At 56.2% G+C, this 54,005-nt stretch carries 52 protein-coding genes, 1 tRNA gene and 1 pseudogene; 31 read left to right on the top strand and 23 right to left on the bottom strand.

Annotated elements, in window-relative coordinates; genetic code table 11:
* The 10 genes from AB1E33_RS26365 to AB1E33_RS26320 form a co-directional block, all read left to right on the top strand.
* Positions 1-108, top strand: a 108-nt coding sequence (locus AB1E33_RS26365; RefSeq protein ID WP_372580208.1) for an integrase core domain-containing protein, incomplete at its 5' end; no start/stop codon positions are given.
* Positions 109-116: 8 nt separating this feature from the next.
* The gene (locus tag AB1E33_RS26360) at positions 117-1,070 is read left to right on the top strand and encodes a hypothetical protein (RefSeq protein WP_372580205.1); all 954 of its coding nucleotides are present in this window, start codon (positions 117-119) and stop codon (positions 1,068-1,070) included.
* Between the two features lie 69 nt (positions 1,071-1,139).
* Complete coding sequence (locus tag AB1E33_RS26355) at positions 1,140-2,060, top strand: GIY-YIG nuclease family protein (RefSeq protein ID WP_372580204.1); 921 nt, start codon at positions 1,140-1,142, stop codon at positions 2,058-2,060.
* A gap of 1,101 nt (positions 2,061-3,161) precedes the next feature.
* Complete coding sequence (locus AB1E33_RS26350; protein ID WP_372580203.1) at positions 3,162-4,148, top strand: thiamine pyrophosphate-dependent dehydrogenase E1 component subunit alpha; 987 nt, start codon at positions 3,162-3,164, stop codon at positions 4,146-4,148.
* A 21-nt stretch (positions 4,149-4,169) separates the two neighbouring features.
* The gene (locus AB1E33_RS26345) at positions 4,170-5,195 is read left to right on the top strand and encodes an alpha-ketoacid dehydrogenase subunit beta (protein WP_234995271.1); all 1,026 of its coding nucleotides are present in this window, start codon (positions 4,170-4,172) and stop codon (positions 5,193-5,195) included.
* Positions 5,196-5,265: 70 nt separating this feature from the next.
* Positions 5,266-5,499, top strand: coding sequence for a biotin/lipoyl-containing protein (locus AB1E33_RS26340; RefSeq protein WP_085823808.1), 234 nt, complete (start codon positions 5,266-5,268; stop codon positions 5,497-5,499).
* Positions 5,496-6,185, top strand: coding sequence for a 2-oxo acid dehydrogenase subunit E2 (locus AB1E33_RS26335; RefSeq protein WP_372580202.1), 690 nt, complete (start codon positions 5,496-5,498; stop codon positions 6,183-6,185). The genes AB1E33_RS26340 and AB1E33_RS26335 overlap by 4 nt, the downstream gene beginning before the upstream one ends.
* On the top strand, positions 6,182-6,883 hold the full coding sequence (locus AB1E33_RS26330; protein WP_372580201.1) for a lipoyl protein ligase domain-containing protein: 702 nt from the start codon (positions 6,182-6,184) through the stop codon (positions 6,881-6,883). Before AB1E33_RS26335 ends, AB1E33_RS26330 begins: the two co-directional genes overlap by 4 nt.
* Before the next feature lie 31 nt (positions 6,884-6,914).
* A complete protein-coding gene (locus AB1E33_RS26325; protein WP_372580200.1) occupies positions 6,915-7,508 on the top strand; it encodes a hypothetical protein in 594 nt (197 codons plus the stop codon).
* Positions 7,509-7,520: 12 nt separating this feature from the next.
* Positions 7,521-9,098 carry a GMC family oxidoreductase gene (locus AB1E33_RS26320; RefSeq protein WP_372580199.1) on the top strand — a complete coding sequence of 526 codons (1,578 nt, stop codon included), beginning with the start codon at positions 7,521-7,523 and terminating at the stop codon, positions 9,096-9,098.
* A 66-nt stretch (positions 9,099-9,164) separates the two neighbouring features.
* Here the strand turns inward: AB1E33_RS26320 and AB1E33_RS26315 are convergent, their stop codons facing one another.
* The 6 genes from AB1E33_RS26315 to AB1E33_RS26290 form a co-directional block, all read right to left on the bottom strand.
* Positions 9,165-10,790, bottom strand: a complete 1,626-nt coding sequence (locus tag AB1E33_RS26315; protein WP_372580198.1) for a sigma-54-dependent Fis family transcriptional regulator — start codon at positions 10,788-10,790, stop codon at positions 9,165-9,167.
* Between the two features lie 210 nt (positions 10,791-11,000).
* Positions 11,001-11,339 (bottom strand): carboxymuconolactone decarboxylase family protein, encoded by a 339-nt coding sequence (locus AB1E33_RS26310; RefSeq protein ID WP_372580197.1) that lies wholly within the window; start codon positions 11,337-11,339, stop codon positions 11,001-11,003.
* A gap of 498 nt (positions 11,340-11,837) precedes the next feature.
* A complete protein-coding gene (locus AB1E33_RS26305; RefSeq protein ID WP_372580196.1) occupies positions 11,838-12,113 on the bottom strand; it encodes a hypothetical protein in 276 nt (91 codons plus the stop codon).
* 237 nt (positions 12,114-12,350) lie between these two features.
* A complete protein-coding gene (locus AB1E33_RS26300; RefSeq protein ID WP_372580195.1) occupies positions 12,351-12,713 on the bottom strand; it encodes a hypothetical protein in 363 nt (120 codons plus the stop codon).
* Positions 12,714-12,801: 88 nt separating this feature from the next.
* Positions 12,802-14,367, bottom strand: coding sequence for a hypothetical protein (locus AB1E33_RS26295; RefSeq protein ID WP_372580194.1), 1,566 nt, complete (start codon positions 14,365-14,367; stop codon positions 12,802-12,804).
* A 351-nt stretch (positions 14,368-14,718) separates the two neighbouring features.
* Positions 14,719-15,099 (bottom strand): hypothetical protein, encoded by a 381-nt coding sequence (locus AB1E33_RS26290; protein ID WP_372580193.1) that lies wholly within the window; start codon positions 15,097-15,099, stop codon positions 14,719-14,721.
* Positions 15,100-15,171: 72 nt separating this feature from the next.
* Between AB1E33_RS26290 and AB1E33_RS26285 the strand changes: the two genes are divergently transcribed.
* Genes AB1E33_RS26285 through AB1E33_RS26275 form a run of 3 tightly spaced genes read left to right on the top strand, consistent with a single transcriptional unit; the run spans position 15,172 to position 18,538 of the window.
* On the top strand, positions 15,172-16,743 hold the full coding sequence (locus tag AB1E33_RS26285) for a recombinase family protein (RefSeq protein WP_372580192.1): 1,572 nt from the start codon (positions 15,172-15,174) through the stop codon (positions 16,741-16,743).
* Positions 16,743-17,642: a plasmid partitioning protein RepB C-terminal domain-containing protein gene (locus tag AB1E33_RS26280; RefSeq protein ID WP_372580191.1), complete on the top strand. Its 900-nt coding sequence runs from the start codon at positions 16,743-16,745 to the stop codon at positions 17,640-17,642. The genes AB1E33_RS26285 and AB1E33_RS26280 overlap by 1 nt, the downstream gene beginning before the upstream one ends.
* Positions 17,643-17,692: 50 nt before the next feature.
* Entirely contained in the window at positions 17,693-18,538 is an 846-nt protein-coding gene (locus AB1E33_RS26275) for a plasmid partitioning protein RepB C-terminal domain-containing protein (RefSeq protein ID WP_372580190.1), read from the top strand.
* A gap of 217 nt (positions 18,539-18,755) precedes the next feature.
* On the opposite strand, the gene AB1E33_RS26270 is transcribed toward AB1E33_RS26275, so the two are convergent.
* The 7 genes from AB1E33_RS26270 to AB1E33_RS26240 form a co-directional block, all read right to left on the bottom strand.
* A complete protein-coding gene (locus tag AB1E33_RS26270; protein WP_372580189.1) occupies positions 18,756-19,010 on the bottom strand; it encodes a hypothetical protein in 255 nt (84 codons plus the stop codon).
* A 247-nt stretch (positions 19,011-19,257) separates the two neighbouring features.
* Positions 19,258-19,458 carry a hypothetical protein gene (locus AB1E33_RS26265; protein ID WP_372580188.1) on the bottom strand — a complete coding sequence of 67 codons (201 nt, stop codon included), beginning with the start codon at positions 19,456-19,458 and terminating at the stop codon, positions 19,258-19,260.
* Positions 19,459-19,468: 10 nt separating this feature from the next.
* A complete protein-coding gene (locus AB1E33_RS26260) occupies positions 19,469-21,370 on the bottom strand; it encodes a TniQ family protein (protein ID WP_372580187.1) in 1,902 nt (633 codons plus the stop codon).
* Positions 21,367-22,335, bottom strand: coding sequence for a TniB family NTP-binding protein (locus tag AB1E33_RS26255; protein WP_372580186.1), 969 nt, complete (start codon positions 22,333-22,335; stop codon positions 21,367-21,369). The genes AB1E33_RS26260 and AB1E33_RS26255 overlap by 4 nt, the downstream gene beginning before the upstream one ends.
* The gene (locus AB1E33_RS26250; protein ID WP_372580185.1) at positions 22,328-24,469 is read right to left on the bottom strand and encodes a TnsB C-terminal domain-containing protein; all 2,142 of its coding nucleotides are present in this window, start codon (positions 24,467-24,469) and stop codon (positions 22,328-22,330) included. The genes AB1E33_RS26255 and AB1E33_RS26250 overlap by 8 nt, the downstream gene beginning before the upstream one ends.
* Positions 24,466-25,161 carry a TnsA endonuclease N-terminal domain-containing protein gene (locus AB1E33_RS26245; protein WP_372580184.1) on the bottom strand — a complete coding sequence of 232 codons (696 nt, stop codon included), beginning with the start codon at positions 25,159-25,161 and terminating at the stop codon, positions 24,466-24,468. Before AB1E33_RS26245 ends, AB1E33_RS26250 begins: the two co-directional genes overlap by 4 nt.
* Before the next feature lie 238 nt (positions 25,162-25,399).
* On the bottom strand, positions 25,400-25,642 hold the full coding sequence (locus tag AB1E33_RS26240) for a helix-turn-helix domain-containing protein (protein WP_372580183.1): 243 nt from the start codon (positions 25,640-25,642) through the stop codon (positions 25,400-25,402).
* 209 nt (positions 25,643-25,851) lie between these two features.
* Between AB1E33_RS26240 and AB1E33_RS26235 the strand changes: the two genes are divergently transcribed.
* From AB1E33_RS26235 to AB1E33_RS26215, 5 genes are all read left to right on the top strand, one after another.
* Positions 25,852-26,394, top strand: coding sequence for a hypothetical protein (locus tag AB1E33_RS26235; protein ID WP_372580182.1), 543 nt, complete (start codon positions 25,852-25,854; stop codon positions 26,392-26,394).
* A gap of 472 nt (positions 26,395-26,866) precedes the next feature.
* Positions 26,867-27,121, top strand: a complete 255-nt coding sequence (locus tag AB1E33_RS26230; RefSeq protein WP_372580181.1) for an Arc family DNA-binding protein — start codon at positions 26,867-26,869, stop codon at positions 27,119-27,121.
* A 99-nt stretch (positions 27,122-27,220) separates the two neighbouring features.
* The gene (locus AB1E33_RS26225; protein WP_372580180.1) at positions 27,221-29,503 is read left to right on the top strand and encodes an ATP-binding protein; all 2,283 of its coding nucleotides are present in this window, start codon (positions 27,221-27,223) and stop codon (positions 29,501-29,503) included.
* 10 nt (positions 29,504-29,513) lie between these two features.
* Positions 29,514-30,611 (top strand): hypothetical protein, encoded by a 1,098-nt coding sequence (locus tag AB1E33_RS26220; protein ID WP_372580179.1) that lies wholly within the window; start codon positions 29,514-29,516, stop codon positions 30,609-30,611.
* A gap of 6 nt (positions 30,612-30,617) precedes the next feature.
* Positions 30,618-31,322, top strand: a complete 705-nt coding sequence (locus AB1E33_RS26215; protein ID WP_372580178.1) for a hypothetical protein — start codon at positions 30,618-30,620, stop codon at positions 31,320-31,322.
* A 27-nt stretch (positions 31,323-31,349) separates the two neighbouring features.
* On the opposite strand, the gene AB1E33_RS26210 is transcribed toward AB1E33_RS26215, so the two are convergent.
* From AB1E33_RS26210 to AB1E33_RS26190, 5 genes are all read right to left on the bottom strand, one after another.
* Positions 31,350-33,014, bottom strand: coding sequence for an N-6 DNA methylase (locus tag AB1E33_RS26210; protein WP_372580177.1), 1,665 nt, complete (start codon positions 33,012-33,014; stop codon positions 31,350-31,352).
* Between the two features lie 636 nt (positions 33,015-33,650).
* Positions 33,651-33,727: transfer RNA gene (locus AB1E33_RS26205), tRNA-Arg, on the bottom strand.
* Between the two features lie 64 nt (positions 33,728-33,791).
* A complete protein-coding gene (locus tag AB1E33_RS26200; RefSeq protein WP_372580176.1) occupies positions 33,792-35,177 on the bottom strand; it encodes a sensor histidine kinase in 1,386 nt (461 codons plus the stop codon).
* Positions 35,178-35,190: 13 nt separating this feature from the next.
* A complete protein-coding gene (locus tag AB1E33_RS26195) occupies positions 35,191-36,609 on the bottom strand; it encodes a dihydrolipoyl dehydrogenase family protein (RefSeq protein WP_372580175.1) in 1,419 nt (472 codons plus the stop codon).
* Positions 36,610-36,612: 3 nt separating this feature from the next.
* The gene (locus AB1E33_RS26190) at positions 36,613-37,344 is read right to left on the bottom strand and encodes a TVP38/TMEM64 family protein (RefSeq protein WP_372580207.1); all 732 of its coding nucleotides are present in this window, start codon (positions 37,342-37,344) and stop codon (positions 36,613-36,615) included.
* 288 nt (positions 37,345-37,632) lie between these two features.
* On the opposite strand from AB1E33_RS26190, the gene rpmH reads away from it, so the two are divergent.
* Genes rpmH through yidD form a run of 3 tightly spaced genes read left to right on the top strand, consistent with a single transcriptional unit; the run spans position 37,633 to position 38,442 of the window.
* The gene (gene rpmH, locus AB1E33_RS26185; RefSeq protein ID WP_005980833.1) at positions 37,633-37,767 is read left to right on the top strand and encodes a 50S ribosomal protein L34; all 135 of its coding nucleotides are present in this window, start codon (positions 37,633-37,635) and stop codon (positions 37,765-37,767) included.
* A 25-nt stretch (positions 37,768-37,792) separates the two neighbouring features.
* On the top strand, positions 37,793-38,212 hold the full coding sequence (rnpA, locus tag AB1E33_RS26180) for a ribonuclease P protein component (RefSeq protein ID WP_372580174.1): 420 nt from the start codon (positions 37,793-37,795) through the stop codon (positions 38,210-38,212).
* A complete protein-coding gene (yidD, locus tag AB1E33_RS26175; RefSeq protein WP_372580173.1) occupies positions 38,209-38,442 on the top strand; it encodes a membrane protein insertion efficiency factor YidD in 234 nt (77 codons plus the stop codon). The genes rnpA and yidD overlap by 4 nt, the downstream gene beginning before the upstream one ends.
* A gap of 5 nt (positions 38,443-38,447) precedes the next feature.
* Here yidD and AB1E33_RS26170 read toward each other — a convergent pair whose 3' ends face one another.
* Entirely contained in the window at positions 38,448-39,383 is a 936-nt protein-coding gene (locus tag AB1E33_RS26170; protein WP_372580172.1) for an alpha/beta fold hydrolase, read from the bottom strand.
* Between the two features lie 117 nt (positions 39,384-39,500).
* Between AB1E33_RS26170 and ttcA the strand changes: the two genes are divergently transcribed.
* From ttcA to AB1E33_RS26120, 10 genes and pseudogenes are all read left to right on the top strand, one after another.
* Positions 39,501-40,370: a tRNA 2-thiocytidine(32) synthetase TtcA gene (ttcA, locus tag AB1E33_RS26165; RefSeq protein WP_372580170.1), complete on the top strand. Its 870-nt coding sequence runs from the start codon at positions 39,501-39,503 to the stop codon at positions 40,368-40,370.
* A 64-nt stretch (positions 40,371-40,434) separates the two neighbouring features.
* Positions 40,435-41,973: a putative bifunctional diguanylate cyclase/phosphodiesterase gene (locus AB1E33_RS26160; RefSeq protein WP_372580169.1), complete on the top strand. Its 1,539-nt coding sequence runs from the start codon at positions 40,435-40,437 to the stop codon at positions 41,971-41,973.
* Between the two features lie 126 nt (positions 41,974-42,099).
* Positions 42,100-43,920, top strand: coding sequence for a membrane protein insertase YidC (yidC, locus tag AB1E33_RS26155; RefSeq protein ID WP_372580168.1), 1,821 nt, complete (start codon positions 42,100-42,102; stop codon positions 43,918-43,920).
* A complete protein-coding gene (locus tag AB1E33_RS26150; protein WP_372580167.1) occupies positions 43,917-44,657 on the top strand; it encodes an MOSC domain-containing protein in 741 nt (246 codons plus the stop codon). The genes yidC and AB1E33_RS26150 overlap by 4 nt, the downstream gene beginning before the upstream one ends.
* Positions 44,654-45,307: a ribosome biogenesis GTP-binding protein YihA/YsxC gene (yihA, locus tag AB1E33_RS26145; protein WP_372580166.1), complete on the top strand. Its 654-nt coding sequence runs from the start codon at positions 44,654-44,656 to the stop codon at positions 45,305-45,307. Before AB1E33_RS26150 ends, yihA begins: the two co-directional genes overlap by 4 nt.
* On the top strand, positions 45,304-45,663 hold the full coding sequence (locus AB1E33_RS26140; RefSeq protein ID WP_372580165.1) for a DUF2946 domain-containing protein: 360 nt from the start codon (positions 45,304-45,306) through the stop codon (positions 45,661-45,663). The genes yihA and AB1E33_RS26140 overlap by 4 nt, the downstream gene beginning before the upstream one ends.
* A gap of 75 nt (positions 45,664-45,738) precedes the next feature.
* Positions 45,739-47,135: pseudogene (locus AB1E33_RS26135) on the top strand (PepSY-associated TM helix domain-containing protein).
* Positions 47,136-47,240: 105 nt separating this feature from the next.
* Positions 47,241-48,104, top strand: a complete 864-nt coding sequence (gene argB, locus AB1E33_RS26130; RefSeq protein WP_372580164.1) for an acetylglutamate kinase — start codon at positions 47,241-47,243, stop codon at positions 48,102-48,104.
* Entirely contained in the window at positions 48,104-48,766 is a 663-nt protein-coding gene (locus tag AB1E33_RS26125) for a molecular chaperone DnaJ (protein ID WP_372580206.1), read from the top strand. Before argB ends, AB1E33_RS26125 begins: the two co-directional genes overlap by 1 nt.
* Positions 48,763-49,260 (top strand): SixA phosphatase family protein, encoded by a 498-nt coding sequence (locus AB1E33_RS26120; RefSeq protein ID WP_372580163.1) that lies wholly within the window; start codon positions 48,763-48,765, stop codon positions 49,258-49,260. The genes AB1E33_RS26125 and AB1E33_RS26120 overlap by 4 nt, the downstream gene beginning before the upstream one ends.
* A gap of 57 nt (positions 49,261-49,317) precedes the next feature.
* Here the strand turns inward: AB1E33_RS26120 and AB1E33_RS26115 are convergent, their stop codons facing one another.
* From AB1E33_RS26115 to AB1E33_RS26100, 4 genes are all read right to left on the bottom strand, one after another.
* Positions 49,318-50,109: an amino acid ABC transporter ATP-binding protein gene (locus AB1E33_RS26115; protein ID WP_372580162.1), complete on the bottom strand. Its 792-nt coding sequence runs from the start codon at positions 50,107-50,109 to the stop codon at positions 49,318-49,320.
* Positions 50,110-50,119: 10 nt separating this feature from the next.
* Entirely contained in the window at positions 50,120-51,424 is a 1,305-nt protein-coding gene (locus tag AB1E33_RS26110) for an amino acid ABC transporter permease (RefSeq protein ID WP_372580161.1), read from the bottom strand.
* A gap of 1 nt (position 51,425) precedes the next feature.
* Positions 51,426-52,694 carry an amino acid ABC transporter permease gene (locus AB1E33_RS26105; RefSeq protein ID WP_372580160.1) on the bottom strand — a complete coding sequence of 423 codons (1,269 nt, stop codon included), beginning with the start codon at positions 52,692-52,694 and terminating at the stop codon, positions 51,426-51,428.
* A 130-nt stretch (positions 52,695-52,824) separates the two neighbouring features.
* The gene (locus tag AB1E33_RS26100; RefSeq protein WP_372580159.1) at positions 52,825-53,841 is read right to left on the bottom strand and encodes an amino acid ABC transporter substrate-binding protein; all 1,017 of its coding nucleotides are present in this window, start codon (positions 53,839-53,841) and stop codon (positions 52,825-52,827) included.
* Positions 53,842-54,005: the final 164 nt, after the last annotated feature.

Genomic DNA, 54,005 nt, shown 5'->3' with positions numbered 1-54,005 from the left:
GAATGGAGGAAACACTACAACACCAAACGACCCCATAGTGCTCTGGGATATCGCCCTCCGGCTCCGGAAACCATCGTCCAGATAGACCAGAGACCGGTCATGCACTAACTTTCAAATTGGACCACTCAAGTGGGGCTGATCAGACCGAGCAAGGACAGTTTAACTTTAATGATAGTGACAAGACCGTCGCAAAGCTGAAAGAGTTGCTGTCCGGTTATTTTGAGCATCTTGCCGAAGAGTTACCTGACGAGTGGACCCGACTTCAAAAGGACAAAGGCATACTGGCAACGAACGATGGGATTACGTCGGCAATCGCAATTCTTGGCGACATAATCGACCACATGGTCAAACATGAAGAGATTTCTACGCTTACTGAAAAGCCGACCGCAATCATCCAAAAAGTGAAGGGTTATTCGGTTGGACTGATAGAATACTATAAGGAACTCTCCGAGGCGGATAGAATGGAGCTTCGCCAAAAGTATGGACGTGGTGCACCAGCGAGGCTTCGCAGGATATTGCAACAAGCCATTCAAGATAAACGCGATGATTTTGAACCAGATGGATTGGCAGAATATTGGCGCGACCAATCCAAACAATTTAACACTGACGCTTTTGTAAAGATTTCAGAAATTGAAACTTTTCTCAAGGAGGAGGTCAAGGACCGCTTGGTTGACTTACACGGCAACAATTGGCTCAAAAAGGGGGTTAAGCCAAATATGTATGTTGAGTTAAATTCAGCTGCGGCGAAGAAAAACCTGTCGATAGAGAACGCGGAAGATGAAAAGGGCCCCTGGGATTGCCTCTACCTGATAAGTTACCAGGACATCATGACCACGGGTAGCCAGTGGAGTTCGACATTCCAAAAGGACTTCACTTGCCCGGGTACCGAAAGTAAGAAAAAAGAAGAAAAAACAAAGTGGCTGTCTACATTGAATGAGATCAGAAATCTGGTAGCTCATGGAGATAGCGTTTCTCAAGCGCAGTATGATTTCGCTTCAGCAATTTATGAGTGGCTGATCCTAGATGAGCCTCAGGCGATCAAGGAGATCCAAAAGGCGGCATCTCAGTAAGACTAAACCGGGTTGCGGAAACGACATCGTACCAGTGAAGACATAGTGGCGACGAAGGAATCTGGAACAATGACCCGCGCTGGCCGATCAATTGAGTTATACTTCGTGGATGGTGATCCTGGGGGCATGGTCACTGCGACAATCCCCTTTCAGTGGACTGGTCACGTTCTCGTCTCCAGTCGGACCCAAATCAAGGAAGCCCTCGCCCGGTTCGAGGCCGGGCGACCTGGGGTGTACTTGCTAGTCGGCGATAAGGACGGTGAACCTTTTCTATATGTCGGTGAGACCGACGAGATAAAAACCCGGATCACTGCCCACGCCGCTCAGAAGGACTGGTGGTCGACGGCCATATTGATCACTTCTAGCGGCGAGCCGCTGAATAAGGCTCACGCCCGGTACTTGGAGAGCCGGTTGCACGCCGGTGCGTCACGACTAAGGAAGATTTCCTTGGACAACAGCCAGTCTCCGACCCCGAGCCCGCTCAGCGAGGCTGCAAAAGCTCACATGGATGATTTTCTGGAGAACATCTATCTGGTGCTTCCTGCCCTACGTTTCGACTTCCTGACCGAAGACACTAAGCCAGACAGCCCTACGTCAGCCGAGCCAGTGATAGACGCGCCGGTATACTTTACATTGACCGTGCCGAGGCACGGCGTCAAAGCTGAGGCCCGTGTCGAAGGTGGGCAGTTCGTCGTAGAAGCAGGGTCAATTGCTCAGAAGGAATGGATCGGGACCACCTCAAGTGACAGTACTTATGCAAAGCTTTTTGGTGAATTGGTCAGCCAGGGAATTTTAGTTCCAAAAGGTAAAAACTCGACGTTCGCCAGGAGTTATGTCTTCAAGAGCCCTAGTGCCGCCGCTGCCGTCGTTGCCGGACGACCAACATCGGGACCAACACACTGGAAGTTGAAAGGCACCAAAAAGTCCTATGGCGAATGGGAAGCCGATAACCTAGCCCTATTGATCGGAGACATCGACATCGACCTCTAAGTATTGATGGATGACGCGATCCGTGGCTGAAGGTCGGCAAGAAGAGCAATCTGCGGAATTGAAACTTCTACCGCACCCAACTTGCCTGTATGAAGTTCACAAGCTGACATCTGTCAGGCATTCCGCGATATCGGAAAAGTTCGCTCTGTCAGAGTTCACGCGTCGCTCACTTTCGGCATTGCAGCGAATGGCAGGTTGATGGGCCGTTGACGAGGATATGCAGCTAGAGGCTGTTTCCGAGGCTTTGTATCGACCAGTTCCGGTGCATAGTTTCAAGCATCCTTGAACGGCAAAACTGTAGTTTGACCGTTTTGTCTCCTTTTGCTAAGACCGAACGAAACACAACTATCCCAACTCCGGATGTGCATTTCACATTAGGCACAAAATAGTTGCTCTGATGCACGCTCCCCAAAAAATAATCTAATATGAAGATATATTTGCACTGATCGAGCTACTTCAGCCGCTCTGACGCCGAGGATCAAAAGTCATGACTGTGTGTAGTGTCGCTGTGTTAGGCTGACGTGCCAGCAAGCTACCTTGGACTTCAAAGTCGGCGGGTAGGTTGGCGGGTATACAGCCAACACTACCGAATAGATCAATAAATTCAAAGTGTCGGGCGACACATAGTTTTGCCATTGCTGCGCGGCTAAGTCTTTGATTTTGAGCCAACTGGATTTTCCTCGGCGCACTAGATTTGCCTTTTGCGACTCAAAGGTTTTCCATCGCATCAGGAGCTTGGTAGCTGCCATTGGTCTCAGGTGCAGAGAAAGCACGGAAAGAGCCCTTAGCAACGGATGCTGCGCGGTGCATCAATGGGAACGATACATCGCCAAGCGGACGCGGTTGTAAATGCGGGAACAAACCTCATCAGTGGTGTGGTTGTAGCTGAATAGCGGAAGGTCTCGACCCACGAAACAGTCGACCAATTTCACCGACGAACGCTCCATAATTCAATGCTGTTTGGCGCATGTCTGTTCAATTGAGTGTCTCAACTCGAACCAGATGAGACAGTTTTTCCGTTGCCTCACTTCGCTGAGGGAAAACGCTACACAACCTACAAAGATTGCATCAGCCTTTTCTTCGACAAGGAGGAGAGGAACAATGCAGCCAGCAAAAGACACCTTGGCGTGGATGTATGAAAAGATGGTGACCAGCCGTCGGTTCGAAAACGCCATCGAGAAAATCTACATGGAAGGTAAGTCGCCGGTTTTCAACATGGCGGACGGACCGATCCCAGGTGAGATGCATTTGTCAGACGGACAGGAACCGGTGGCGGTTGGTGTCTGTGCCCATCTGAATCCCGAAGATGTCGTGACGGCGACGCATCGCCCGCATCATCAGGCCATCGCTAAGGGTGTGGATCTGAAGAAGATGGCCGCCGAAATTTTCGGCAAGGCGACGGGCCTGTCCGGCGGGCGCGGTGGCCATATGCATATCTTCGACGCCGATGTGAACTTTGCCTGTTCGGGGATTATCGCTCAAGGCATGGGGCCTGCGGCCGGGGCGGCGCTGTCGCGTCAGATACAGGGTAAGCCGGGTGTCGCGGTATCGTTTATCGGTGAAGGTGCTGCTAATCAGGGGGCCTTTCACGAGGCCATGAACCTGGCGGCGGTCTGGAAATTGCCGATGGTCGTTGTGGTCGAGGACAATGCCTGGGGCATTTCCGTGTCGAAAGAGGCCTCGACCGCGATACAGCGCAACTCGGACCGGGCGGCGGCATACGGTATTCCTGGCCATTACATTCCAGGCAACGATCCAATGAAGATCTACGAGGTTGCCGGTGAAGCGATCGCTCGGGCGCGTCGCGGCGAAGGTCCGACACTGATCGAGGTCGAAACCTATCGTCTGGCCGGACACTTTATGGGCGATGCCGAAGGCTACCGCCCAGACGGTGAAAAGGACGGGCTGTTCGAGAAGGACCCGATCCCGGCAATGCGCGCCAAGCTCCTGGCTGACGGCAACTTTACCGAAGCGGAACTGGATGCATTGGAAGCCAAGGCACAGGCCACTGTGGACGAAGCAATCAGTTTTGCGCGCGAAAGCGCCGATCCGAAACCTGAAGACGCGCTGACAGCTGTGTTCGCCTGATAGGCCAAGGGAGGAATGATAATGGAAAATGAACGTAAACTTACAATTGCCCGGGCAATGGCCGAGGCCACCGCACAGGAAATGCGCGATGATCCGAGCGTGTTCGTCATGGGCGAAGACATCGCGGAACTGGGCGGTGTCTTTGGCAACACCCGTGGATTGCTGGAGGAGTTCGGCAAGGAACGGGTCCGCGACACGCCAATTTCGGAGACGGGGTTTATCGGTGCCGCCGTGGGGGCGGCACAGGATGGCATGAAGCCGGTTGTCGAACTGATGTTCGTTGACTTCTTCGGCGTCTGCTTTGATGCGATTTACAATCTGATGGCCAAGAACACCTATTTCTCGGGCGGGAATTTCAACGTACCCATGGTGCTGATGACCTCGACCGGGGGTGGCTATTCCGATGCAGGGCAGCATTCGCAATGTCTCTATGGCAGCTTTGCCCATCTACCCGGCATGAAAGTGGTCAGTCCGTCCAATGCCTATGATGCCAAGGGGCTGATGACAGCGGCGCTGCGCGACCCGAATCCGGTGATTTACATGTATCACAAGGGATTGCAGGGTATGGGCTGGCTCGGCACCGAAGCGGGCGCCATCGTGCATGTGCCGGAAGAAAGCTATGAGGTCGAAATCGGCAAGGCCGCGATTGCCCGCGAAGGGCACGACGTGACCATCGTATCGATTGCGCAAGGCGTTCATCACGGGCTGAAAGCGGCGGAAAGGTTGGCCGATCAGGGTATCAGAGCCGAGGTGGTAGATCTGCGGTCTCTGGTGCCGCTGGATCGCGACACGATCCGCGCCAGCGTCGCAAAGACCGGGCGGTTGATCGTGGTGGACGAGGATTACCACAGCTACGGAGTGTCGGGCGAAATCATCGCGACCGTGACCGAAAGCAATATGGCGGATCTAAAGGCCCCCCCCAAACGCATCGCCTATCCGGATGTGCCGATCCCGTTTGCCCGCGTTCTGGAACAGCATTGCCTGCCTAATGCGGACAAGATCGTCGCCGCCGCGCGAGAGATCTGTGGAGCGCCGGTTCCGGCCTGACGTCGGACAAACCCATTACAAGCAGATGCCACCCTGGAATGACGGTGTGGCCGCAAGAGGAGACTGCCAATTGGCTACCGATATCATCATTCCATCCGACCTTTGGGACGGCGATGAAGAATGCGTCATCACCGCCTGGCTGGCCAGTGACGGGGCGCAGGTCACCGAGGGTGCGCTGATCGCCGAGATCATGACAGCCAAGGTCCAATACGAGATCACCGCCCCTGCTACCGGCACGCTAAGCATAGCCAAGGCGCAGGATGAGGTTGCGGCCAAGGGCGATGTGATCGGAGCGGTCTCGTGACCGTGCAAACCGTCACAGAGTCAACGGTGGTGCCTCTGCGCGGCGCGCGCGGCATGATTGCCGACAAGATGAGCGCTTCGCTGCGAGATGCCGCCCAGCTGACCCACCATGCCCGTGCCGACATGATGGCACTTCTGGCGACCAAGGCGCAGTTCAAGGGTGAAGGGAATTCTCTATCGGTCGAAGATTTGCTGATGGAGGCGACGATCCGTACCCTCAAAAATCATCCCGATATCAATGGCAGGGTCGAAGGGCGTGAAGTGCATCTGACTAATGCCGTCGATCTTGGTGTCGCCATTGCGCTGCCGGGCAACCTGCTGGCCGCGCCCGCGATCTTTGGAGCGGACCGCATGAGCCTGCCGGAGTTGCGTGCGGCGCGGCGAGATCTGGTGCAGCGGGCTAACACCAACAAGCTGACGGTGCCTGAAATGACTGGCGGCACCTTCACGATCTCCAACCTTGGGCTTAGCCGGGTGGAGCAATTCACCCCGATCATCAACACGCCCCAAATCGCCATTCTGGGTATCGGGCGCACCGTGGACACACCAGTACGGGATGGAGAAAATGTGGTTTGGAAGCCCTATGCTGGTCTTTCCCTGACATTCGATCACAGGGCGATCGACGGTGCACCTGCCGCCGCGTTCCTGACCGATCTATGCACAACGATCGAGGAATTCGTGCCATGATTGTCGCCCCATTTGCCAGTGCTGAAGATGGGATCGCACGTGAGGCGGCTATGTTTCAGGCGGGCAAACCCGCCATGCTGCTGTGGCAGGCTGATAGTCAAGCGCTTGTGCTTCCCGCAGCATTGGCACGGCGTGCGGCGATGAAGGCACATTTACACGACACCCGGACCGCTGGGTGCCAGGTGGTGACCCGCGGCAGCGGGGGCGGCATCGTTCCGCAGGGGCCATGTACGCTGAACCTTGCGATGGTTCTGCCCTGCCAACCGGACTTTACCGTGGAGGATGGATACGCTCTGATCTGTGGCACGTTGGCCGAGGCGCTCACCCGCTTTGACATTGATGCACAGACAGGTGCCTGCCCCGGTTCGTTCTGTGACGGTACCTGGAACGTGTTGGTAAAGGGGTGCAAACTTGCCGGAACCGCGCAAAGGGTACGGACCACACAAGACGGTCGCGTCGCGCTGCTGCATGCCGCGATCCTGTTGCGCCTTCCTGATCCAGGTCACTGGGCTGAGCTTTGCTTGATACATCAGGCGGCTTTTCCCTTTGAACCGCCTCTGCGGCCAGATGCCCACACCACGATCACCACCCTCATGTCGGGGGCACCCCTTCAACAAAAGAGCTTTCCCGGAGCATTGATCAGAGCCGCGGAGGACCGGCTGTCTGCATTAATGCCCCGTGAAGTAAAGGCGGCCTGACCGCGCAATAAAACCCACTGGGAGGAAGAAAATGACTATTCGTTTCCACCGGCTAGGCAAATCGGACGAGGACCGCGTGGCTATGAGCCGCCGCATGTTCCTGATGACGACAACCATGGCCGGCATCACCACTAATGCCATGCTGAGTGGCGCAGCTTTTGCGGCATCAAGCGTGTTGAACGAGGCACAGGGTGCAAACCTGCTGCGCATGGTGCAGGATATCTACCCGCACCCCGACATTTTGCAACTGTCGCATTACGAAGCCATTGCAACGACCATCATGACCAATGCCGAGGCAGATGCAGACATGGCCAAGGGCCTCACCGATGGTCTGGATCAGATCGATGCAAAGGCGCAGGAACTCTTCGGGGTTGCCTATGTCGAAATAGAAGATCCGGACGCGCGCGAGGGTCTTTTAAGGCATTTCCAGCATGAGGGCTTCTTCCAGGGTGTCCGCTGGACGGCCTATTTCGGCATTTACGACAACAAGGATGTCTGGCCTCTGCTGGGCTACGAGGGGTCTTCCGCAGAGCATGGCGGTTACATCGATCGCGGTTTTTCCGACATCACATTCGTTCCCGAGGGCCCGACCCTTGAAGAGCGCATGGCCGACGTTCAGAGCTAAGGGAGAGGTAGAATGGCACAATTTGATCTCAACGACGACAGCGTTGTCGTCATTATAGGCTCGGGCGCAGGCGGTGGCACACTGGCTAACGAACTGGCCCAGAAGGGCGTCAAGTCGGTCGTTCTGGAAGCAGGCAAACGCTTTGATCTGGGCGATATCGAAAACGACGAATGGGCAATGTTCCAGAAGATTTCCTGGCTCGACAAGCGCTATTCCGATGGCGGTTGGCACGGCGCGGTAAACCACCCCACATTGCCCACATGGCTGGTCAAAGGTTATGGCGGTTCGACAATCCACTGGGCGGGCGTGGCCCTGCGCTTCAAGGATTTCGAGTTCAAGACCCGCAGTACCTACGGTGAAATCGACGGTGCAAATGTCGAAGACTGGCCAGTCGATCTGGAGGAAATGACCCCCTGGTACGAAAAAGCCGAACTGAAGATGGGCGTCACCGGCAAGACCACCGGCATGCCACATCTGCCCTGGAACAACGGGTTTCGCGTGCTCGCCGAAGGCTGCCGCCGGACCGGGCGCAGCGATTACCGGTCGGGCCCAATGGCGATTAACTCGGTCGAGCGCGATGACCGCCCCGCCTGCCAGCAGATTGGGTTCTGCATGCAGGGCTGCGCAATTGGTGCAAAATGGTCCACCATGTATACCGAATTGCCGCGCGCAGAAGACACCGGCAATTGCGAGGTTCGCACCGATGCCATGGTGCTGAAGATCGAACATGACGATCAGGGCAAGGCCAACGCGGTTGTCTATGCTGACAAGGACGGCAATCAACACCGCCAGATGGCGCGGGTGGTCTGCGTAGCGGGCAATTCTATCGAAAGCCCACGGATGCTGCTGAATTCAGCGTCGAACATGTTCCCCGACGGGCTTGGCAATTCCTCGGGTCAGGTCGGCAAGAACTACATGAACCACACCACCGGTGGAGTTTACGCCGTGCTGCCCGAAAAGGTGCACATGTATCGCGGCACCTCGGTCGCTGGCATCGTTGGTGACGAGGTCTATCACGACGCAGGACGCGGTTTCAGTGGCGGATATTATCTCGAATTCCTGTCGCTCGGCCTGCCGTTCATGGCGGCCTTCTTGGAGCCTGGCAATACCGGCTGGGGCCGCAGCGTGGCAGGCGCGCTGGAAAACTACGACCGGATGTCGGGCGTCTGGGTGCTGGGCGAGGACCTTGCGCAGGAGCGCAACGCGATCACGCTTCACGACAGCGAGGTGGATCAATACGGGCTTCCGGTGCCGATCATCTCAAAGACACCGCATAACAACGACTACGAGATGACGGCTCATATGTACGAGACCTCGGCCCAGATCTATGAGGCCGTTGGTGCCACGGATGTGTATGAGTTGCCCGCCTATCCGGCGACCCACAACATGGGCACCAACCGGATGCATGCCGACCCATCCAAGGGCGTGGTCAATGCCTACGGACAGGCGCATGATATCGACAACCTGTTTGTCTCGGACGGAAGCCAATTCACGTCCTCGGCAGCCTGTAATCCGACACTGACCATCGTGGCCTTGGCCATCCGGCAGGCCGAATACATCGCGCAGGAGATGAACGCCCAGAACATCTGAGTGTCGGAGATTACCTCCCTGAATGCGGTCGGGCCCTCGTGCCCGGCCGTATTTGTTTGACGAGGATTATTCGGGCCGTTGCAACCCTTCGGAGGCAATCCAGCGATTAACCGTTGCACGGCTCTTGCCCAGCAAACGCGCCGCCTTGGAGACGTTCCAGTTGGTGCTGTCAAGTGCATCCTTGAGCGAGGCCCGCGTCAGGGTTTTGGTGTTTTCTTCGCGTGGTGTCAGCAGGCGCGCAGGCAAATCGGTTACATTGATGCGTCTTCCATTGCCGCAGATCACCGCCTCTCGTAATACGCTGTGCATTTCGCGCCGGTTGCCCGGCCAATGATATCCGACCAATACATCCCGGGCGTTGTCGGCAATCTCAACCGTGTCTGTAAAACCCTCTGCGACAACGTTTTCTAAGACAGTTTCAAGGTCCCGTTCCGCGATCGGAGGAAGTTCCACCACCGATTGACCCAACAGGTACAGAAGGCTTTTGGGAATCGTGCTTTTGCCCTCCAGATCAGTCCAGGTTTTGTCTGTCGTGAATAGCACCACAGGAGGTTCCGCCTTCGTTTGTGCCACCATCGGGTCAACATCAAGGAAGCGTTCAAGGGTGATCTGCGCTTGCGGCGGTAGGCTCTCAATACTTCGCAAGATTAATGTTGGAACCACGTTGTCGACGGGATATTCACTGAGAAAATCCAGACTGTTCAAGGCTTCTTTAAAGTCAGCCTCCGCACCACTATTGGCCGCATCGAGTGTAAGCCCCATCGGCGAGATCAGGGATTGTTCTTCCAGCAAGGCTCTTGCAAACCCATCCACACCAACACCCGGCTCACCACAGATAAGCAACGGCACACGATGAGCAAGCAGTTTGCGGGCGCGATCAGCAACAATTGCAAGACCGCCGCCCTCTGAAATCAGACGACCCAATGTTGTTTCTTTTTCCACCCGGGCTGAGATGCGTGGCATATTGGGTTGCGTTACCCGGCGTCGGGGTGGCACTGTGGCGGGCCCTCGGAGCGTGATTTCCAGATCTTTAAGATCGGATATGTGTTGCCCTGCCAGGTTCTGATGCTCGGAAGGGCGTGCGCTATCGCGCCATAGCGGCAAATGCGAGATCACGGTCCCGTCTTCGTCACATGCCACCAGAGTTTCGAAACTTCTCCGTGTTTTAAGATCGCGCGACAACACCCGACCCGTTAGCTTGTCGGCATGAAAATTTCGGAAAAGCCGCGTCTGAAATTGCCGCGACGCGCGCCTGACCACCTGTTCGCAAAGTGCATGCTCTTCCTGCCGACGGTGCGCGGACCCGACCAGAGTTATGGTGCCGATCAGGTTGTTTTCCGCATCGGTCAGCGGTGCCGAACTGCAGCTGAAATCATGAAAGCAGTTGTAGAAATGTTCATCACCCAGCACCGTCAGAACACGCCCGCTCTGCAACGACATCGCGATACCGTTTGTTCCGGCGACACGCTCATCCCAGACCCCACCCCGGACAAGCCCACTTCTTTGAAACTCGGCTTCCAGACCCTCCGGCGCATAGGATTCGATCACAATTCCATCGGAGTCGGTGATCAGTAGGCAATATCTCGAACGACTTGGCAGCAGGGCGGAATTGTCGACCTCAGACACAGCCCCGCCAATTTGATCAAGAAACTTCTCGTTGCGATAGGCAATTTCGTCAGTCTGCAATCGCAAGATAGGAGATTTGGCGTTTGAAGACAGGTTATGTTGTGACCGGCTCCGGTCCTTTGAGGATCGGAGCAGACTGTCTACCGACGACCTGTCCATATACCCTGACACGGCGAAACCCTTTCGATTGTCAGCCATTCAAAATGCTTCATCTCCACGGGCAATTGTTGTTCAAAATGGGCGCCCTGTCCAATTTGGCGCTTCTTCGGCGGGAAACTACGCCAAATCCTCAAGCGCTTTCAGCGCACGGCCGCCATAGACAACAGAAGGGCCGCCGCCCATCTCAATCGCAACCGAGATCGCTTCAATCACCTCATCCTGGCTGGCGCCATGGTTCAATGCTGCGCGCAGGTGGAACACGATGCAGTCTTCACATCTGATTGCAATCGATATTGAAAACGCCATTAGTTCTTTGGTTTTGCTGTCCAATACGCTGTCAGCGGAAGCAGCCTTAACGAGCTGGCTGTAGGGCGTCATGACTGACGGAGCGGCCTTGAAAAGAGCTCCCACACGTTTGTCGATTGATGCTGCGTTGTCTTTATAAGTCGCCGTCAATTTCAGAGTTCTCCATCAAACTTTAGGAGACGCACGATGCAAATGAACGCTGCATACGATCGCGCCTCGCTCTTGTCCCTATCTTTCTAAACAAGTATTGCCGGGCGCCGCGAAGCGCGAAACCTCTGAAGTGTTTTTTGCATTTGCTCGCTGGAAACTGTCTCATTCGGTACCAAATGAGACAGTTCTATAAAGCCACATTTGTATGCGGATGTTGAAACCTCGGAACACACCATGCTACGTCTTCAAGAAAGCACCACCTAAATTTGGCTCGCGCTAACGCAAGTTCGCGCAATGTCCGTCAGCCGATCGATCCAGCCATTGGTGGACACGCAGCGAAATAACGGTTTGTCCCGCCCTTCGAGAGTTTGATCCACTTTCAATGAATGTCTGCAAACTGAAATGGTGGAGCCACTAGCCCCACCACCTCCATCGTTAGAACATTGCATTCTTGGCGGTTTTTGCGGGTCAAAAAATTTACAGCCGGCGCACCCGCTATCAACCGCCCTGTCCAGCCATCTCCTGCTCGACGAGCGCGATAAGCTCTTCCTCGAGTTTTCTCGCGTCTTCTTCGCTCAGCGGCTCAGGATCATTGCGATGTCTCCAGTCTCGATCAAATTGTTCGATCTCAATGACCATCGCAACTACTCGGCCATCCTGAAACAAGGGGATCGGGCATCCCTGCGCCTCGGCAAGTAGACGAACCCCAAAATCTCCCAACATCTCGATGGTGATTTGTTGCTCGCGTGCATTTTCCAGATCAAACTCATCCATGGCTTTTCCTTTCATGCGCACCTATTTCGTGCCCGGCATGATGCCAGGTGGCAGGTGCACAAAAAGAAAAGGTCAGTCCGGCATCAGAATCCTCAAATCGCGTTTCATTCGAGAATATCAAGGGGCTTCATTTGTGCCAAGCATCCTTGGATGCAGATGAATGAAACAACGCATGGCAAAAGCTGGCGAATGTAACGAAGCCTGAACGTCGCTGAACGGGTGTTATGTAAACCGCCTTTAGGCTGTATTCTCACCACCTAAATCTTCATCACTCGAGTGTCCCAGATCATAAATACCCTGCTTCTTCATACGGCGTATAAACGCTAAGTAGTTAATTACCTGATCGATTTCATCCATTTCTCCTGTGGCATAAGCGACGACAATCATCTTAAACTGAGCCTCAGGATCGTCCGCAATTTTTTCGTCACGTCGAGCCGGACTATTTGCAGCCCCCAAAGAAGCAGTAGTTGTTTCGTCTTCGCTCCACATCTCATCGAGATAGGCCTTTAGATTAAGCTCGGGATTATTCGCGCCTAGCTTGCCCACGGCCTCCCATATTGGTTGAAGCCGTTCAATAAGATTTCTTCGACCGCTAGTCATGTTTCTTCACCTCGCAATACAGCAATTCAACGTAGTTGGCCCAATCGATAGACCGCCACTACTACTGATGAGCATGTGTGGCGGAGCATCAACCTTGCTCCGCCGCCTGCTTATCTTGGTTCCAACTGTCGTGGAGACAGTCTGTTTGGGTCGAAGTTTTGCCCCCCATCGTCATTTCCCGAACCACATCTCGTGTTTCTTTCGGGTAAGCGCGAACAAACCCAGTGTCACAGGGGATCGTCTCGATGTCTCTTCGGTCAAGTGCCGGACCCAAATGGACCGCTGCTATCTCAAACTGCCGCGCCATTTGGCCTAGCGTTACATAGTATTTTTCAAAAGCCTGAATACTCTCTTCAGTGATGTAGCAACGATAATGCTGGGTGTCCGGGTTTCGCAGCTTTACCTGCTTCAGGTATCCACCATCCCGCAATAGCCGGATTGACCCGACGCTAATTCTCAAGCGCGCCGCCGCATCCAGAAGCCACAGATCGCCGGAAAACACGCGCTCCGATTTCTCCAGGATCTCAGCGCAGTCGATAAGGATTCCAGCCAACCCCTCTACGTCCGGATCTCTCCAAACGCCGGTCAGTCGGCCTGCTGCCCAATCGGCGACAACGCGAGCCAGGGCCACCTTGCTCTGTCGGCTGTACTCCGAGAGACGCAACCTATGACGTGCCCGAGAGGCAATGCGTAGACCTTCAAGCCTAGTCAGCAGGGTCTGTACCGAGGACGATGGCACATAGCGCAGAGACGTTCCAAAACGATAGGCTTCCAGAACATTCTGCCGGATCAGCGCCTTCACCTGGACCGGATGGATATTCAGCTGGGTCGCGGTGGCATTGATATTCTGCAATCCAGACCAGAAGTCGAGCACGGCGGCCAGATCTTCATGGCTGACATCTTTCATATTTGAAAGGTCGCTCACGTTTTGACCGCGAAGATGGGCGAGAATGCCTCGCACCCGAACCTCGCCGACTCCATGTAGCTCCCGCGCGCGTTCAAGCGTGATAAGTTTGGGTGCTATGATCTTCGTGCCGAGGACTCTTGCGCCGGTCTGCAGCGGATAATTCTCCCGAACAAAATCCCGCACGCAAGCCCTGAGGACTGCTGTCGCCGGGTCCTCTTCTGTGTCTTTAAGCCAGGTGTAGAATTCGCCCATATCTGTCGTGAAATATGACCGCTTGGAGGAAGACTGGCACCTGGCACGCTCCAACTCAGATTTCAGGGCTTCCGGCCCACTCTTCAGAATCTCGAATCCGGCCGACATGGCAGTACGCTCTTGTTCGAAGTCCAAATCCGAGCGGCCGACGTCGCGATCCGTGGCAATCGCCATACCTAATGTCAGAGCGGCCTGATGAAGATGCGTCAGCTCCAGCGAGTCCAACCAGTCACCGGCGACCCCAAACTCGATACGGCGGCTCAGGTAGGTTTCAAACGAGGATCGCCCAAGCGATGTTGCGTCTTGAGCGGCTTCAAAGATCACATCTTGGTGACGCGTTACTTGTTCAACCACATCATAGGTGCGATGTACGTATGACGCGTTGGGAAGCTGGAGCAGCGGAACGCCGTGTCTTGCGCAGGTCCCAATCGGAAGCACCAACCACTCAACAAGTTGAAACGCGTTCTCAGGGCCCGACCTATCAATGACATCCACAATACACTTCGGACATCCGCGTTCGCCACGTGGCAGATCAGCAGGAACAGGCGCCTTCGGCGTCTGATCTGCAAATCAGCCCTGATTTTCCCAAAAGGGAAGTCAGGATCATGGAAATCGCTCTAGGGGCTGGATGAAGGAAGTGAGGCGAAAATGGCAACGTTCTGTCGCTGGTGGCAGAACTATGTGTCGCCTGACACAAAGGTGTCGGGCGACACAAAGTATTGCCATTTTCGGGAGGGCCTATGCTTGATTTTAAAGGGAATTTCAAAAACCCGACGCAGTAGTTTTACCTTTTGCGACTCGTAGACTTTCCATTCGGCGCTAAGGGCCTGAGTTCTAGATCGGTTGTCATTCTGCCTTTTGGTCGCACTCAGCCGCGCAGATAGCGTCCAAAGTCTTAAGAACGTCTGCCAGTTCTGCTTTCACGCGCTTGAGGCGTTCAGTCGTCATCGCTTCGTTGCGCCCAGCCAGTTCCAGTACAACAGCAAGCACGGTGTCTGAATGTCTCATCAGTTCGATCAGATACTCAGCCGTTGGCCCGTATGAAGCGGATATCCAGTTCTTAGCCGTTCGCTCACTTGCTCCGGTCCATCGCATGGTTGCCTTCGCTGCCTGGCCCGCACCGCCGAGTTCTTGGGACAGCGCTGCACTGATAGCTTGTCGGTATTCTGACGCGGAAACGCGCCCTTCGCATTCTCGATGAAACGAGTTGCCCTTTTTATGCAACATGTTTCCGCCCTCCTCCCGCTAGGATTGAGAAAGGAATCGCAGAATTCCCGTACATGATTGCGAAATTGATACATGGGGGCCGCAGCATTGGGTTGGGCAGAAAATGATCGTGGAAAGGAAGACAACCGCAAGGCTGCGCAATACGTCCGTATGTCGACAGAACATCAGCGCTACTCAACCGAAAATCAGGCGGATGCGATCCAGCGATACGCCGAGGAGCGCGGCTACCAGATCATCCGCACGTACTCAGATGCAGGTAAGAGTGGCCTACGCATTCAGGGACGCGCTGGTCTCACCCAATTGATCGAAGACATCGAAGCGGGCCAAACTGCGTTCAAAACAGTTCTCGTCTACGACATCAGCCGTTGGGGGCGTTTTCAGGACGCTGATGAAAGCGCCTACTATGAGTACATCTGCAAGCGCGCTGGCATATCGGTCGAGTATTGTGCTGAGCAGTTCGAAAACGATGGCAGCCCAATGTCCACGGTCGTCAAGGGGTTAAAGCGGGCGATGGCAGGAGAATATAGTCGGGAGCTGTCTCAGAAGGTTTTCGCCGGACAATCTCGCCTGATTGAATTGGGCTATCGCCAAGGCGGCGCGCCCGGATTTGGCTTAAGACGGATGCTGATTGATGAAGCGGGCAAACCGAAAGGCATACTATCGCGCGGTGAACACAAGAGTATCCAAACAGACCGTGTGACACTGGTCCCGGGACCGGATCATGAAATCGCCATTGTGAACAAGATTTTCGAGAGCTTCGTTCATGATGGCCAATCCGAGGTTGAGATTGCTGCCGAGCTCAATGCACGCAGGATCAAAACCGACTTGGGGCGCAGCTGGTCGCCTGCCGTCGTGCGCCAAATCCTGACAAACGAAAAGTACATCGGGAACAACATTTGGAACCGAAATTCCTTCAAACTGAAGAAACGCCATGTCCGCAATGATCCCAGCAATTGGGTGCGCGCGGTTGGTGCCTTTCAGGCCATTGTCAGCACAGATCTATTTGAGGCAGCGGGTGCCATTATCGGCGCACGTTCTCAGCGAATGTCTGACGAGGAAATGCTTGAGGGCCTGAAAGATACGTTGGAGCAGCACGGTTTTCTTTCGGGATTTGTCATCAATGAAGCACCGGCCCTGCCGTCAAGTGGTGCTTATCAAAGTCGGTTCGGCAGCCTGCTGCGGGCCTATAGTCTTGTCGGTTTCAAACCAGACCGAGATTATCGCTACATTGAAATTAACAAACGCCTGCGCGGGGTGCATGCCGACATCATCCGGGACACCATTTCTGGCGTTGAGGCCGTTGGCGGACAGGTCGATCACAATCCGCAAACAGACACTATTACCATCAACGAAGAGTTCACCGTGTCCGTCGTCATCGCACGTTGCATGCAAACTGGTGCTGGCGCTTTTCGATGGAACATTCGCCTCGATACCGGCCAGTTGCCCGACATGACCATCGTCGTCCGGATGGGACAGATGAATGAGTTACCACTGGACTACTATTTGCTGCCGACGTTTGACATGACCAAATCCAAGCTGCGCCTGTCGGAAAACAATGGCCTGTCCCTTGATGCATACCGATTCGACGACCTCACGCATTTTTTCGATATGGCGGCACGCGCACCACTTCTGGAGGTTGCGTGATGAGCAATACCGCTTCCGGACAGACGGTGCAGGTTCCGGTCGACGCAATCACGGTGGTGAATCCGAGGATCCGTAATCAAAAGGTATTTGAGGAGATCACTGCCAACATAGCCGCGCTTGGGCTGAAAAGACCAATCACGGTCGCGGTACGAGAACCTGAGAGCGATGGTGAACCAAGCTACGAGTTGGTGTGCGGCCAGGGGCGGTTGGAAGCCTTCAAAGCCCTCGGTCAGTCAGAGATTCCTGCCATTGTTATTAATGCCAGCAGTGAAGACTGTCTGGTGATGAGCCTCGTGGAAAATGTCGCACGTCGGCAGCACCATTCCCTTGATTTGCTGAGAGACATTCGGCGGCTCAAGGAAAGCGGCTATTCAGAACGAGAGATCGCAGACAAAACGCAGCTTTCCACCAAATATGTGCATGGCGTCCTTAGACTTTTGGAAGGCCACGAACATCGCTTGCTGCGCGCCGTGGAAAGCGGGAAGATCCCGGTGAGTGTCGCCGTAGATATCGCCGACGCGGATGACGTTGGTGTGCAGACGGTTCTTAGGCAAGCCTATGAGAAAAATCTCCTCCGTGGAGGGAGGCTTTTAAAGGCAAAGCGACTTGTGGAAGCACGCCAAAAGCATGGTAAAGGTCGCGCGTCATTTGACAGAAGTTCCCGCAAGAGCCTTTCAGTCGAGAGCTTGCTCAAGACTTACGAAAACGATGTCGAAAAGAAAAAAGTTCTCCTGCGCAAGGCACATGCGACACGCAGTGAAATGCTCTTTCTCATTCAATCACTCAAGACCCTGATGGCGGACGAAAATTTCGTCACCCTGTTGCGCGCAGAGGGTTTGGCGAGTCTGCCGAGAACAATTTCTGATCAACTGACATCCCTGGAGGGCACGCAATCATGACGACAACCCATCAAGAACGAACCGTCGCAGCGGCCTTTGAGCAGGAATTGGTGACCGTTCCGTTTTGTCATATTGCGCCACTCTATCTCGTAAACTCACAAAAGAAGGCCAGCATCAAGTTCAGGCAGATCGCAACTTCCATTCAAGACACCGGCCTCGTCGAGCCAATGGTGGTTGCGCGTGATCCGCAAAACCCAGGACACTACACCTTGCTTGATGGTCATCTGCGGCTTGAGGTTCTGAAGGATCAGGGGAAGACGGATTCACGTTGTCTGGTTTCAACTGACGACGAAGCCTTTACCTACAACAAGCGGATCAACCGTCTCGCGACCATCCAGGAACACAAGATGATCCTGCGTGCGCTGTCTCTGGGTGTCCCTGAGGCCCGACTTGCCAGCGCGCTTAACATCAACATCAGAACCCTGAAACAGAAACGCAAGCTCCTCGACGGCATCTGCACCGAAGCTGCAGAGCTGCTCAAAGACAAGCAAGTCGCTCTAACTGGGTTTCAAATTCTCAAGAAAATGAAACCTATACGCCAGATCGAAGCGGCGCAATTGATGGTCGCCATGAACAAGTTCACCATCAACTATGCGCGGTCTCTGCTAGCAGCGACACCGGAAAACCTTCTGCTGTCGGCCGCAATGCCCAAGAAGATCAGGGGCATTTCGCGCGAACAGCTCGACTTGATGGAACGTGAGTCAGCCAACCTGGAGCGAGAGGTGCGTCTTGTTGAAGATAGCTATGGCACCGACCATCTCGATTTGGTCCTGGCGCGCGGGTACATCTCTAAACTGATGAGCAGCGAGCGGATCACGCGGTATCTGTCGCTGCATCACGAGGAGTTCTTGCCAGCATTCGAAAAGATCACTGAGAAAGAGGCATTTGCATCCTGAAGACGTGCCACGCGCGGCAATTGGTTGGGGACCCGGACCCATAAAGCGCGGGGACCGCAGGAGACGCCGCACTGTGGGGCGGATCAAGTGCGGCGATGGGGATGGCGGCGAACCCGTCTGGGCCTATCCTGCCGGACCAGATGTCTGGCAACTTTTCAGCAGATCATCTGCGCGCGTCATTTGCCAAGCAAGGCGCGCGCAGATTTTTCAGCGCGGATCAGCCGCGATGCTCAATAAGCATTTGGAGGAGTTCTTCTTCGAAGGCACTGTCGTTCTGTGTATTGGGTTGGCCATTGAACACCCAATCACGGTCGAACCTTTCAATCTCAATGACCATCGCCGCCGCCTCGCCGTTCTTGAATATCGGCACTATCCAATGCTCCGCCTTCTCAAGCAAAATTTGCCCCATGGCACCTAGATCTTCGACATTCACCTTTTGCCTGCGGAGGTAAGCGCGTCTTTCTTTGTCCATTTGGTTTCCTTTCTTTTTACACACCTCTCCCGGGTCTGGCAGCATGTCAGACTGGTGGGTGTGAGGCGCGGAAACTTCATCAGGACATCAGCGAGACCTTTCGTTTTGGGCTTTGCTGAACCTTACGGCGCTGGAAGCGAGTTTCCAAGGCTGAGAGCGAGACGCACAACCTTACGCTGTTTTTGACGACTGTAACGAAGTGCGAACATCGCTGAACGGGTGTTGTGTGAACCACCTTTGGGTTGAATCACTCCGGTTCATCATCTTCAGAAACCGCAGCGATCCACTCATACATTCCCCGTCGTTTCATACGTCGTACCCAACTCACATGAGTGAGCACCTGATCCACCTCATAATCCTCGCCATCACGGGCATAGGCTTCTGTGATCAGTCGAAGTTGTGCCTCTAAATCATCGGCAAGTTCCATATCTGTTAGGTCGTTAGACATCTCAAAATCCTCATTGCTGGTTGGCTGAATCTGCGGATTTGGCGCGCGTGTTCACATCGGGTGCCCGTCCATTAGGAGGTTTGACACCGATTTTATGCAGCCTTGCTTCAAGGCCACGCCGCCGAAAGATCCAACTTATGCCAGGCGGCGTCTCGAGCGGGCAAATACCCTTGGCTTCCAGGTGACAGCCAAAAGGACCTGGAGGTCTCTTGTATCGACGTGCCATCAGTCCCAGCGTGTCGAACTCACCGAGAAACGCGTCAATGCTGCCGTCACATATGCCGGTAATGTATTGCCGTGATTTGGGATTGCGCATATGCGCTGCTCGCAGAAGCCCTTGGTCTATCAGATAGTTGATCGTTTGATAGGTTACGCGCAACGTTGTCGATGCATCCGTGCGTGTGATGCCGGGTAATTCCCAGTTCGGCAGCGCATATCGAACCTGATCGATGTCGACCTTGATACCTGCAAGGCCCGTTCGGCTAACATCACCGGACACGGTATTGAGCTTACCGGCCAGGATAAGCGCCAGGATTTCTGCAGATTTACATCTCAACCGCCGCGCGACATCCGCAACAAGCAGCAGGTTTGCTCCGCCAACTGGCACACCAGTCACTTTACCCGCCGCCGAATTCAACACGGCCTGCAGTTTTGCTCGATCATACTTTGGGCGCTGGTCCAGATTGTCGATCTCCTGCTCGACCAGTCCTAACTCGCAAAGATCCTGAAGTGTTCGATGCTTGATACTGAGCATTTCCAGGGCTTCTGAAGAGGTTACTCGCCCGCGCATTTCCTCCGAAATCTTGGCTACGTCTTTGCGGTCTATGGCGCGCTTCAAGGAAATGCCTTCGGCTGTCTTGTTGCGTTCAGCCGCACCGTCGCCGACGAGGTATCTACTGATGCGCTTGCGCTCAATACCAAGCGCTTTGCAAGCCGCCTCGACGGTGTAAACGGTCCGTTGCGCACAAGGGCGTCCGAGAATTTCGTAGCCGTCCGGAACCGGATAGTGCTCGAAGATGTAGTCCCGCACGATGCTGCGGATCGGCTCCATTTCCTCCGGAAAAGATGAGAGACGAAGCCACTCATAGAAGGCGCCAAGATCAGACCTCTGACGCATCGTTGATGTCGAGATCTCCGAGCGCAGCGAGTGCAACACCTCCAGCAGACTTTCCTTTCCGGCGCGCAATGCATCAAATCCGGCCTGCCCTGCCCGGTGCAGGTCCTCATCTGTTGCATCCGCAAGCTTTGATGCCGGGCCGAACAGCATCACAAAGCCAAGCACCTCACACAGGCGCGTTGCAATGAACATCGGCATCTGGTCCAGAAAGCCGTTGCGCGCTACCCCCTCCAGCCGATCAACAATGTAATGTTCCAATTCGCTCGAAGCCCGGTATGCGCCATCTTCCGAGGCCTCGTTGATAAGAGGCCAGTGGCGCTCCACCTGACCAATAAAGTCGTAGTTGTGAATGGTGTATTTTTCCGGAGGGATCGTCAGCAAGGGCATCGTGTGAGTGGCGCAAGTGCGAACCGATAAGAAATGCCAGAAGTGCCTGCGACAAACCCCAAGACGCCCACTTGCTTGTCTGTCTTCGACAAGGCATCTCGGGCACACCCGCAGCCGCGTACGCACCAGGGATGCCTTTGTTGCTCGCTGACCCGACACTTCAAACTGGTGCCGCCCGGTGGTTCGGATGGCCCAGCGTTTCATGTCATTGGCTGACGCACCACCTATTTCAGCGAGTTTGCCGAACAGGATGTCATCACCTCGGACAAAGTCCTGCCATCGAAAGCCGAGATCAAGGCACAAGTCGTTCGGTGAATACAAACCACAGTATCGGGTCAGACGAGAGGCGTAAGATGTCGCGGTTTCATAGTGTTTGATGGGAAAGGAAAGAGGATAGCAATCTGTCATCGTTTTTGCCCCTCCTCGCCTTGCGGCATGCCGCCCATAACCGCACGCGCGTCAATGGCCAGATAGTCCGCTGCAGCAAATGGATTTAGTCCAAGCACGCATCCTGATTTCCTGCGAAAGGCCTCGATGAAGTGGGCAACCCGCATCGTTTTGGACCCGCTCAAAAGAGCAAGTTCGATCCCCCTGAGGATCATCTCAATGGTCAGACCAAACTCATTGGCCCCAGCGTGGATCAGTCGAGGAAGAAAGGCATCCAGATCAAGTTGTGGGCAGAATTCCAGCTCAGCCTGCGCCGCGTAGGCTCGAAGGGCAGCCTCAGCCTCTTTGGCATGCGAACTCCAGGAAATCGCCGGCAAGTTAACGATGTCCACCCTTCGCTGCAGTTGTGCGTCCGAGTTCAACATCACCATCATTTCCGGGGTGCCCGACAAGATCAACCCGACCGGCCAATCATCACTGTTCAGCAGCGTCTTGAGAGTATTCACTACGCTCTGCCGCACGTTACGGTTCTGAGTTGAAAACAAGTGCTGTGCTTCGTCCATATGCAAGAACAGCGTCTCACGGTTTTGAAACAGGCAGCGGACCTGGTCCCATATGGCTCCAGACGATTTACTGCGCATCGTGTCAAACCCGAGCTTCTGTAGAATGGATGATCCAACGTCTTTCAGGGTCGCCGGCGAAGGCACCAGGATACGAACAATCTCGACTTTGTTTTCACCTGCTCGTGGTTTTGTGGTCTTCGGGTGATGTTCGATGACATGCTTAACCAGCGTGGACTTTCCGCTTCCCGAAGCGCCGACAACTGCGATGGCTCGAACTTCTTCGACGAGGCCAAGAGACAGCTCTGCTCGCCTGCGATTTAGGTGATCGTCAAATTCCATCCAAAGATGGTCAAATGCGTCGTTCTTGATGAATGCGGCTCGCAGTTTTGCGAGCCTTAGATGTACCTCCGACGCGTCAGTCAAAATCAAACCTCCAGGCAGAAAGCTCGGGGTCGTCTCCCTGGTCGAGCCCCTCGTCACCTTCAGGAACGGCCTCCTCCCTTCCCGCGACCGTCTGCGCATGCGGCACCTGATGACCAAACAGGTCGTCCTCGGGTGGCAGATCAAATCCTTCCGGATCGTCCGGCTGGATTGACAAGCCAAGAAAGAGATCCTCCTTGCCGCGCCTTAGACCGGCAGGTGTAACTGTCCGAAGCACTGCGCCAAACTTTCTCTGCTCGGCAGCGTTGATCTCCTCGATCTTGCGCAGGGCACGCGCGACTGTCTCTTCATGGATCAGGGCTTCTGCGCGACGCTGGTGGCGCAGTTGCAGCGCCGCCGCTTCCCAGACGTCAAAAGTTTTGCCCTCAAAGCACTTCTGCAGCGCCTGTGCCGGAAACCATTCTTCACCGACCCGCACCACAATCCATCCCAGATCGTTGAAGTCAATCCGAAGGTCCACCTCTTCCTCATGGCTGTGGATATGGAACTGGCGCAGAGCGGCACAGGTATAGTCGATGCCAAACACACGCACGCCACGACCGGTAACGCCTCTGCTGAGCAATCTCCCAAAAGCTCTCCGCCGCACACGTTCTGGAACGTCGGGCACGACACCTTTTTCTTTGGCCAGACGCTTCCAGCAATTGTTGGGTGTTTCACCTTGAAGGCCCCGATGGGGTCGGTTGTGATAAACATCGACGACATACAGGATGAGCATTTGGATCAGCGCATCATCTGTAATGGAGGCCATGTCCTCAGACGGGTAGTCGCCCCTCGCCTTCGGGTTGGAAAATGTCCGCCCGGCCAACCCTGGCAGCAAGTTGGTTCCGAACGTGCCGAATATCCGTTCTACCCGCGCTCGAAGCTGAGGCAGCCCACCTCTGGGTGTTTCAGGCGAGCCATGGACATCGAATATAGCTGTCCGGAAATTGTCATCTACGAAGGCAGCTCCCAGATCGGTTGCCACCGTTTTCAAGCCACCGTAATGCGCCCAGTCCGATTTGCATCCGGCCGCAATCGCGAGATCGGTCTTGTCGCGTGTGACGTCCGAGAGCAACGCCATTGCATCTTCCGCGTTTGGCGTGACCGCCAACCGCATGCCAACAACACATCGGGTTGCACAATCGATGGCGAGATAGAGCCACCGCCTGCCCCGCGGTAGTGCCGCAAGCTGTTCACGCGTCAGCCCGTCGAGTGCGCCGCGCTTTGCCAGGATGGTAATGAGATCAACACACCATTCATCAATCTCAATTCGTTCCATTGGATAGCTGGCGTCGATACCCTCTTCGTAGAGCATGAATTCGCGGTTCGCCGCTTCCACCCCATGCCGCTGCGCGTAGGTTGCATAGGGATCAAGCTTTGAGATTTCACGCTCAACCTTGCGTTTTGATGGCACCCTGAGCGGCGGTATTCCGTCCTTGGCACGCTTCTTATTCTCTTCATCGAACAGGGTTTTGCAGTTTTCCGCGACTTGACGTTTTGAGAGCTGGTCGCGGGTCAGGTATCCCTCGATGCACAGGCCCAGAAGACGCAACTCTTCCAGGCTGAACCGGGTTTTTCGATTGCCTGACCGATGCGTACGCGGAATGAGGCCGACAGGAGAAGCAGCCGCGGCCTCAAAACGCCTCACCCACTCCAGAAGCGTGCGCGCGCAAGGCGGGTCGCGGTATTCTTTCTTCGTTCCGGCGCGCTTCTTGACCCAGCCGCCTTGTACGGCGCCCGCCTGTTTGTTGACCAAGACCTCAATGCGTGGAAGGCACCGCTTGACCGACAGCTCCGTTCGCTTGACTTCACCCCGCCGCTCCAACTGATAGAAGAACCCAATATAGGCATCACGCCAAACGACTTCGGACTTCGCTTTGTCAGGCAATACTCCAACAGCGTCTACTTTCGTAGTTTTGCGCAGGGTTGCGCGTTCAACCAGGAAGTAGCCACGTTCCAACAAGACATCTGGACGCTTTAGTAAGTCCCGCAATTCCTTGAAGCCGTAGAAGACCGTGGCCTTCGAAGGAGACGTGCATTCAAACGAATACCCTTCATCCGTTTGAGCTCTGAATCGGTATGTCCGCCAATCGACAGTGAGCCGGTCAAAACTCGACAAGCGCAATGGCAATGTCATTGTACATCCCCCCGAAAAACAGGGGTATCCGCGTCGATCAGTGTCGCTTTGTCTGCAAAGAGCAGCCCTTCAAAGATTGCGATGACGACGGCTCTATAGCCCTTGCCGTTGCGGCCGACACGTTGTGCCAGTTTCCCGACCGTGGTTGGAAAGCTCGTCGATGCAAGGACATGCGACAGTGCCTTGTCCGCTTCCAAATCCCTGTTTCTACGGAATTCGTGATATCGCTCGGCATTTAGCGCTTCGGCTTTCGTAAAATCCTGGTCGGTGATCAGAACGATGTCATGGGCATAGTCCTTCCGCATTTCTTGGCGAATGCACCGCAGGTTCCTGACAAACCGCGACCGCCGAGCTATCTTTGCCGGTTTGACGGCAATAGCGACACGGCGACCAGACCGAAGCTCAATCAGGAAATCGAAGAAGTGATGCTTTAGCTGGCCCTGCTCATCTCGATACCTGATCATCGGAGGTTGCTCGCGCAGATCCACCAGGTCAGGGCGAGCAAGCAACAAGAAAAGTACGCGCTGTTCCAGCTTGCTTTCGAAATAGACGATCCTGGGCCTCTCCCAGGTCGGCAGTTGGGCGACAATGCCGCCGCGAGAACTGTGTTTTGATCGCTTCGATATTTTCCGGGTCGCGCGGCTCGGGAGAGGCTGCAGATCACTGCCTCCGTTGAAAGTATCCTCTTTCATGTTTGATCTTCGGAGCCTGGCAACCGATTGATGGCGACAAGACTCCACCCTCTGTTCTTCGTGAATTTGGGCAAAGCGAATGGGTATCGCCGCTCAATTGAGTGACGAAACAGTTGACTTTGCACGGGTATCGGAGGAAGAAGGGGTGTGTCGGATCGACTTCGACTAGCTAAATTACAGGCCTCGATGAGTTCCAGCTCTCGGGGCCTGACCTCTTCCAACTCATGAATTCGCTAGATCATTTGCGACTCTCCTTCTTCCGATAGCGCTTAGGCCAGAGCTGTTCTGGGTCCCGTCCGAGACGGTTTGCGATCGCGCGCTGAATCTTCCGCGAGCGGCGCTTGCCCATGGACACCGTAGACACCGAAGCCTGCGAAATCCCAAGCTCGCGGCTGATCTCCGCTAAAGACGTCCCCGCCAAACGCAGCTCAAACTTGATCCGCTCATGCTTTCTAAGATCGGTGGGAGTTGGCTGGTGCATGAGCTAAGTCCTAATATCTTTGGAGGTTGTTCATTCTTTCCTCAACCTTAGCCAAAAAATCAACTTTTTCCATTTATTTTCTGATGGTTACATTACGCACCCTTGATTTCGCGATGTTATAGTTTTGGAGTAAGAAATTGACAAAATCCGCCGAGTTTGATGTCGCTGACTCGTGCGGCAGCTTTGCCAGGCAACTTGGGAGCCATTGATTGCCCAGCGATGTGTCAGTGATGATTGAAGATGAGCGGAGGATGGTCGCAATCACTGTCTCTGAAGGCGAATGGCGCTGTTATCTGCCGTCTGAAATCAAGAAAATCTATGAGCAGTCGGACACCTTGCGATCGATGGCACTGTTTCTCGGAATCACGCCCCTACTCGCCAGAAAAGCGCTACAAATTGCAGGTGTTGATTACCTTCGCGATCTCTATGGAAAGCGCCAATCCGGCAAATCCTACAAGGAAATTGCGGCCGACAATGGAATGAAGCGATCAACGCTGACAAAAATGATCAAGCAAAGGGGGTGGCCGGTGAAACCAGGACGGCCACGCCGTCTGTTTTCTCAATACCAGCTTGCCAAAGCCGCGATGCAATGCAAGACAGTCAATTCCGTCGCCCGAAACCTCAAAGTGCATTGGAGTACTGCCAAGCGGATGCTCTCGTCAGAGAAACTCCTGGTGAAGCTTACAAATAAGTACGTTCTGGTTGTTGGAGATGGGTATCTTAACCGCGCTCAGACGCAGTTGAGGATTTAGCTGGGTGTCAACATTGCGACGTTGACGATGACCACCGGCCCAGAGCCGACATTCGTCGCGTATGGTATTCAGCCAATCAGGATCCCCGAAGCGGACCTTGGTGCGCAGCGTGGCATCCAATGCCGCCGCGCATACCATGAATCCAGGAGGTCGAAAGATGGCAACAATAAACCGTGTCCCAAGTGCGGCGGGCCGATGTACTATCACGAGGAAGACAGGTCGATCGTTATCATCACAATCATTGCGATGGTCGTGCTTGCAGTGGTGATGAGTGCACTGACAGGAATCTGGTAGGCCCAACCGGCCCAACCGGCCCAACCCTGCAATTGCTCACGAAGTTAAGCGCTGCGATGCAGCGTCTCAAGAGCAGTTTTTTCGCCATTAGCTCCTCCAAATATGACACACCAATGACGCACAATATGTCAAATGTGCGTCATTGTGCGTCAGCTGCCTTGTGTGGCATTGGTGTGTCATGTCTCGAGATGATCTCCACTTCCGGCTCAGAATCCCACCAGAACTCAAGTCCAGAGTCCAGGCTGCCGCTAAACAAAACAAACGGTCGATGACTGCTGAAATCGTAAGTCGCCTTGAGGAGTCTTTCGACGAAGACACATATGAAAGTCTCAATGACCGAATTGCGGTCTTCGAGGCTCGCATTGAAGAATTGCAAGACGGCTTCGCCAAATTTAGCGAAGAAGCAAAAAGAAAAGAACAAAAGAGCCGCTGATGGCTACCTGGCAGAGTTAATTGTGGCGTGCGAGCGCCCATCGCAAACAAACCAACTTAAGGCGATCAAAGCACTCATAACGATAGAATTGGCAGACTCGTGGAACAAAAAGAAATACAGAAGAGGATCGCCAAAGAGGCTGCGAAAGACGTACCAGATTTCGTCCTCATCGAAGAACTTAGTGGTAAACTTGTGGACTTGGATCCATCACGCGTCAGGTTTTCCGTCGACGCCGGTCACATCCAGCGACTTGGCTTTGAGCTCGTTGCCAAGCAGGATACCGCCCTCTCCGAACTGATAAAAAACGCGTATGATGCTGATGCAACCCATGTTTCGCTGACATTCTCCGGGCGAGGAGAAGAAGGCGGGACTTTGGTAATTGAAGACGATGGCGTCGGAATGACCGAGGATGTGGTCAGAAACGCATGGATGCGCATCGCAACAGAATCCAAGGTCGAGAAACGAAGTTCTGCTAAGTTCGGACGCGCTTACGCTGGTCGAAAAGGAATCGGGCGATTTGCGGTCCAACGTCTTGGCAAGCACCTGATCATGGAAACAAGGGTCAAAGGGCAAGATAAAGGGGTTAGAGTAAAGTTTGACTGGGACAAAAATTTCGTGCCTGGTCAGACTCTCGGTGCGATTTTTAACTCGTTCGAGACCTATACAAAAGACCCAGACAGCCATGGCACCAAGCTTCAAATAATAGATCTTAGAGACGCTTGGAAGGACTCTGCGGTCCAAAAAGTCTGGAAATCCGTTCTTCTGCTCCAGCCGCCCTTCCCAGTCTCTGAACTACCATCCGATGATAGTCGTCCGAAGATCGATCCTGGGTTTAGAGTTACGATTGACGGCTCTGAATTGTCAGACATTCCTGAAATGTCGATCGAATCCACTTTTCTTTCAAACGCTTTGGCCACCATAACCGGCTCAATTGACGAGAGCGGGGCCGCCAGCGTTCGTGTAAAATCTGAGATACTTGATCTTGATGAAAAACTAGAGGTTGAGAAAGAGTTCTTTCTGACTGGAGAGCTGTCGTTTACGACAAAGTACTTTCTCTATGACGCTGAATACCTGTCTGGTATCAGCCAACGTGCCGCCGGGCAAATGGGTCGCCAGTTTGGTGGCATACGCATTTATCGTAACGGGTTTCGCGTCCTACCATACGGAGAGCCAAATGATGACTGGCTGCGGCTAGACTATGATACGGGCCGACGCAACATTTTGGTTGCAGGCTCGAACAGAAACTTCTTCGGTCATGTCGAACTTTCAGAAGAAAAAAACATCTTGTTCGAGGAAACCGCGAGTAGAGAGGGATTAGTAGAGAACGACGCATTCGCTGAGCTTCAGGAGTTCGTTCACGATGCGGTGGAATGGGCTGCGAAACGGATCGCAGCAGTGCGTGGTCGTAAGACAACAGCCCATCAGCCAGGGTTCGAACCGATCGCGCGCAAGCCCTCAGCAGTTTTCACTGAACTGAAGCAAAAGCTGAGGGACAGAGCCGATCAGCTGAGCGAAGCTGAAAGTGATGATGATTCATCGGTTCTCGAAGATATTGAAGAGCTAGCTGAAGAAGTCACAAAGTACGAAGAAGAATTAACAGTCTACGTTGACACGGTTGAGGAGAAAAACCGTGCGTCAATGGAATATGAGCAAATGCTTAGGTTACTTGCATCACTCGGGCTCTCCGTAAGTGTCTTCGGTCATGAAATCATAGGCGCACAGGATGCAATGAAGGCAAGACTTCAACTCTTGAACCGTTCGATTGCGAAACTTGAAAACTCCCCGACCCGAACTGCAATCGAAAACCACTTTGAAGAGCTATCTGCAAATAGCGCAAGGATTTTTGAGGTTGGCGGCTATGTTTCAGGTTTGGTTTCAGCTACCGAGAGCCGAGAACTCGAAAGCCTGTCCGTGAAAGGGGGTATTGACCGCTTCAAAACCCAATTCGGGGACTACCTCTCTAAACAGAATGTTGACATTGGTGGCAAGATTCACCCTCCAGGTCTTCGAACACTTCCAATGCACAAGAGCGAACTTGACTCGGTTCTACTGAATTTCCTGACGAACTCAATTAAGTCACTTCATTTAGCCAAGACGGATATGCGCAAGATCGCTATAGGGGCGCACCGAGAAGGTCGTTTTGCTGTGCTTTGGTTTGAAGACAATGGTTTGGGAATCCCTAAGGACCGCTGGGAACGCGTTTTTGACGCATTTTATACCACAACCTTTTCAAGTGATGAGGATGTTTTGTCTGGCCCTGGAACAGGGCTTGGCCTGCGCATTGTGGCTGATATCGCTGCCAACTACGGTGGGTATGCTCGCGTAGCGGATGCCAGTGAGGGCTATTCCTGCAAAATCGAATTCGCGGTCCCAGCAGAATAGGAGACCTAAGTTGTTCACAGGAATATTCGTAGATGATCTCGATGAGGTGTACGCAGAACTACTCTCAGATGAAAAAATATCGTTCTCTTATCAAGGCCTTGATGAGATCATGGAACTGCGTCGAATCCTTTTGGAGGCGAAACCGCATATTGTAGCCTTGGACTATCGGCTAGATCAGCATTTGGCGGGCTTCCCTGCGTCGAAAGCCTTTAAAGGCGGCCCACTAGCTCAATTGCTTCGCGACGCCGCAATCGATAATCCAGAGATCGATTTTCCAATTGTTTTGGTTTCATCAGAACAAAATATCAAACAGCGTTTCGCACCAGATAAGACCGCACACGACCTTTTCGACGAGGTCATGTTTAAGGAAGAGCTTCAAGCTTCATCTGAACGCGCCATCGCAAAGATGATCGCTCTTTGTGAGTCTTACACCGCTCTTGTACAGATGCAGGGGGTGTATGACATCACAGCGATGGTAGGTCTGCCAGAAGAACAGCACCACGTGGTTGATCACCAAGAGCTCACGGAGGCCGTAAAGGACGCAGCTGCACCACACATCGTAAGTCGTATCCTTTCAAAACTCCTAACGGGGCGAACTGGGCTATTGATTGACGATAATGAGCTCCTGGCTCGTTTTGGGGTGGCCTTGGGCTTTGCCGAACAAGCGGCAAAAGTGCTCACAGATCAAGGCGTTGAACCGTACAAAGGGCTTTTTGCGTCTGAGAGTCGGCGATGGTGGGCGCACCAGGTCGACGCGGTATTAAATGGGGTCTTTGGGAAGCGAGCAACAGGACTAACGAGCGCCAAAAGAACAGAAATTCTTAACCAAAAATTTGAGAACGGCTTTGCTGCGGCCGAGTCACCTTGGGTAGTTGGCGAGGGCTCGACCAACGAGTTAATCGCTTTCGCTTGTTCCTGCTGTGGCCGCGGGACAGAACTCCGGCACTCTTTAGCGGTATACGAGCCGCCTCAGCCAAACTTTATCGTGAAACGGCGTATTTGTTGGGACTGCATTCAGACGGACAACTATAAGAACGGAAGCAACACCTTTGAAATACAAGAGAGTGACAAAAACCTTATCCCTCAAATTCTAGCGGCAAGGCAGTAAAGTCAAATGACGGTTCTGACAGCCAAACAAGCAAGCGATGCGCTGAGCTCAATATGTGCGGCGCTCTCAGATGTGGGGATAATTCAAGACATTGGGGTTTCTGCGCTATCCCGTATCGCTGGTGAACTAAAGGGGTTCGGAAACAGCCACACGTGGAACTATGAAGTAGATAGAGGTCTGCCAATCCTATTTTCAGAAACCGTCGACACAAACAAGAACCCCATAGTTCCCAAGGTTGTTGCGGAAATGGTTGCGGTTGATCAGTCAGATGGAGTGTTGACCGCGTTCGATGCTCTCTGCGTAGCAATCGAATTCGACCACGTTTATGATAATCGCCCCACACCGCGGTGGCACTTGGACATGGCCAATCAAAAGGAACCTGGAAACTGGCAGCCTGGCCCTATGACGCATCTCCAGTATGGCGGCCATCTACATGGTGATCGAACACTAGATTGCTTTTTGAAAACCCCACGTTGGTGTCATCCGCCAATGGAAGTTGGTCTCTTGTGCGAGATCGTGGCTGCAAACTTCTACGAAGCTGAGTGGAATGAGCTGAGAGAGATGCCCAATTGGAACACGGCAATTTGCACTCTGCAGAAAATTTGCTTGCATGACTATGCTACGAGATTGGCATCAACGCTCAATCAAAGTTCAAAGTCCTTTTTGCACACCATGTGGGCGCAAGACTGGGCCGACGAAGCCGCATCTTAGGCCCAATAGGTTTTAAATCTATGAGGATCAACGATGACGGTGATGCTTCAACTGCTCCAAACCTGAGCGAAGTAACGCAAGATTTTCCGGAATATCTTCTTCGCCGAGACCCTTCATGATTAGGTCGTCAGCAAACTGTCGAGCTTCTTCAAGGTTGCCATCCCGCAGCATTCTGTCAACACGCGAAAATGCAGCCCTGATCGTATTGGGGTGCAACTGCGGCATCAACACTTCTATCTTTTCAGCCTCGCGAGGTTCATGCTTCAAAGCGCCGGAGCCGTAGGAACGGCCACATGCCTCTGCTGAGATCTGCGAAAACGTCGAAAGCAACGACAAGCAAAGCAGTTGTCTCTCACTCTTAGACACGTGTTCAAAAAAATATGCCCTATGGACAGAGTTTGTACAGTTGATTGAACTCGAATTTAGTACCAGTCGAGGCCCATGATGTTGCATCACTGGAAAAAAAGCGTCTGGGGGAGCGTTGTCTTCCGTTTGGCTCCAAATTGAACGCTTTTTGAAGGTGGAGCACTCTGCAATGTCTTCTTCGGAGTATTGCTCCAAGTAAGAACGCATCGCGGACGACGCTTCTTCAGTATCCGTTACGCTGACAAGGTGCCCCTTAGCGCCATGCTCGATTAAACACTCATGGTCCTCAGGTTTGAAATCAACCCCGGCAGCAAATTGGAACCTTGGCATTACCTTTCTAAGTTCAACTAGTTGCAAATCGTGCTTACGGCGATCGGCTTCCGAAAGGGTAAAAAAAGCGTTGTTGCCAGTCACGAGACCGATTTTGACGCCCAAGAAGTTACCAAGCGTCCTGCAGCTTTGGTCTTGGCGAAGGTACTCCATCAACCTGCGTGGACTGTCTGACAAGGCATCGAAGACTGAGCTTCCGCAAAGAGAGTTATGTTGAGCCAGGCCTTTGTCCCAGTCTGCAATTGCGACTTTCAGGTCTTTGACGCCGTTGCATCGTGTCAAAGGTATATCTGACCCACTGGCTTGCTTCTTTAAAGAAAGGCGGTTTTTGCAAAGCAAGACAACTGTCTTCTCTTCTGTTCCTTCTAGTAGGAATTGTCGTTCCTTTAATTCAAAGGCTCGGACATCGTCGAAGCTTCCCGCAATAAAAGCCCGAAGCGATCTTGAGTAATTCGCGTAGAGAAAACTGCTAGGTAAAACCCAAGCCTTCCGGCCTCCTGCTTTAGTATAAATCACCCCCAACGCACAGAAATAAGCCCAGAGACTTGCACGCCGGTCCAATTCAAGTCCAAACTCCCTGAGTTGTTCAAGGACTCGTTCCCGCTTATCGATAGGAATCTTTCGATACGGAAGATACGGAGGGTTTCCAACAACAGCATCAAACTTACTCGGCCAGGAAGCGCCAAAATCTTGGTCGAGGAAGTCGCCTTCATGGAACCTACTTAAGTCGACAGGGTGTTCAAAGACCTTTGACAAGTGGCCGAACGCATGCGTGTCGATATCGCAACCATATAGCTGCTTCAATGATGAGACTGAACCAACCTCGACTAGCCTATCTCTAGCAGATCTTAGAAACCCACAGCCTCCAAAGCTGGGTTCAAATACCGTACTTGAACTAGAGGTTATGGCCCAAGAGCAGATGACATCAGACAACCCTTGATGCGTGTAAAATGCCCCTAAATCTTTTTTTCTGCGGGCATCAACGGGGGCGGTCAAGTTCGGCCTCATTTCTCTTTTCGTTGTTGGCAAAGTAGCCTGCAGGACTGGGATTTGAAAGTATCTATTTTCATCCTGACACTCAGACATGACGGCAAGACGGCAACGCTAGCGACTACTGCTCGTGTGCCTTATATGCCCAATTTCACAACGCGAACATCAAGGTGTAGGTTTGAGCTTCTTTGGAAACCCAAATGCCAGGGCGTGTAGTAGGGCAGCGCCAAATATGTAAATTCTAAGGGGCGACATGTCATACGTGATGCCCCGCAATGTCTGCTTTGAAGATCCGCCAAGCTTTGTGCTGCAATGCGGCGAATTCACACTTTCCGTCCGACCTGCAGAACAGCAGAGCTAGGGGACTTCGTCCCCCCGCGCCCGCAATACAATTAGACAGGGCCGTGTCCTCGGCGAACGCCTGTGGGCCGCACCACCCTGTCGAATTGTATTGCACTTGCTACCCCCAACCCTCGCCGGGAGCAGGTTTTGGAGACGAGCGCCCTGAAGGGCTTCGCTCAAAACCAGTTTCTATGGGAAACATGCACAACGCAACCATTTGGCAGAAGGCAAAGCTATGCGGCGCAAAGGAAAAGTTCTGTCGCAAAAGGCAAAACTATTTGTCGCCACATAAAAGGAAAGTGGCGGACCGAGGAGGATTCGAACCCCCGACCCCTTGATTCGTAGTCAAGTACTCTATCCAGCTGAGCTATCGGTCCACTTGGTGAGGCGCTGTCTAGACCCAGTGATCGGGGGGTGCAACCCCATTTTCGATATCTGAGGTCAAAAAGTTCCGTCGCCGCGTGGCAAGCGAAAGTCGAAGCTTGTCCCGGTCTCATCTGTCTTTTTCAGGCACAAGTCTCCGCCATGTCCGCGCACCAGTTCAGCGGCAATCGCGAGGCCGAGGCCCGAGCCACCCTTGCGCATGCCCCCCTGAAATGGGGTGAATAGATGCTCTCGCGCCTTGGGCGGCAGTCCCGGTCCGGTGTCGCTGATCTCGATATGCCATGCCTCGTCAGTCTCGGAGGCCGCAATCAGGATGGTTCCGGGCTTGCCCGTGGCGGCGATTGCTTGGCGGGCATTGCGTACGAGGTTCATAACGATGCGGAACAGTTGTTCGGGATCGGCCCGAACGGTCATACCTTCGGGGATCTCCATCCCGAATTCGATTTGCGCATCGGCAACCGCCAGGGTTTCGCTTGCGACCACATCCGCGATTACATCAAGCAAGCTGACCATGGTTAATGTCGGCGCGGGCTCTTCCGCGCGGCCAAAGGCCAGCGTGCTTTCGCACAACGATACGGCGCGGGTGATCGACCCTACCAGTTTCGGCGCCATGCGCCGCACCAGCGGGTCGTCGCTTGCCTCGATCCGGTCGGTGAACAGCTGCGCACTGGTCAGGATATTGCGCAGGTCATGGCTGACCTTTGCCACCGCACCGCCCAGTTGGGCCAGCCTTTCGCGCTGTTTCAGCGCATGGGTCAGCTGGGTCTGCAGCATCAGCAGCGCGTCCTCGGCCTCGCGCAATTCGGTCACTGAGGCATTGGGGCTGATGATGCCGCGCGCATCCTCGGGCGCATTGGCATAGCGCTGCATATAGCCCACCACGCTGCGGATCGGGCGCACAAGAAGCGCGCGAACCGCTAGGAACAGCATCGACGCGGTGATGACCGATATGAAGAGCGACAGCGCGAGAATGCGCAACCCGTAGTCGATCATTGCCATGCGCAGTGGCTCGGTCTCCATGGTGATCTCGATCAGCAGCCCGGCATCGCGTACCGGTTGGCCAATCACGCGGATGATCTGGTTGTCCCGATCGCCAAGGCGCAGCATGGCGTCGCGGATCAACACCCAGGCGCTGGACATGCGCAGGTCATAGGTCTCGGCGATCTGGTCGGGGATCGGCGAGGACAGCATCAATTGCCGCATCTCGTCACGACGCAGGACCACATTGTAGACCCCGGCATTTTCGAGCAGTTCGGCCTCAAGCTCTTCGGCCAGCATGTCATCGGCCAGCAGCGCCAGCGAGGCGATCTGGGCGCGCTCCAGACGATTGAGCAGAAAATCCTCGCGGAACCGGGCGATCGACGGCACGAAGATCAGCACTTCGGCCAGCATGACAAACACCGTTGTCAGGATCAGAAATCTGCCCGAAAGCGAGTTCAGCATGTCACCTTTCCGGTCAGGGCATCCATTTCTGGACGAAACCGACCACGCGTTTCACTGTCCGGCTTTCAAACAGCCTTGGCGAGAAATAGGCCCCCGCGGCACGTTTGTTGACCTCTCCGATCGTCGGATAGGGCGACACCATTGCGGCGACCTGACTCATCTTCAAGTTATTGACCAGAGCGAGCGACCACAAGTTGATGAGTTCCCCGGCCTGATGACCCACGATCGTGACGCCAACGGGGCGGCCCTTGACCACCATCACCTTGATAAATCCGGTGGTTTTTCGCTCGGCGATGGCACGGTCATTGTGGTGATAGTCGAAGCGCGCGATCTCAAGGCGGGTGCTGTACTGGATTCGGGCCTGCATCTCGGTCAGCCCGACCTGGGCCAGTTCCGGGTCGGTATAGGTAGCCCAGGGAATATGGCCTGACTTTGCCTTCGACGGCAGGCCGAATAGAGCAGAACGGATAATGACACCAGCCTGATACCCGGCCACATGGGTGAATTGCAGCTCGCCCACCACGTCGCCGATGGCATAGACCTTTTTGTTGGTGGTGCGCAGGCTGTAATCGATCTTGATGCCGGTGGGTGTGGTTTCGACTCCTGCCGCCTCAAGATTCAGCCGGTCGGTATTTGATTTGCGGCCGACCGCCAGCAGCAGATGCGTGCCCTCAAAACTGCGCCCGTCCTGCGTAAGCACAATGATCGCGCCAGCCTGTCCTGCAATCTCGGACACCAAAGCACCTTCGACGATCTCGACGCCTTCGCCGCGTAGCGCGCCCAGCACGACGGCGGTCGCCTCAGGGTCGTCCTTGCCCAGCGCCTTCAACCCCTCGATCACGGTGACCTTGCAGCCAAGCCGCACATGCGCCTGCGCCATTTCCATGCCGATGGGACCGCCGCCGATGATGAGCAGATGCTCCGGAGTTTCTCGCAGATCGAACAGCGTCTCGTTGGTTTCATAAGGAACGGTCTTCAGCCCAGGAATCGGTGGCACAAGCGGAGAGGATCCGGTGGCGATCACCACCCGACGGGCTGAGATTACCTGATCGCCCGCCTGCACCTCGGTTGGTGAGATGAACTGACCATATTCACGGATCACCCGAACACCGAGCCCTTCGAAGCGTTCCTGACTGTCCATAGGAGTGATCTGGGCGATCACGTCATGTACATGGTCCTTGGCTGCAGCATAATCCACCTGCGGTGCCACATCCGCCACGCCGAACGTCGCGCCATGGGCCTGGTCATGGGCTCGTTTGGCGCTGGCGAGCAGCGCTTTGGAGGGGACGCAGCCGAAATTCAGGCAATCGCCGCCCATCTTGTGCCCTTCCAGCAGGGTCACATCGGCCCCCATCTGGCTGGCTCCGGCCGCCACCGACAACCCTCCAGAACCGGCCCCGATGACCAGAATATCCGTCTTGATATGGGACAATCTTCAGACCTCTTTCTTGCCGCGCAGGGCGCGGATGATGATCGGCAGGGCGGCCAGAACACACAGGCCCAAGATGGGCCCGATGATAAACGGCTCCCATAACAGCGACAGATCCGGCGTCTCGCCCCGGTCGAACACGCCGCCCAGACCGACGCCGATCCAGGTAAAGACGATTGCGCCCGGTATGATGCCCAGCGCCGTGGTCATGACAAAGTTCCGCAGCTTCACGCCGACTAGCGCTGGTACGAGATTGGCGACAAAAAACGGCACAGCCGGCACCAGCCGCAGTAGGAACAGCACCGAAATCTCATTCTCGCGCAGCCCGTCCCGCAGCTTTTTAATCGTGCCTTCCGAGGCATCCAGTTTGGCGGTCAACGTGGCCCCCAACCCCCAGCGCGCAGCCAGAAAAATCGCGGTTGCCCCGATGGTGGCCGACACCACGTTCAGCCCGGTGCCCATGGTCAACCCGAACAGGAATCCCCCTGTCATCGAGGTCACTGCCGCGCCGGGCAGCGAAAACGCCACGATCAGCACGTAGAAGCCGACAAAGGCTGCCGCCAGCGTTACGTAATTGCCGTCGCGAAAGGCCAGCAGCGCCTCGCGATTATCGCGCAATGTCTCGAAGCTCAGATAGTCACCCAATGTGACCGCACCGATGACGGCAACGCACAGCAGGACCAGCAGTGGGATGTGCCGCGCCAGTCCTTGGCGGGGCAGCTGGGAAGTGTCACCCATGGTTTTCGGCTTCTCGTCGGATTTCATCTTGCCCCCAACATGCGCCGCCAGGCCGCCGGGCAACAGGTGCATCACAGCGCCTTGATATTTTGTCCGCCAAATGTGAGGGAACGCTACGGAATCCGCCGGGATTGAAATCTTTCGCGGTCCAGCCGGACCATTTTGTTGCAAAAGACGTATCCGGGGGTTTGACTTACCTGTGAAGGGGCCGTAAAGGACGGGCTTCGAATAACAGACCGGGAGGCGATTCCGCGCCGCACCCGACCGCAAGAGATTGGAGACGGAGCGATGAAACGCACCTATCAGCCTTCGAACCTGGTTCGCAAACGCCGCCACGGGTTCCGCGCACGCATGGCCACCAAGGCCGGCCGCAAAATCCTGAATGCCCGCCGTGCCCGCGGCCGCAAGTCGCTGAGCGCTTAAGGCTCAACGACACCGCACATTGATTATGACACCGCCGGAGGCCCCCAAGGATGGTTCAACCAGCCAAGGGAACAGCCCTCCGGCGGTGTCCGTTTGTGTTCCGGTCACCGTGCTGCGCAAGCGCGCCGATTTCCTGAAGGCCGCCCAGGCGCGGCGTCAGGGCACCGCTTCGATGATGGTGCAGGCGCGTCAGCGCGGGGCCGGTGACGCCACAGGAACGCGCGTGGGCTTTACCTGTTCAAAAAAGGTCGGCAATGCCGTAGCCCGCAACCGCGCCAAACGGCGGCTGCGTGAGGTGGCACGTCTGGTGTTGCCCGAAAATGGCAAACCCGGCTGGGACTATGTGCTGATCGGGCGGCGCAACGTCACTGCCGACCGTCGCTTCGACCTGTTATTGCAGGACCTGCGCAACGCCTTGCGCAAACTGCACGCAATCAAGCCATGACACTGCTTGCCCATATCGTTGCCCTGCCGGTCCGGCTCTATCGCCTGATCTTCAGTCCCTGGGTCGGGTTCAACTGCCGTTATCAGCCCACCTGCTCGGCCTATGCGCTGGAGGCGCTTGAAAAGCACGGCGCGGTCAAAGGCGCGTGGATGGCTGCCAGACGCATCGCGCGCTGCCATCCACTGGGTGGCGACGGGTATGACCCGGTCCCCGACGACAAGAAGAACTGATCCGCTCAGAACAGTCCAAGATTGCCCTGTGTGGTGCGCGCTCTAGTCGGAATCACTTCGCGGTCCAGCTTGCCCATCAGGGTGTGGTGGAGATCCTCGTAGAACCGCGGCGCATCGAAATACCAGCTATGGCTTGCCGACTTGCCGTCATCATAGTCATCGCGGGTATTGTTGAAGAAAGCACCGCAATAGAGGTTCACCGCCTTTTCGTGATGGCTCGCAGGCATGCCCACACGACCAAGCCTGCGCGACACCCCGACGCGCTTGATCTCGGAGACCGAGAGAATCTCATCAAACGGGCTATAATAGCAGGTTAATCGTGTGCATCTGCGCATCAGCGAAGACGTCTTGGGGTCGCCGTCTCGGAAGCACTTCGACGACACATCTGCCGCCACAAAGGCGATCTGGCTGGTGGTCCAGGCATGCTGCGCAGTGACATGGTCGTCATCGGCATAATCCATCGCCTCGCGCACCAGAAACGTTCCCATCGAATGCGCCAGCACATGGATATTGTAGCGGCAATCCGACGTTTGCATCCGCGACAGTCGGGTTATGCCATGGGTAAAGAGCTTGTCCGCCGATCGGCGCGCATCGGCCCGGTCCGCGTTGTAGCCCAACACCGATCCGTCGCTTGGCCAGTCGAAGCTGATGACCACCCCGGTGAACCCTTGCTCCTCCAGCCCGGCGCGGATTTTGCGGTGGCGTTCCAGCATCTCGAACTGCTCGGTGTTGAACCCGTGCACAAAGACCACGATATGCCCATTCTCGTCATCGGTGGCTCCGGCCTCAGCCTGAACCTGCGCAACCCACTGGGAGACTGGCATTTCGTGCTGTCGGGCCGGCTGCGCGACATTCGGTGGAATCGCCAGATAGCGCGCGCCGCCCAGTCTGTTGGAATAATGATCGCCGCTGCGGGCGCGGACGGAAAAGAAATAATCCATGTCTTAAACCTCTCGAAATACAATACCTGTTCAGCATAACACCAATCGCGCCCCGGATCAGGTCTTTGCAGCGCGCCGCTTCCATGGCATATGCCCGCAAGCCTGAGGAGAGCCGCAATGCTGGACGATGACAGCGATATCCATCCCCTGTTCACCGGGGCGCCCTCGACCACCGAGTTCAAGAAGCTGCGCAAGCGGATCGTCCGCCATGCCCGCGAAGCGGTCGAGCAATACGGCATGGTTGAGCGTAGCGCGAAATGGCTGGTCTGCCTGTCCGGCGGCAAGGACAGCTATACGCTGCTGGCCGTTCTGCACGAGTTGCAATGGCGCGGTTTGCTGCCGGTCGAGCTGCTGGCCTGCAATCTGGATCAGGGGCAGCCGGGCTTTCCGGCAACCGTGCTGCCCGAGTTCCTGAAAAGCATGGGCGTGCCGCACCGGATCGAGTATCAGGACACCTATTCGGTGGTTAAGGACAAGGTGCCGCAAGGGCGGACCTTTTGTGCGCTCTGCTCGCGGCTGCGGCGCGGCAATCTCTATCGCATCGCGCGCGAGGAAGGGTGTTCCGCCGTGGTACTCGGCCATCACCGCGACGACATTCTGGAAACTTTTTTCATGAACCTCTTTCACGGTGGACGGCTGGCAACCATGCCGCCGAAACTGGTGAACGAAGAGGGCGATCTGTTCCTCTACCGGCCACTGGCCCATGTGGCCGAGACCGATTGCGAGAAGTTCGCCACCGCAATGAACTATCCCATCATCCCCTGCGACCTGTGTGGCAGTCAGGACGGGCTGCAGCGCCAGCAGGTAAAACAGATTCTGGACCAGTGGGAAAAGAACGCGCCGGGACGCCGCCAAGTGATGTTCCGGGCGCTGATGAACGCGCGCCCGTCGCATCTGCTGGACCCGAAACTGTTCGATTTTATGGGTTTAAGCCTGTCAAAGGGCGAATTCCGTGCAGATTCGGCTGAAATTCCGCAGCTGCGTTAACACATCACTCAGACTGGTTTTCTAAGGTCAGGCAGACACAGATGCAAAAGGCCCAGGAAAACCGATGCAGATCAGTTCGTTACCGACCCGCTTGAAAGACCGGATCGTGCCGATTCTGGCCGGCCCTCAGGTGCTTGCCTTCCTGCCGGCTCTTACGTTGGGGGCGTTCTGGCTCTGGGGGGAAACCGCACTGTTGCTGACGGCGCTGGGCCTGCCGCTCCTGTTCGCTTTTGCAGGTGCTTTGGGCAGATGGCCGGTTGAGGCGCGGGGGCCGCGCGACGCAGTCACCGGGATGCTGTTGCAAGACTGCTTTCTGGCCGCCACAGATGATGTCTGCACTGAGACGGCCAGGAACGGAATGAGATCGGCGTGTTTCCTGGTCGAACTTGACGACTACAGCGATCATGTCAGCCGCCTGGGTCAAAGCGCGGCCGATCACATCGTGCAGCGATGCGGCGAACGGGTTCAGGCTGTGTTGCGTGACAATGACCTTGTGGCGCGCATGGGCGACAACCGCTTCGCGATTTGCCTGGCGCCGGTGCCGCATCTTGATCTGGAACTCTCGATCCAGCTGGCGGGGCGCCTGCAGGAGGCGGTGGAAAATCCGATCTCGCTGGACGGATCAACCATTTATGTCAGCTGCTCGATCGGATTTTGTCAGTTCAGCAGGTTCGACGGGCACAGCGCCAAGGATTGGCTGGCCGCTGCCGATCTGGCGCTGGAAGAGGCGCAGCAGGCCGGTCCCTCTGCGATCCGGGCCTTCTCGTCGCAGACACGAAGGCGCCGCGGCACCAAACCGCTGCGCGATGAGATCGCATCGGCGCTTGATAACGGCCAGATTCAGCCCTGGTATCAACCGCAGATTTCGACCGAGACCGGTCATGTCGTGGGGTTCGAGGCGCTTGCGCGGTGGTCACATCCGCTTCGAGGCAACCTTGGCACCGACGTGTTTCTGCCGCTCATTGCGCAGGCCGGACTGCTGGACCGACTGGGGCAGGTGATGCTCTACCATTCGATGACAGCGCTCAAGGCCTGGGACAGCGCCGATGTTCGGGTCCCGCGTGTCGGCGTGAATTTCACCGCCGAAGAGTTACGAAACCCCGCGCTTGTCGAACGCATCCGGTGGGAACTCGACCGTTTTGGCCTGACCGCCGACCGGTTGGCGATTGAGGTTCTGGAAAACGTGTTCACCGACGCGGCCGACGACACCGTCACCCGCAACATCGCGGGTTTGGGACAGCTGGGGTGCCGTATCGATCTGGATGATTTCGGCACCGGTCATGCCTCGATCGCGGCGATCCGCCGGTTTGCCATCACCCGGATCAAGATCGACCGGTCCTTCGTCACCAAAGCTGATCGCGACCCCGAACAACAGCGCATGATCGGGGCCATTCTGACCATGGCCGAGCGGCTGGAACTGGAAACTCTTGCCGAGGGCGTTGAAACTGTCGGCGAACATGCTCTACTGGCGCAGCTGGGCTGCGATCATGTGCAGGGCTTTGGCATCGGCAAGCCAATGCCGTTTGACCAGACACTGGACTGGATCTCGGCCCATGAGGCCAAAGTGCAGGACGCGCCGCGGATCAGCCGCAAAACCGTTTGATCTGCCCCGACTGCCGCAGCGGATTGACCGTGCAAACTACAGAAACAGGGCGAATCCGCTTGACCTTTGGTGCTGCACTCTGTTGAACCCACCGGTGACTTTTCCTGCATATGGTGGCGGTCCCCGATGGACGATCAGAACAAGAACCTCATTCTCGCAACGGCGCTCAGTTTTCTGGTGATCCTCGTCTGGCTCGTGGTGTTTCCGCCCCCCGAGCAGGTCGCACCGACCGAAGAGGTGCCTCTCACAGCCCCTGAAAGCGATGTCGCGACAGCTCCTGCCGCCGCCGATACCGGCGCTATTAACACCGAGATTGTCGCAGAACCCGAATCTCCCGAAGCGCCGCGGATCAAGATCGACACCCCGCGCCTGACCGGCTCGGTCTCGCTCAAGGGGGGTCGGATCGACGAGTTGTCGTTGAAGGATTACCGCGTCTCGCTGCAGCCCGACGCCGATATCGTCAAACTGCTGTCACCGTCGGGTTCGGAGTCGGCTTACTATGCGCTATACGGTTGGGCCCCCGGCGCTGGTCTCGCGGCCGATCAAGTTCCGGGTGCCGCCACTGACTGGCAGCTTGCCGAGGGCGAAGTGCTGAGCCCCGATAGCCCTATCACCCTGAGCTGGGACAATGGCAATGGCCTGATCTTCACCCGCACCATCGCGATTGATGAGGACTATATGTTCACCGTCACGCAATCGGTCGAAAACACCACAGGTGCCGAAGTCAAGCTGGCCCCCTACGGCGTCCTCGCGCGTCACGGCATGGGTGAGGACGCAGACCTCCCCGGGCTCAAAAATTTCTTCATCCTTCACGAGGGCGCCATCAGTATGACCGATGGCAGCCTGGCCGAAATCGACTACTCCGACATGCGCGATTTCCCGGTCGAACCTAATGAACGTGCGCAGGCGGAAGTATTCCAGGTCCAACAGGATGGCTGGATCGGCTTTACCGATCACTACTGGATGACCACGCTGATCCCCGAACCGGGCAGCGCGTTCAAGGCGGCCGCCAAGTATGACGACCGTCGCAAGATCTACCAGACCGAAACCGTGCTGCCGACGCTGACCGTCGCATCGGGTGAAACCGCCGAAGTGCAAACGCAGCTCTTTGCCGGTGCCAAGGAATGGGAAACCATCCGCGAATACCAAAGCGAAGGTGTGCTGAAATTCATCGACAGCATCGACTGGGGTTGGTTCTTTTTCCTGACTAAGCCGATCTTCTGGCTGCTGCACAACATCAACGCGCTGATTGGCAATATGGGTTGGTCGATCATCGGCCTGACCCTGATCATCAAGGCGATCCTGTTCCCGCTGGCTTACAAATCTTACGTCTCAATGGCCAAAATGAAGGAGCTGCAGCCGCAGATGGAGGCCCTGAAAGAGGCCGCCGGCGACGACCGCCAGAAGATGCAGCAAGGCATGATGGAGCTCTACAAGAAGGAAAAGGTCAACCCGGCGGCAGGGTGTCTGCCGATCCTGATGCAGATTCCGATCTTCTTCTCGCTCTACAAGGTGATCTTCGTCACCATCGAACTGCGGCAGGCCCCCTGGTTCGGCCCGTTCCAAGACCTGAGCATGCCGGATCCGACCTCGATCTATAACTTCTTCGGCTGGCTGCCCTGGGCCGGGCCGCAGCCCGACACGATTATGGCGCTGATCTTCATCGGTATCCTGCCGCTGCTGCTGGGCATATCCATGTGGCTCCAGCAGAAGCTGAACCCGGCGCCCACCGACGCGACGCAGGCGATGATCTTTGCCTGGATGCCTTGGGTATTCATGTTCATGCTGGGCAGCTTTGCCAGCGGGCTGGTGGTCTACTGGATTGCCAACAATACGATAACATTCACCCAGCAATATGCGATCATGCGCAGCCAGGGGTATAAACCGGACGTGTTCGGCAATATCAAATCCGGCTTCAAGCGCAAATCCAAGGTCGACGAAAAGTGACCGCAACGGTCCAGAGCCTCTGGCGACACCCGATCAAGGCGCATGGCCGCGAGGCTCTGGATGAGGTGGCGCTGATCGCCGGGCAATGCCTGCCCGGCGACCGCGTTTGGGCAGTTGCCCATGAGGCTGCCGAGGTCGATGGCACCGAATGGGTCAAATGCGCCAATTTCACCCGCGCGGCGGGGTCGCCGCAATTGATGGCGATCTCGGCCCGCACGAGGGGCGACAGGCTGGTGCTGACCCATCCTGACCGGCCCGAGCTGCACTTTGATCCCGAAACCGATGAACCCTCATTCCTGGACTGGGTCATGCCGCTGATGCCCGAGGGTCGCGCCGCGCCCGCCCGCATCATCCGGGTGCCCGGCGTCGGCATGACCGACAGCAGCTGGCCGTCGGTCACGCTGTGCAACATGGCCACCCATCGCGCGCTGGAGCAAAAACTGGATAGGGATCTGTCGATCCACCGCTGGCGCGGCAATATCTGGTTCGATGGCTTTCCCGACTGGGCCGAGTTCGACTGGATCGGCCAGCAAGTGCAGATCGGAGAGGCGCTCCTGCTGGTGCGCGAACGCACGACCCGTTGCCTTGCGACAACGGTGAACCCCGAATCCGGCCTGCGCGACGCCGATACGCTGGGCGCGCTGGAACAACACTGGGGTCACAAGGATTTCAGCGTCAAGGCCGAGGTGATCCGCGGTGGGCGCGTCGGTGTCGGCGACAGACTGGAGCTGCTATGACCTCCCTTCCCTTCCCCCTTGCCGAGGATCCCGAACCGCTGGCGCAGGAGCGTGGCCGCAAACTGTTTGCCGGTGAATCGGAATTCGTAAAAGGCGTGGTCGCCATGTCCGGCCTGCCACCTGCGGACCGGATCGAGGTCTGCTTTGCCGGGCGCTCGAATGTCGGCAAGTCGAGCCTAATCAACGCGCTGACCGGCACCAAGGGGCTGGCGCGCGCCTCGAACACTCCGGGTCGCACGCAGGAGATCAACTTTTTCACCCAAGGGCCCGAGCTCTATCTCGTGGACCTGCCGGGCTACGGCTATGCCAACGCCCCGCTGCCGGTGGTCGAGAAATGGCAGCGGCTGCTGAAACAGTATCTCAGCGGTCGTCAGACCCTGCGCCGCGCCTTCGTGCTGATCGACGCGCGGCACGGGGTCAAACCGGTCGATGCCGAGATCATGAAGCTGCTGGACACGAGCGCCGTGACTTTTCAATGCATCTTGACCAAGGCCGACAAGGTCAAGGCGAATGAACGTGCGCGCGTTCTGGATCAGGTGCGCACCGCACTGGCCAAGCATCCCGCCGCCTTTCCTGAGATCGTGCTGACCTCGTCCGAAAAGGGCGACGGCATTCCGATCCTGCGTTCGATCGTCGCCTCATTGGAATGAGGCTGCGGCTCGTCATATGCCTGACCCTGATCGCGCTAGCGCTGAGCAGTTCGATCCCACAGGGCTGGATGCCCTCGGGCGAGGGCGACAGGATGCTGCTGGTGCTCTGTGTTGGCGATGGCACGATCGAGCGCTGGGTTGATCTGGACGTTGACGACCCGCTGCACGAGGAATCCGACGAGCGGACGCCTTGCGCCTTTGGCGCACTGCAAGCGGCGGCGCTTACACCGGATGGCCCTTTGGCAGCCCATTTGCCACCCACTCTGACCGTGCGTTGGGCGACGGCGGGTTTCACCCATCGCAGCGCCGGGTTTCATGCCCGTTATGATGCACGGCGACCGCCGCAAACTCTTTGATACTGCAAACGACCAAACCTGAAAGCCCCGTGCACCGCATCGACGGGGGCCGTTTGATATTCAAAGAGACATACAATGGACAACCCAAACCCGGCCGCAGACATCGGCGAGACCAAACTGGCACAGAAGTTCTATTTCGCCGCGTGGCGGTGGCACTTTTATGCGGGGCTCTTCGTGATCCCCCCTCTTCTCATGCTGGCGGTGACCGGCCTGATGATGATTTTCATCACCCAAATTGACGGCCGCGATGGCGAGCGGATTGCGGTCTCGGTGCAAGGCGCAGCGCTGGCTGTTTCCGAACAGGCAGAGGCCGCGGTGACGCAGGTGCCGGGCAGCATCGTGGAATGGATCGGTCCCAAGGCGAACGATCTGGCCACCGCGTTTCGGATCAAGACCGATGCGGGCCAGTTGATGGTGGCGGTCGACCCTTATACCGGTTCGGTGATCGAAACCTGGGACCGTCGCGCCGGATGGTACGATCTGGCCGACAACATCCACTGGACCCTGCTGATCGGTGACACAGGTGACCGGTTGATCGAGGTGGCCGCCGGGCTGGCCCTGGTTCTGGTTCTGACCGGCCTCTACCTGTGGTGGCCGCGCGGCAACGCGTTGGCCGCTTTTGTGCCGAGCCTGCAGGCACGCGGGCGCGCTTTGTGGAAGTCGCTGCATGCGGTAACCGGGTTCTGGATGTCGCTATTGCTGGTGTTCTTCCTGATCTCGGGCATGTCCTGGGCCGGTGTTTGGGGCGGCATGCTGGTCCAACCTTGGAGCAGCTTCCCGCCGAGAAATGGGACAATGTTCCGCTGTCGGATGACACCCATGCCAGCATGAATCACGGCAATCAGAATGACGTGCCCTGGGCGCTAGAACAGACCCCGATACCGGCCTCGGGCTCGGATGTGGGTGCAGAAGGTATCCCGGCGGACACAGTGATCAATGTCGACACGCTTGTGGCGCTTGGCATGTCTCTGGGCATGGAGAACCGATTTCGCGTCGCCTATCCTGGCGGCGACACCGGTGTCTGGACACTGAACCGCGACAGCATGAGTGGGGATTCCACCGACCCGATGGGCGATCGCACCGTGCATGTGGACCAGTATACCGGCAAGATCCTCGCCGGTGTACGGTTCGAAGACTACTCGTTGATGGGCAAGACCATGGCATTCAGCACACCTTTCCATATGGGCCTGATGGGCTTGTGGAACTTTATCCTGAACGTGGTGTTCTGTCTGTCGGTGATCTTTGTCTGCATTTCGGGCGTTGTCATGTGGGTCAAGCGGTGCCCGTCGCGCGCTGGCCGTCTGGCCGCACCACCGCTGCCGGCGGACTTGCCCTTTTGGAAAGGCGCGGTGTTCATCGGGCTGGTCACTTCGATGGCGTTCCCGCTGGTCGGGCTGACCCTGCTGGCGGTGCTGGCGTTCGACCTGCTGATGCTCGGCAACTTCCCGGCGATGAAACGAGCGCTGAACTAAGTGCCTGCGCCGCGCTGCCCTCGCCGGCGGCGCGGCGTGTTTTCTCCCATCTGGTCTTGGCAGCTTTGGCCAAACCCCATAACAGGGGATCAGAGGACCATTGCCATGAAGAAACAGAAAATGAACCGCGATTGGATTGCCACCGCCGCCACCCTGTCCAGCGCGCTGCCTTACCTGCAGCGCTACGATGGGGCCATCGTTGTCATCAAGCTGGGCGGCAACGCCATGGGCAGCGACCAAGCGATGGAGAGCTTTGCGCGCGACGTGGTGTTGCTGCGCCATGTCGGCGTGAACCCGGTTGTCGTGCATGGCGGCGGTCCGATGATCAACGCAATGCTGGACAAGCTAGATATCCAGTCCGAGTTCGTGAACGGCAAGCGTGTCACTGACAAAGCCACTGTTGAGGTGGTCGAGATGGTGCTGTCCGGCCTGGTCAACAAGCGGATCGTTCAGGCCATCAATCACCAGGGTGGCACCGCCGTGGGCCTGTCGGGTAAGGACGCGCATCTGATGCAGTGTGAGCAGACCGACGCCTCGCTGGGATATGTCGGCACGCCGTCCAAGATGAACCCCAAGCTGCTGAGCGATTTGTTCGCCAATGACGTGATCCCGGTGATCGCACCGCTGGGCGCGGGGCCCGAGGGTGAGACCTTCAATGTCAATGGCGACACCGCTGCCGGGGCCGTCGCTTCGGCGCTCAGGGCCGACCGGCTGCTGTTGCTGACCGATGTGTCCGGCGTGAAGAACGCCGCCGGAGAGGTCGTGACCGAGTTGAAAGCGGGCCAGATCCGCGAAATGACCCGCGAAGGCACTATCGCAGGCGGCATGATCCCCAAAACCGAAACCGCATTGGACGCTCTGCACCATGGTGTGCGGGCCGTGGTTATTCTGGACGGCCGTGCACCCAACGCGGTGCTGCTGGAACTGTTCACCGAACACGGCGCCGGATCGCTGATCCGCCCGGATTGATGGACCAGGCGGGGCTGCACCAGATCGAGGCATTGGCCGCCGAGAGCGGGCTGATCGTAATGGGCGCCTTTCATCCGCGCCAAGTCTACGGGCCGGACGATGAGGTCGGCACATTGGTTCTGCTCGGCACGGGACCAGCCTTCTGGCCGGTCTTTTTGCAATCTCCCGAATATCTGGGTGGCGACGCTCATCCGATCGATCGCTGGTCGGAACGTGTGGTCGGTGAGATTGCAATGCAACTGGGTGTCTCGTGCAGTTATCCATTCGGTGGGCCACCCTACATGTCCTTTATCGACTGGGCATTGAAATCGGGGCGGTGCTGGCAAAGCCCGGTGGGCATGCTGGTTCATGATACGGTCGGATTGATGATCTCGTTCCGGGGTGCGTTGCATTTCGACGAAGAAATACCGCTTCCTGTGACACCTTCCGCCGCACCCTGCACAACTTGCGATGCGCCCTGTACGACAGCCTGCCCCGTAGGGGCGCTGAGCGGGGACGCCAGCTATGATCTGGCCGCCTGTCACGGCTTTCTCGACACCGAGCCGGGTACCACCTGCATGACGCAAGGCTGCGCGGCACGGCGCGCCTGTCCACTCAGCACCGGCGCAGGGCGCAGCGACGCGCAATCCGCCCTGCATATGAGAGCTTTTCATCCAACATGACACGCACCCTCATCCTGACCCGCCACGCCAAATCCAGCTGGGATCACCCCGGCATGGACGACCATGCCCGCCCCCTGAACAAGCGCGGGCGCAGATCAGCCGAAGCCATCGGGCAATGGCTGTCCAAAAAGGGTTATCTGCCCGATGAGGTGCTGAGTTCGGATTCGGCGCGCACGCAAGAGACCTGGGACCGCATGAAACTGGCCGCGGCACAGACCACATTCACTCGCGCGCTCTACCACACCGTCGCGCAGGGCTTGATGCACGCGCTCAGCGGCGCGACTGGGCACTGTGTTCTGATGTTGGGCCACAATCCCGGCATCGCCGCCTTCGCGGAAGAACTGGCAAAGGCCCCACCGCCGCATGACCGGTTCTTTGACTATCCCACCTGCGCCACGACGGTGATGAGTTTTCCGACCACGGACTGGGTAGATGTCACTTGGCATGGCGGCACGGTTCTGGATTTCGTCATCCCGCGCGAATTGCTCGAATAAAAAAGGCGGGGCAAAACCCCGCCTGTTCATGTTTTCAGGATGGGGGTTCAGCCCATCTCAGTGCCCGAGGATCTGGCTCAGGAACAGCTTGGTCCGTTCGCTTTGCGGGTTGTTGAAGAACTCTTCGGGTTCGTTCTGTTCCACGATCTGACCGGCATCCATGAAGATCACGCGGTTGGCGACCTGACGGGCAAAGCCCATCTCGTGGGTCACACACAGCATGGTCATGCCTTCCTCGGCCAGTTCGATCATGGTGTCGAGCACCTCTTTGATCATCTCCGGGTCGAGCGCCGATGTGGGTTCATCGAACAGCATGATTCGCGGCATCATGCAGAGTGAGCGCGCGATGGCCACACGCTGCTGCTGACCGCCCGATAGCTGGCCGGGATACTTATCGGCCTGCTCGGGGATCTTGACCTTTTCCAGGAAATGCATGGCCCGCTCTTCGGCCTCTTTGCGCGGCGTTTTGCGCACCCAGATGGGTGCGAGCGTGCAGTTTTCCAGAATGGTCAGATGCGGAAACAGGTTGAAGTGCTGGAACACCATGCCAACCTCGGACCTGATCTTATCGATATTTTTCAGATCATTCGACAGGACCGTGCCATCCACCTCGATCCTGCCTTGCTGGTGTTCCTCCAGCGCGTTCAGGCAGCGGATCAAGGTGGATTTGCCGGACCCAGACGGCCCCGCGATCACGATCCGTTCGCCCTGATTGACGGTCAGATTGATGTCGCGCAGCACATGGAAGGCCCCGTACCACTTGTTCATGCCGGTGATTTCGATGGCGACCTCGTCGCTCACCTGCATTTTGGTGCGGTCGATTTCGCGTTCGATTGCAAGTTCAGACATTGGGCCCTCCTTAACGATGGCCAGTTTGGAGCTTGCGCTCCAGATACATGGAGTAACGGGACATGCCGAAACAGACGACGAAGAACAGCGCGCCGATGAAGGCAAAGAGTTCCCAATAGATACCGTTCCAAGCCGTATCGGCACGGATCGCGCTGGACAGGCCGATCACATCGAACAGGCCGATGATCGAGACCAGCGTGGTATCCTTGAAGATGCCGATGAAGGTCGAGACGATGCCCGGGATCGAGATCTTCAACGCCTGAGGCATGATGATCAGCCGCTGCGCCTGCCAGTAGTTGAGGCCAAGCGAATCCGCCCCCTCATACTGACCCCGTGGCAATGCCGCGAGGCCGCCCCGGATCACCTCGGCCATATAGGCGGCCGAAAACAGCGTCATCATGATCATCACCCGCAGGATGATGTCGAAATTCGTGCCCGGCGGCAGGAACAGGTTCAACAGCAGCGATGCTACGAACAACAGTGTAATCAGTGGCACACCGCGGATGAACTCGATAAAGCCCACGCAGAGATATTTGACGATCAGCAGATCGGACTGACGTCCAAGCGCCAGAACAATCCCGATCGGCAGTGAAACACCGATGGCGACAACACCTAGCAGAATCGCCAGCATGAAGCCGCCGAACTGACGGCTTTGCACAGCTTCGATACCGATGGGCAGGATCGCATCCATAGCTCCGACGAAGTAGCCCGATAGGACCAGCCACCAAATCACCGTTGCCAAAACGCCGAGGACGAGGCCAAGCAGACCGCTCAGTTGCTTGCTGAGGACCGTGTAGACACCCCAGCCGATGACGAAGCCCAGAGCGGCTGAGATCGGGCCCCAAATGGTGCCGCCCCACATCAGGAATGGCATCAGGAACGGATAGGCCGCGGTCAGATAGAGCAGCTTGGACGGCACACGATCCGAATAGAGGATCGGCGCGAGCGCCACCAACAGCAGCACTAGTGCCAGGATCGGACGCCAGTACAGATGATCGGGATAGAACCCGAACAGCATCTGCAGCCATCGGTCATTGATCACCGCCCAGCAGGCGTGCCCGTGGGTCGAGCCCCATGTCGCCATCATGATTTCCCGACACTCGGTCAGTGAATTTGCGTTCCAGACGGACTGGAATACCCACGGCAGAATGCCCGACAGAACGTAGTAGATCGCATAAAGCGAAATCAGCGTTAGGACCGAGTTGAACCAACCCGAAAACAGGTTGTGCTTGGCCCAGCCAATGACACCAACTTCGGACGCTGGCGGAGCTTGCTCTTGCAGCATCTCAGTGCGGACAAATGAAACATCACTCATATTACCGCTCCACCAATTTTACACGATTGTTGTACCAGTTCATCACCGACGAAATGCTCAGAGAGATGGCGAGATAGACCAACATCAGGAGCAGAACGCATTCCAGCTCGCGCCCGGTCTGGTTCATGGTGATTCCGCCAAGCGTGCCGGTGATGTCCATGTACCCGACCGCAATGGCCAGCGATGAGTTCTTGGTCAGGTTCAGATAGTTCGAGATCATCGGCGGGATGATCACCCGCAGCGCCTGCGGCAGGATGACCAGCCGCATGATCCGCCCCTGACGCAGCCCCAGGGCCGCAGCGGCCTCGGTCTGGCCATGGCTGATGGCAAGGATGCCACCGCGCACGATCTCGGCAATGAACGCCGCCGTATAGAGCGATAGCGCCAACCAGAGCGCGATCAGCGAGTTCCGCATATGTGTGCCGCCGGTGAAGTTGAACCCCTTGAGTTCGGGGTAACCAAGGTGGAAGCCCAGCGCGGCCAGCAGGATCAGCATCGGCACAAAGAGAAGACCCAGCAGGATGTGCCAGATCTTCGGACGGTCGCCGGTCTGCTCTTGGGTTTGGTTGGCCCAGGCGCTGACTTTGCGCATGGCAAAGATACTGCCCGCCAGAACGACGATGATCGCGATCAGGTCAAGCGAAAGGTCAAACCGTAACGCGCTTTCGCCAAAGAAATGAATGTCACCCAACGAGCGTGAGAACAGCGCCTCGGGGATGTAAACACCGCGATTGGTTACTGCCACCGTATTAAATAGGTCCATCGTTGCAGTTGGGGTTTCACCCCGGAACGCCCTTGGTGCAGGTAGGCTCTCGATCAGGATGGCCATCGCAAACACGATCCACAGCAGGACCGGCACGTTGCGAAACATCTCGACATAGACAGTCATGATCTTGGAGACCAGCCAGTTCGATGACAGCCTGAGCACCCCCACAAGGACACCGATGATAGTGGCCGTGATACAGCCCAGCACCGCAACGACCAGCGTGTTCAGCAAGCCGATAAGGGCCGCGCGCAGGTGGCTGTCGCGGGAATCATATTCCAGCAGGCGTTGGTTGATGTCGTAGCTTGCCGGCTCGCTGAAGAACCCGAACTCGACCGGTTTGCCCAGCGCTTCGAGGTTCTGGATCGTGTTGCTGAGCAGCCATGCCGCCAGCAGCATGAAGCCCATTAATGCAATAACTTGGATGGTGGCTGACCGATAACGCGTATCATAAAGGAGCATGGACAGCCGAAAATGCTCCTTTGGCGGGTCAGTGAGTGTCGTCATGACCTATGTTTTCCCCGTAACAATCCGGTCCTGAAATCGGCGGGGTTTGCCCCCGCTCGCAAATACCGGGTTTGTTGTTTGTGAAAATGAAAAAGGGCGCAGGATGTCCTGCGCCCTTTTTTGCGGCTTCTTAGCGGAACGGCGGCGAGTAGAGCAGGCCGCCATCGGTCCACTGCGCGTTTAGACCGCGCGCCAGACCAATTGGTGTGTCTTCGCCGATGTTCTTCGCAAAGATTTCACCATAGTTGCCACCGGCAGCGATCGCGCGCTGCGCCCATTCGGCATCCAGACCCAGCATCTCGCCGAGGGTGCCTTCGGTACCCAACAGACGCTTGATTTCCGGGTTTTCGGTGCTGGAGGCGATATCATTGATATTCGCTGAGGTCACACCCAGCTCTTCGGCCGAGATCAGCGCGTTGAGCGTCCAGCGGGCAATGTCGCCCCATTCGTTGTCACCATGGCGCACCAGCGGGCCCAAAGGCTCTTTCGAGATGATCTCGGGCAGCAGGATACTTGACGAGGGATCTTCGAAGGACGCGCGTGTTGCGGCCAGACCCGAGGCGTCGGTGGTATAAACGTCACAGGCGCCAGCCAGGTACTGCTGTTGCGCTTCGGCGTTGGTTTCGATTGGAACCGGCTCGTAGCTGATGTTGTTGGTGCGGAAGAAATCCGCCAGGTTCAGCTCTGTCGTGGTACCGGTCTGGATGCAGACGGTCGCACCGTCCAGTTCTTTGGCCGAAGACACGCCGAGATCCTTGGGAACCAAGAAGCCCTGACCGTCATAGTAGTTCACACCGATGAATTCGAACTTCAGGTCCACATCCCGGCTGAACGTCCAGGTGGTGTTCCGCGCCAGCAGGTCGATCTCGCCCGAAGCCAAAGCAGTGAAACGCGTCTTGCCGGTGGTGGGCACAAATTCGACGGCATTGGGATCGCCCAAAACCGCTGCTGCCACCGCACGACACATCGACACGTCGAAGCCTTTCCATTCCCCGTTGGCATCCGGCGCCGCAAAGCCGGCCAGACCGGTGGTCACACCGCAGTTCAGCTTGCCACGCGCCTTGACGTCGTCTGCCGTCCCCGCCATTGCAGCACCGGCTGCAAGAGTGGCGACAGTAGCCGCGCCCAAAAATACGGATTTTTTCATTTTTACCTCTTCCTGATTTTCCGTCCCCTTCCGGAACGGTTCGCCGGTCTGAGTTTAACCGGAGCATATACCGAAAAAGGGATCTCCCCTTCAGTGGGGCCAAGTTTGGGCGCATTCATCAATAAACGTCAAGGGTTCGATCACTGAAATAAATAGACAAGGCC

It is taken from the genome of Ruegeria hyattellae, from assembly GCF_041537925.1.
Lineage (GTDB): Bacteria > Pseudomonadota > Alphaproteobacteria > Rhodobacterales > Rhodobacteraceae > Ruegeria_C.
The sequence above is the reverse complement of the archived record's forward strand: the minus strand, read 5'-3'. Positions and strand labels throughout refer to the sequence as shown.

What these genes read in the sequence shown, in the direction of transcription:
- AB1E33_RS26355 (WP_372580204.1), top strand. Translation starts at nt 1,140, where the DNA reads ATGACCCGCGCTGGCCGATCAATTGAGTTATACTTCGTGGATGGTGAT.
- AB1E33_RS26350 (WP_372580203.1), top strand. Translation starts at nt 3,162, where the DNA reads ATGCAGCCAGCAAAAGACACCTTGGCGTGGATGTATGAAAAGATGGTG.
- AB1E33_RS26345 (WP_234995271.1), top strand. Translation starts at nt 4,170, where the DNA reads ATGGAAAATGAACGTAAACTTACAATTGCCCGGGCAATGGCCGAGGCC.
- AB1E33_RS26330 (WP_372580201.1), top strand. Translation starts at nt 6,182, where the DNA reads ATGATTGTCGCCCCATTTGCCAGTGCTGAAGATGGGATCGCACGTGAG.
- AB1E33_RS26325 (WP_372580200.1), top strand. Translation starts at nt 6,915, where the DNA reads ATGACTATTCGTTTCCACCGGCTAGGCAAATCGGACGAGGACCGCGTG.
- AB1E33_RS26320 (WP_372580199.1), top strand. Translation starts at nt 7,521, where the DNA reads ATGGCACAATTTGATCTCAACGACGACAGCGTTGTCGTCATTATAGGC.
- AB1E33_RS26305 (WP_372580196.1), bottom strand. Translation starts at nt 12,113, where the DNA reads ATGGATGAGTTTGATCTGGAAAATGCACGCGAGCAACAAATCACCATC.
- AB1E33_RS26300 (WP_372580195.1), bottom strand. Translation starts at nt 12,713, where the DNA reads ATGACTAGCGGTCGAAGAAATCTTATTGAACGGCTTCAACCAATATGG.
- AB1E33_RS26290 (WP_372580193.1), bottom strand. Translation starts at nt 15,099, where the DNA reads ATGTTGCATAAAAAGGGCAACTCGTTTCATCGAGAATGCGAAGGGCGC.
- AB1E33_RS26285 (WP_372580192.1), top strand. Translation starts at nt 15,172, where the DNA reads ATGGGGGCCGCAGCATTGGGTTGGGCAGAAAATGATCGTGGAAAGGAA.
- AB1E33_RS26280 (WP_372580191.1), top strand. Translation starts at nt 16,743, where the DNA reads ATGAGCAATACCGCTTCCGGACAGACGGTGCAGGTTCCGGTCGACGCA.
- AB1E33_RS26270 (WP_372580189.1), bottom strand. Translation starts at nt 19,010, where the DNA reads ATGGACAAAGAAAGACGCGCTTACCTCCGCAGGCAAAAGGTGAATGTC.
- AB1E33_RS26265 (WP_372580188.1), bottom strand. Translation starts at nt 19,458, where the DNA reads ATGTCTAACGACCTAACAGATATGGAACTTGCCGATGATTTAGAGGCA.
- AB1E33_RS26260 (WP_372580187.1), bottom strand. Translation starts at nt 21,370, where the DNA reads ATGACAGATTGCTATCCTCTTTCCTTTCCCATCAAACACTATGAAACC.
- AB1E33_RS26250 (WP_372580185.1), bottom strand. Translation starts at nt 24,469, where the DNA reads ATGACATTGCCATTGCGCTTGTCGAGTTTTGACCGGCTCACTGTCGAT.
- AB1E33_RS26245 (WP_372580184.1), bottom strand. Translation starts at nt 25,161, where the DNA reads ATGAAAGAGGATACTTTCAACGGAGGCAGTGATCTGCAGCCTCTCCCG.
- AB1E33_RS26240 (WP_372580183.1), bottom strand. Translation starts at nt 25,642, where the DNA reads ATGCACCAGCCAACTCCCACCGATCTTAGAAAGCATGAGCGGATCAAG.
- AB1E33_RS26230 (WP_372580181.1), top strand. Translation starts at nt 26,867, where the DNA reads ATGTCTCGAGATGATCTCCACTTCCGGCTCAGAATCCCACCAGAACTC.
- AB1E33_RS26215 (WP_372580178.1), top strand. Translation starts at nt 30,618, where the DNA reads ATGACGGTTCTGACAGCCAAACAAGCAAGCGATGCGCTGAGCTCAATA.
- AB1E33_RS26200 (WP_372580176.1), bottom strand. Translation starts at nt 35,177, where the DNA reads ATGCTGAACTCGCTTTCGGGCAGATTTCTGATCCTGACAACGGTGTTT.
- AB1E33_RS26190 (WP_372580207.1), bottom strand. Translation starts at nt 37,344, where the DNA reads ATGGGTGACACTTCCCAGCTGCCCCGCCAAGGACTGGCGCGGCACATC.
- rpmH (WP_005980833.1), top strand. Translation starts at nt 37,633, where the DNA reads ATGAAACGCACCTATCAGCCTTCGAACCTGGTTCGCAAACGCCGCCAC.
- rnpA (WP_372580174.1), top strand. Translation starts at nt 37,793, where the DNA reads ATGACACCGCCGGAGGCCCCCAAGGATGGTTCAACCAGCCAAGGGAAC.
- yidD (WP_372580173.1), top strand. Translation starts at nt 38,209, where the DNA reads ATGACACTGCTTGCCCATATCGTTGCCCTGCCGGTCCGGCTCTATCGC.
- AB1E33_RS26170 (WP_372580172.1), bottom strand. Translation starts at nt 39,383, where the DNA reads ATGGATTATTTCTTTTCCGTCCGCGCCCGCAGCGGCGATCATTATTCC.
- ttcA (WP_372580170.1), top strand. Translation starts at nt 39,501, where the DNA reads ATGCTGGACGATGACAGCGATATCCATCCCCTGTTCACCGGGGCGCCC.
- AB1E33_RS26160 (WP_372580169.1), top strand. Translation starts at nt 40,435, where the DNA reads ATGCAGATCAGTTCGTTACCGACCCGCTTGAAAGACCGGATCGTGCCG.
- yidC (WP_372580168.1), top strand. Translation starts at nt 42,100, where the DNA reads ATGGACGATCAGAACAAGAACCTCATTCTCGCAACGGCGCTCAGTTTT.
- yihA (WP_372580166.1), top strand. Translation starts at nt 44,654, where the DNA reads ATGACCTCCCTTCCCTTCCCCCTTGCCGAGGATCCCGAACCGCTGGCG.
- AB1E33_RS26140 (WP_372580165.1), top strand. Translation starts at nt 45,304, where the DNA reads ATGAGGCTGCGGCTCGTCATATGCCTGACCCTGATCGCGCTAGCGCTG.
- argB (WP_372580164.1), top strand. Translation starts at nt 47,241, where the DNA reads ATGAAGAAACAGAAAATGAACCGCGATTGGATTGCCACCGCCGCCACC.
- AB1E33_RS26125 (WP_372580206.1), top strand. Translation starts at nt 48,104, where the DNA reads ATGGACCAGGCGGGGCTGCACCAGATCGAGGCATTGGCCGCCGAGAGC.
- AB1E33_RS26120 (WP_372580163.1), top strand. Translation starts at nt 48,763, where the DNA reads ATGACACGCACCCTCATCCTGACCCGCCACGCCAAATCCAGCTGGGAT.
- AB1E33_RS26115 (WP_372580162.1), bottom strand. Translation starts at nt 50,109, where the DNA reads ATGTCTGAACTTGCAATCGAACGCGAAATCGACCGCACCAAAATGCAG.
- AB1E33_RS26110 (WP_372580161.1), bottom strand. Translation starts at nt 51,424, where the DNA reads ATGAGTGATGTTTCATTTGTCCGCACTGAGATGCTGCAAGAGCAAGCT.
- AB1E33_RS26105 (WP_372580160.1), bottom strand. Translation starts at nt 52,694, where the DNA reads ATGACGACACTCACTGACCCGCCAAAGGAGCATTTTCGGCTGTCCATG.
- AB1E33_RS26100 (WP_372580159.1), bottom strand. Translation starts at nt 53,841, where the DNA reads ATGAAAAAATCCGTATTTTTGGGCGCGGCTACTGTCGCCACTCTTGCA.